We start from the raw sequence: 56,172 nt of genomic DNA on the forward strand, positions 1-56,172 counted from the left end.
GATCAAGCCCGCGCGGCGTTTGAGCGCAACGGGGTCCGGGGCGGAGCCCCGGGGAACGGAGGAAGGGTGAGGCGGGGAGTCGATCAGGCGGCGGATTCCACGCGCTTCTTCAGGCCCGCCAGGGCGCGGTCGATGATGACCTTCTCCGCCTTGCGCTTGATCATGCCGAGCATCGGGATCTTGACGTCGACGGTCAGCTGGTAGGTGACCTCCGTGCGGCGCCCACCGTCCAGCGGGGCGAGGCGGTAGGAGCCGTCGAGCTGGCGGAGCATCTGGGACTTGTGGAGGGTCCAGGCGACCTCGTCCTGGCCCTTCCAGCTGTAGGACAGGGTGTGGTCGTCCTTGATCGCACCCGCGTCCAGCAGCAGCCGCACCTTCTCGGCGCGGCCCTCGGCGTCGGTGGACAGCACCTCGGCCTCCTTCACCTCGCCGGTCCACTCCGGGTAGCGGGCGAAGTCGGCGATCACGGCCATGACCTCGGCCGGCGAGGCGTCGATCGTGATGCTCGAGCTGGTGTGTTCCGCCATCGCGGTCGCTCCTCCGGGGATCTTCGACAAGTGTGCGGGGTTTCGGGCCGCCGCGTGAAGGCTAACCGGTTTCCCTGCGCGTCCGTGGCCAGGGGTGACCCTCTGGCGGCAGTGGGTGATCCGGTACGCCGGCCGTCCATCCCCCCGTCATTAGATCTTTGTTGCCGTACATGAATGCGTGGATCGAATCCGTGACCTTCCGCCGGGGGGTGTCGTTGATGCGACGACCACACTGCGTCGCGACGGAAGGGGAGGTCATGGGTCGGCGGCTGCCCCTCGCCGGGGGCGACACCACCCGCACCGCGTGCGCACGCGGCGTGCTGCGCAGCGGCGTGGACCAGAAGACCGGCGAGGTCCTGACCGCCACCGCGCTGGCGGAGCGTGTGAGCTGGTGCACGGATCTGGTGTCACGCATGGCTGCGGGTCTGCTGGCCGGGCGCTTCAACGCCGCCGAAATGGCCGTGCTGGCCTCCGGGAGGGACGCGCAGGGGCGCGCACTGCCGTCGCACGCCTGGATGGCGATGCGCCGCCTCGGCTGGGGTGCCACCGTCCCGGAAGGCCTGAGGGTCAACGACCGGATCGTGCGCATGGCTCAGGAGCAGGCCGGGCGCGTACTGCGTTCCGTGAAGTGGCGGGCCGACCTCACGGCCGGGATCGTCACTGCGTGGCCCTCCGACCCGATCAGGCGCACCGCGGCCGAGTGGGACCAAGTGCGCGCAGCGGTGCCCGGCGGGCAGGATCTGCCCTCCAGCGTGATCAAGTCCCGCACCCGGCAGATCGCCGCGTTCGTCAAGGCCAACGGGTGGATGCCGACGGACGTCTTCGAGCTGGAGGCCGTACCTCGGGCGGCGCCGATGCTGCTCCTGTCCGCGTGCGACGGCCAGCAGGCCACCATCGAACGCGGTGACGACCCGAAGCGGGCACTACTGCGGTTACAGCTCCCGTCCGGCCCGATCCCCGCTCGTACCGGGACTGGACGTGGGTGGCCTGCCCGATCACGCTGCCGCCCACCGTTCCGGTCGGTGCCGTCCTGCATCTGCCCACCCTGCGCCTGCGGCGTGGCCAGGTGCGGGCGGACCTCGCCTACACCCACGTGGTGCCCGCGACTCGCCGCACCGGGCACACGGTCGCGCTCGGTGTGGACTGGGGCCTCAACACCCTGCTGTCCGCCGGAGCCGTCCGGCTGCGCGAGGGCGGCCGGATCACCGCGCTCGGCTCCGGCGGCAGGTTCCGGGCCGCAGGCGTGCTCGCCAAACAGCACCGGCTTCGCCGACACGGCGAGCACCTCCAGGCCAAAGCCGGCAGGTACCAGCGGCTGATCGACGGCCGTGCCCACCGCGAGCTACCCGTCGACGGGGCGCTGATCGCACGGCACGAGCAGGTGCGGGAGGAGATCCGGCACGTCTCCGAACGACGCTCGCACCTCAACGAGGCCCTGGCACGGGCTGCCGCACGATGGGCCGTCGATCAGGCCATCGCCACCGGAGCCACGGTCATCTACCTGGAAGACCTGCGGTCGATGGAAGCACGTGGCATGGGCCGCACCATGAACACCCGCCTGTCCCAGACCGTACGCGGACGGATTTCCGACCGGATACGCCACCTCGCCACCGAGACCGGTATCGCCGTCGTCGCCGTCCCCGCCCGGAACACCTCCAGGCACTGCCCGAACTGCCTCACACCGCTGCTGCACCGCAAGGCCCCCGACCGGCCGACCGCTCACGGCTGGAAGTGGGCGGTGTGTCCCGACTCCGGTTGCGGCTACCAGGGTGACCGCGACCAGGGGGCATGGATGCGGATCGCCGCACGCGGCCTCACCCACCAGACGAGGACCGCCGTGGAACGCACCAGCGGCCACCTGCTCATCCGGTCCACCGTCGACGCACTCGAAACCGCTGCGGTCATCACGCCCACCGCACCCACGAGCAGCCGGCCGGACCGGTCCAAAATCGGTCCCACCCGGCCCAGAACGGCACGCCCCGCGCCCAGGCGACGCAGGGCACCCTCCCCCGCCCGGCCTCACGGCCCGGCGGACAAGCGTCCGGAGGGACACGCCCACACGGACCGTGCCAGGCTGCCCCGCGCAGCCCGGCGGAACCAGAGCGTGACGACGATCAGCACACCCGCCACCAGCCGACATCGGCCACGTGGGGCGGCGCTGGGCGCAGGATTCCACCACCACGCCCATGCCTCCCCACCACGGTGGGAACCGATCCCGGACACCACGTCCGCCACAGGATCACCGAGCTGAATCAGAGACGCTACCGCGCGTGTGGGGGCCGACACTGCGCGCCCCCGGCCGTCGGGGGTCCGGTCACCACTCCAGGGACCATGGCCTGCCCGTCGCCGCGAAGTGGCCCACGTTCACGCACTCCGTGCCGCCGATCCGCATGCGCCGTGCCATCGGCTGGTGGACGTGGCCGAAGAGGGCGTAGCGCGGGCGGGTGCGGCGGATGGCGGCCAGGAGGGCGGTGCTGCCGCGTTCGAAGCGGCGGGCGACCGTGTCGTAGCAGAGTTCGGGGACCTCCGGCGGGATGTGCGAGCAGAGCACGTCGACCTCGCCGAGCGCCTCGACCTTCGCCGCGTACTCGTCCTCGTCGACCTCGTACGGGGTGCGCATCGGGGACGGCAGGCCGCCGCCGACGAAGCCGAAGACGCGGCCGCCGATCTCCACGCGCTGTCCGTCGAGGACGGTGGTGCCGGGGCCCGCGTACTCGTGCCAGAGGGCGGGCATGTCGACGTTGCCGTAGGTGGCGTACGTCGGGGTGGGGAAGGCGGCGAACATCTGCGCGTACTGGCGGCGCACCGCTTCCTCGATCATCCGTTCCCTGTCGAGGCCGTCCCACAGGCGGCGGCCGAATTCGCGCGCTTCGGCGAAGCGGCGCGCCGTGCGCAGTTCCACGATGCGGTGGGCGTTCTCGACGCCGAAGAGGTCGGGGAAGATGCCGCGCGAGTGGTCGGCGTAGTCCAGGAAGAGGACCAGGTCACCGAGGCAGACGAGGGCGTCGGCGCCTTCGCCGGCCCGGGCGAGGGCTTCGGTGTTGCCGTGGACGTCGCTGACGACGTGGACTCGTGTACGCCTCTTGCTGGCACCCATGTCCGCCACCCTAGGGGTGCTGCCGCCCGGCGGGTAGAGCGGGGCTCGCAGGTGGCCGGACCTGCGGTTACTTCCGAGTCTCGGAGGGGGTCGACTACTGTCGGCAGCGCTGTGGCGACGTTCGCGGTGCACGGCGAAGTCCAGAATGTGACGCACGGAACATCTGGCCGGTTCCCTCTATCGGGAACCCACTACCGGTGGGTAACGTCCGGTCGGTCCACACGGTGGCGATGGCGCCCAGAGGAGCAGCAGTCTTGCGCGAGTTCAGCCTTCCGGCCCTGTACGAGGTCCCGTCGGACGGGAACCTGACGGATCTCATCCGCCGCAACGCCGCCCAGCACCCAGACACCGCCGTGATGAGCCGCAAGGTCGGCGGGCAGTGGTCCGATGTGACCGCGACGGAGTTCCTCGCCGAGGTCCGGGCCGCCGCCAAGGGCCTGATCGCGTCCGGCATCCAGCCCGGCGACCGGGTGGCCCTGATCTCGCGCACCCGCTACGAGTGGGTCCTGTTCGACTTCGCGATCTGGAGCGCGGGCGCGGTCACCGTGCCGGTGTACGAGACCAGCTCCCCGGAGCAGATCCAGTGGATCCTCGGTGACTCCGGCGCCGTCGCGGCCATCGTGGAGAGCCCGGGGCACAGCGCGAACGTCGAGGCCCTGCGCGACCGGCTGCCGGAGCTGCGCGAGGTCTGGGAGATCGAGCAGGACGCCTTCGGCGCGCTGAAGGCCGCCGGGGCCGAGGTCCCGGACGCGGACGTGGACGCCCGCAGCTCCCTCGCGAACGCCGACGACCCGGCCACCATCGTCTACACCTCGGGCACCACCGGCCGCCCCAAGGGCTGCGTGCTGACCCACCGCAACTTCTTCGCCGAGTGCGGCAACGTCGTGGAGCGGCTGAAGCCGCTGTTCCGCACGGGCGAGTGCTCGGTGCTGCTGTTCCTCCCGGCCGCGCACGTCTTCGGCCGCCTGGTGGAGGTCGCGGCGGTGCTGGCGCCGATCCGGCTGGGCTGCGTACCGGACATCAAGAACCTCACCGACGAGCTCCAGTCCTTCCGGCCCACCCTGATCCTGGGCGTGCCGCGGGTCTTCGAGAAGGTCTACAACTCGGCGCGCGCCAAGGCGCAGGCCGACGGCAAGGGCAAGATCTTCGACGCGGCCGCCGAGACGGCGATCGCGTACAGCCGGGCGCTGGACCTGCCCTCGGGCCCGTCCTTCGGCCTGAAGCTCAAGCACAAGATCTTCTCCAAGCTGGTCTACAGCAAGCTGCACACCGTCCTCGGCGGCCGCGGCGAGTACGCGATCTCCGGTGGGGCCCCGCTGGGCGAGCGCCTCGGCCACTTCTTCCGCGGCATCGGCTTCACGGTGCTGGAGGGCTACGGCCTGACGGAGACCTGCGCGGCCACGGCGTTCCTCCCGTGGGACAAGCAGAAGATCGGCACGGTCGGCCAGCCGCTGCCGGGCTCGGTGCTGCGCATCGCCGACGACGGCGAGGTGCTGGTGCACGGCGAGCACGTCTTCAAGGAGTACTGGAAGAACGAGGCGGCCACCGCCGAGGCGATGTCCGACGGCTGGTTCCACACCGGTGACGTCGGCACCCTCGACGAGGACGGCTACCTGAAGATCACCGGCCGGAAGAAGGAGCTCATCGTCACGGCGGGCGGCAAGAACGTCGCTCCCGCCGTGATCGAGGACCGGATCCGGGCCCACGCGCTGGTCGCCGAGTGCATGGTGGTCGGCGACGGCAAGCCGTTCGTGGCGGCGCTGGTCACCATCGACGAGGAGTTCCTCGGCCGGTGGGCCGCGGAGAACGGCAAGCCGGCCGGGTCGACGGCGGCGGACCTGCGCGAGGACGCGGACCTGATGGCCGCCGTCCAGCAGGCCGTGGACGACGGCAACGCGGCGGTCTCCAAGGCGGAGTCGGTGCGCAAGTTCCGCATCCTGCCCTCGCAGTTCACGGAGGAGTCGGGCCACATCACGCCGTCGCTGAAGCTCAAGCGCAACGTGGTGGCGAAGGACTTTGCGGACGAGATCGAGGCCCTGTACCGGTCCTGACGCCGGTCCTGACGCCGGTCCTGACGCCGGTCAGCGCGGGTCCTCGGCCAGGATCCGCTCCATGTTCCGCTCGGCGAGGGCCGTGATCGTCACGAACGGGTTCACGCCGAGCGAGCCGGGGACGAGGGAGCCGTCGGTGACGTAGAGCCCCCGGTAGCCCTTGACCCGGCCGTAGGCGTCGGTGGCCTCGCCGAGGACGCAGCCGCCGAGCGGGTGGTAGGTGAAGGTGTCGGCGAAGGCCTTGTTCTCGCCGAAGAGGTCGTAGCGGTACATGGTGAAGTTCCTCAGGTTGACGCGGTCGAAGAGGTTCTTGGCCGCCGCCACCGAGGGGGCGTTCTGGTCGCGGCTCCACTGCAGGCGCGCCGAGTCGGTGGCGGCGTCGTAGGTGAAGTGGCCGCGTTCCGGGTTCTTGGTGATGGCCAGGTACATCGAGATCCAGTGCTCGATGCCCATGGGGAGCGGGGCGATCTCCGCGAAGACCGGGTTGGCGGCGTTGTCCCAGTCGTCGATGCCGAGGGCGGGCATGGTGGCCTGGTTGGCGCCGACGGTGTCCCAGAGGTGGTTGGCGCGGGCGGTCATGATGTTGCCGTTGGTGCCCCAGTTCCGTCCGACGCGCTCGTCGAGGGCGGGCAAGGCGCCGGTCTCGCGGGCGCGCAGCAGGATCTCGGTGGTACCGAGGCTGCCGGCTCCGAGGAAGAGTTGAGCGCAGCCGAGTTCGCGGGTCTGGGTGACCTTGCCGGTGACGTCGCTGGTCCGCACGGTGAGGACGTAGCCTCCGGCCGGGTCGGGGCGTACGGCGACCACGCGCTGCATGGTCTCGATGGTGACGTTGCCGGTGCCGAGGGCGGCCGCGAGGTAGGTCTTGTCGACGCTCTTCTTGCCGTGGTTGTTGCCGTAGATGACCTCTCCGGCGAGCGCGGACTTCGTCGCCGTGCCGGCCGCCTCGCGCTGCATGTACCCGAAGTCGTAGACGTTGGGCACGAAGGTGGTCTTGAGGCCGGTGTTCTGGGCGTGCTTGCGGGAGATCCGGGCGAAGCGGTACCACTCGGTGGACTCGAACCAGTCGGGGTCGATGCTGTTGACGCCGAGCATGGCGCGGGCGCGGGGGTAGTAGGTGCCGTACATCTCGTCGGCGTCGACCTGGGGCAGCACCTCGGAGAAGTAGGAGCGGCGGGGGGTGGGCGACATGCCGCCGTTGACGAGGGAGCCGCCGCCGACGCCGCGGCCGACGTAGACGGACATGTCGCCGTAGTTCACCCGGTCCAGGACGCCGGGGTAGGGGCTGATGTCGCGGTTGACGACGTCCAGCCAGAGGAAGGTGGCGAGGGGGGCCTCGGTGCGGGTGCGGTACCACATGGAGCGCTGGTCGGGGGCGCTGGTGGAGGGGAAGACCTTGCCGTCGGGGCCGGGGGTGTCCCACAGCCGTCCCATCTCGAGGACGACGGTCCGGACGCCGGCCTGCCCGAGCCGGAGCGCGGCGACGGCGGATCCGTAGCCGGAGCCGACGACGATGGCGGGCGCGTACCGGGCGGCGGGCGGGGCCTCGGCCGCGGTGGCGGTGGTCAGGCCGATCCGGGTGAGGCCGAGGGCGGCGGCGGTGCGGAGGGCGCTGAGGCCCAGTTGACGGCGCGTCAGGTTGGGGGTCATGGGCGCATGATGGGGGGATCCGGCTGAACCGGCCATAACGCGGGGTGCCACGTTTCTGAGTGACAGTCAGCCGTGTCTCTCCGCTGCGGGACGCCCGCCCCCGGCCGCGGCTACAGGAGCTCGCGGAGGCGGTCGGCCAGGAGGTCCCAGCGCCACTTCTGCTCGACCCAGGCGCGGCCCGCCGCGCCCATGCGGGCCCGCAGGGCCGGGTCCTGGAGGAGCGGGACGATGCGGTCCGCCGCGGCGGCGGGGTCGCCGCCGCGGACCACCCAGCCGGTCTCCCCCGGCAGCACCGCGTCCGGCGCCCCGCCCGAGTCCCCGGCCACCACCGGCAGGCCGGTCGCCGAGGCCTCCAGGTAGACGATGCCGAGGCCCTCCACGTCCAGTCCGCCGCGCCGGGTCCGGCAGGGCATCGCGAAGACGTCCCCGGCCCCGTAGTGGGCCGGCAGCTCCGACCACGGGACGGCGCCGGTGAAGACCACCGCCTCCGCGACCCCCTTCGCCGCCGCCAGCTCCCGCAGGTCCGCCTCGTACGGGCCGCCGCCGACGATCAGCAGCGCGGCGTCCGGCACCTGCGCGCGGATCCTCGGCATCGCCTCGATCAGGGTGTCCTGCCCCTTGCGCGGCACCAGCCGCGAGACGCAGACGACCACCGGGCGGTCGCTGAGTCCGAGCCGGGCGCGGACCTCGGCGCCGCCCGAGCCGGGGTGGAAGGTCTTCTCGTCGACGCCGGGCGGGAGTTGGACCATCCGGGCGGCCGCGGAGTCCGTCAGCGCGGAGGCGATCCGGGAGCGGGTGTACTCCCCCAGGTAGGTGAGGGTGTCGGTGCCCTCGCCGATCCGCCGCAGCAGCTGTCGCGCGGCGGGCAGCTGGGCCCAGCCCGCCTCGTGCCCGTGGGTGGTGGCGACCAGCCGCCGGGCGCCCGCCCGGCGCAGGGCGGGGCCCATCAGCCCGAGCGGGGCGGCCGCGCCGAACCACACCGACTCGCAGCCGTGTTCGCGCAGCAGGGACACCGCCCGCCGGGTCACGCGGGGCGTGGGCAGCAGCATCGTGGTGCGGTCGCGGACCACGGTGAAGGGCTGCTCGGCGTCGAAGGCGGCGGTGGCCTCGCGGCCCTCGGCGCCGTGCTTCCAGGTGGAGGCGTAGACGACGACCCGTTCGGGGTCCAGCCGCAGCGCCATGTTGTGCAGGAAGGCCTGGATGCCGCCCGGGCGCGGCGGGAAGTCGTTGGTCACGATCAGCGTCTTGTGCATCCCCGCCAACGTACCGGAAGGCTAGGGGGTGTCCGCAAAGTACCGCCGGCCGCCCGAAGGGCGGGCCGCGCGGCGTCCGGTGCGTGCTCTCGGTGCGCCGGGCGCAAGACCTCGTACTGGACGTACTCGGTCTTGCGCCCGGGGCGGCGAGAGTGCGTGCCGGACGCCGCGGGGCAGGCGGGACTTTGCGGACACCCCCTAGGCCAGGTCCTCGCGCAGCGCCTGCTGCCAGGCCTTCGTCAGGGTGGGGAGGTCGGTGGACAGGGCCTGGTCGAGGGCGGTCGGCAGGGGTTCGCGGCCGGCGAGTTCGTAGAGGCGGACGAGGGCCGCGTCGCCCCAGCGGGCGGCGATGAGCCGGCAGGCCAGCCAGGCGCCCTCGTAGGCGCGGGCCATGGCGTCCTGGTCGCCGCCGAAGGCGAAGGCCGCGTCCTCGGGGAGGGCGGCGGGGAGGTCGCCGAGGCGGACGGCCCGGGCGAGGGTGGGGGCGGCCTCGGCGGGGGCCGGGGGGCCGTCCCGGTAGGCGGCCCAGTCCGCGAAGCCCTCGGAGAGCCACTGCGGGGTCCGGGCGGTGGTGGCGGTGCGGGTGGCGACGTGGGTGGTCTCGTGGGTGAGGACGATCTGCCGGCCGGCCGAGGAGAGCTCCGCGTACCCCTCGGGGTTGACCACCACCCGGTCGGCGGGGGCGGGGCCGCCGCCGGTGGCGCCGGTGGTGACGGCCCCCATGCCCCGGTAGGCGTCGGCGGGCCGGCCCAGCAGCGCGGCCATCGCGTCGAGGGTGGCGGGGACGAGGACGACCACCCGCCCGGCCCACGGCCCCGGCCAGGCGGCGCTCGCCGCCGGGACGGCCCGGTCGGCCCCGGCGGCGAGGTCCGACAGGGTCTGCGGGCTCTGGCCGACGCCGAGGACGAGGGAGCGGGCGCCCCGGACGGCGGCCACCTCCCCCTGGTCCCAGAGCTGCGGCGGGGCCCCCTGGGCGGGCCCGTCGGCGGTGACCCGCCAGGCCCCTGCCCCGTCGCGGGTCAGCGTCAGCTCGCGGCCCGACCCGGCGGGGGCGGTGTCGTAGCCGGCGAGCCGGTAGCGCAGCTCGGCTTGCGCGGAGGCCCGGTCGCCCTCCCGCCGGACCGAGGTGACCTCGTAGGACCAGCCCTCCAGCGGGACCCCGGCGAGCCGGGCGGGCGGGGCCGCCGCCCAGTCGGCCACGGCCCGCCGCACCTGCGCGTCGACGGCCGGGGCGGACGGGTCGGGCGCCGCACACCCCGCCGCGGCCACGAGCGCGCACAGGGCCGGCAGGAGCAGGCGTACGAGGGCGCGGCGGACGGGATCCATCCGCCGATCGTACGCAGGGCGGGGGTCAGGGCCGGGTGACGGAGGAGACCGGCATCATCCCGACGGGGTCGTAGCGGACCCGGGCGCCGGGGTAGGGGGCGTGGATGACCTGGCCGTTGCCCACGTACATGCCGACGTGGCTGGCGTCCGAGCGGTACGTCACGAGGTCCCCGGGCTGGGCCTGCGAGAGCGGCACCCGGCGGCCCGCGTACCGCTGGGCCTGGGAGGTGCGCGGCAGGGAGACCCCCGCCTGGCGGTAGGACCACACCATCAGCCCGGAGCAGTCGAAGCCGGAGGGGCCGGTGGAGCCCCACACGTACGGCTTCCCCACCTGCGCCCGGGCGGCCATCACGGCGGCCATGCCGCGGCCGGAGGCGTGGCCGCCGCCGACGGGCAGGTCGGGCAGGTCCGGCAGGGCGTCGGCGCGGCCGCCGGAGCGCGAGGCCCGCTCGAAGTCGGCGCGTTCGCCGGTGGGCATCCCGTCGAGGATCCTGCGGGCCTCGGCGAGCTTGGCGGTGACGGCCCGCTTCTGGGTGGCCACCTCGGTGCGCAGGGCCTCCAGTTCGGCGAGCTTGCGGGAGGCGTCCTGGCGCTGCTGGCCGATCCGGCGCTGTTCCTGGCGGAGTTCGGCGAGCTGCTTGGCCTGGCGGCCGCCGAGCCGGTCGAGGACGGCGGCCTTGTCGAGGTAGGCGCCGGGGTCCTCGGAGAGCATCAGCTCGACGGTGGGGTCGAGGCCGCCGGAGCGGTACTGGGCGCCGGCGAAGGTGCCGAGGACCCCGCGCATGGTGTTGACCCGGTCCTGGGCGCGGGCGACGGCGTCCTGGGCGCGGCCGATCTCGGCGCGCAGCGCGTCGGCCTTCTCCCCGGCCTGGTTGAACTTCTCGGTGGCCTGTTCGGCCTCCTGGAACAGCCGGTCGACCTGGGCGCGGGAGCTCGTGGCGGGTTCCTGCGGGAGGCCCGGCGCGGCGCTGGCGGGTACGCCCGTCATGGCCACGGCGGCGGTGGCCGCGGCGGCGGTGAGGACGGTGACCTTGGCGTTCCGGTCGAGGCCGCCGCTCCCGGGCCGGCGATGGGATCCCACGTGGCACCGCTCCCTGTCCGCTGTGCGGGCCCGGGTCCGCCCCCGTGGACGGCCGTGTGCCGGGTTCCGCGCTGGCAGACAGTAGCCGCGCTGCCACGCACCGGCCAACGACCGCGGGAGGGGCCGTACGGGGGCGCCCCGCCTCTGGCACAGGTCAGGGGCGGGGCGTGCGGTCAGGGCGGGTCCGCGCAATTCCCCCGGATGGGCGGTGTACGGCGCGTCCCGGGGGGCCGGGGAGCGGGGGGGCGGGTCAGCCGACGCGGACGCCGAACTGGAAGGGCATGTTGCTCATGGCCTCGTAGCGCACGCCGCCGGTGGGGTTGGAGGCGTGGAAGACCTGGCCGTTGCCCGCGTAGAGGCCGACGTGGTGCAGGTCGCTGTAGAAGAAGACCAGGTCGCCGGGCTGGAGTTCGCTGCGGCCGATGCGCGTGCCGTCGTTGACCTGGGTGTAGGTGGTGCGGCTGATGCTGACACCGGCCTGGGCGTAGGCCCACTGGGTCAGGCCCGAGCAGTCCCAGGAGTTCGGGCCGGTGTCGCCCATGTGGTAGGCGTCGCCCTCCTGGGTGATGGCGGCGGCGAGGGCGGCTCCGGCCCGGCCGGAGCCCTTGGCGGCGCCGGGCTTGGCGCCCGTGCCGCCGCCCGCGGCCTTGGCGGAGGCCGCGCCGTCCTTGGCCGCGTCGCTCTTGAGTTCGCTGCGCTGTTCGGCGGTGAGGGTGTTGAGGAGGGCCTGGGCGTCGGCGAGCTTGCTCTGCGAGGCGGCCTTCTGGTCGGCCAGTTCCTTGCGGACGGCGGCGAGGTCGGCGAGCTTGCCCGTGGCCTCCTGGCGCTTCTGGGCGAGGCTGCGCTGCTTGGCCTGGATGGCCGTTATCTGCTCGACCTGCTTGCCGCTCAACTGCTGGAGGGTGGAGGCCTTGTCGAGGTAGCCGTCCGGGTCGCCGGAGAGCAGGAGCGCCACGGTCGGGTCGATGCCCTCCCCGCGGTACTGGGCGGTGGCCATCGAACCGAGTGCGTTGCGCAGGGAGTTGACCTCGTCCTGGCCGCGTGCCACCTGGTCCTGGAGCTGCGCGATCTCCTTCTCCAGCTTGTCCTGCTGCTGCTTGGCCCCGTTGTACTTCTCGGTGGCCTGCTCGGACTCCTCGTAGAGGGCGTCGACCTTGGTCTTGACCTCGTCCTTGTTCGGCTTGTCCGGTGCGGGCGCGGCCAGGGCGGACTGGGAGGAGAGGGCGACGGCCGCGGTGGCGAGGGCGGTGAGGACGCTCACGCGGGTGCGGGTCGGCGGCTTGGGTCGACGGTGGGACGCCACGGACGCGAGCTCCTTCGGCAGCGGACCCCCGTCGACACCCCGAATGAGTGATCTACCGAACGAAGGTTTGAGCTGACCCTAGTGACCCGTCTGTGATCACTTCAAATCCCGGAACGTAAAAATCCGCACGCCTTCCGGCTTCTTTACCCGCCACCCACGCTCCGTACAGGGCCCTTGACGGTACGTCTCCCGGACGTACCGTCAATTCGGGCATCCCACCCACCGGTTACATCGACGACACAAGCCGCCAAGCGCTACGAAACGCGCGCGAGCCGCTTGAGCAGCAGCGCCGACGCCACGGGCCGGGCGCCCGCCTTCGCCACGCCGTCGGCCACCTCGCGGTCGGTGGAGACCACGACCACCGGACGGCCGGGCGGCTCGGCCCGCACCAACTGGCGGATCAACTCGTCCGCCGTCACACCGGCCTTGGAGAACAGCACCCGCACCCCGCGCGGCGGGGCGAGCAGCACCGGCGCCGCCAGCTCCGCCCCGTCGAAGACGCACGTCATCTCGGCGCCGGTCTGCGCGGCCAGCATCGACAGCCCGCCCAGCAGCCGCAGCCGCTGCTTCTCCAGCGGCATCGTCGGATAGCCGGTCTTCGTCACGTTGTAGCCGTCGACCACCAGGTGCGCCTGCGGCAGCGCCAACAGCTGGTCCAGCAGCGCCGGATCGGTCTCCGACAGGGCGCGGGCCGCGATGTCCTTCGGGGTCATCCGGCCCGGCTCCACGGCGTCCACGGTGTCCGCGGGCCGCGTCGAGACCGGCGGCAGCGCCAGCTCGCGGCGCAGCCCCGCCGCAGCGTCCAGCACCGTGTCCAGCAGCAGCCGCAGCCGCATGTCCTCGACGCTGCGCCCCTCACGGGTGGCCCGGCGCGCGGTCTCCAGCGCCGACTCCGCCTCCGCCAGACGGGACTTCAGCCGCCGGGACTCGCTCTCGGCGGCGGCCACCTGCGCGGCCGCCTCGGCCCGGATCCCGTCGATCTCGCCGCCGAGCTTGCGCAGCGCCGCCTCGCCCCGCTTGACGTCGCTCAGGGCGCTGCGCAGCTTGCGCTGAAGCGATTCCGCTTCCTTGCGCGCGAGCTCCAGATCGGCCCGCACCTGCTCACCGCCGCTGCGCTGCGCCTCCCGCAGCTGCGCCAGCTCCTCGCGCAGCCGCTCCAGCTCGCGCCGGGTCTCGTCGTCCGCCCGCTCGGCGTCGGCGCGCTGCGCCTCCTCGCCCGCGGCGGCGACCAGCTTGACCCAGCCGGCCGGCCTCAGCACGTACGCGGCGGCCGCCACGTCCAGCGGGTCCGCGGCGGCCGGCGGGGCACCCGACTCCAGTGCCCCGGACAGTTCCGGCTGCGCCTCTCGCACCTTCTCCGCGACCCGGCTGCGGAAGACCCCGTCGCTCTCCACGGCGGCGGCCATCGCGTTGCCCGCGAACTTGGCGCGCCGGGTCGGGGTGAACCGGGCGTACTGGCGCAGCTGCGCGGGGAGGTCGGCGACCGTCAGGCCGCCGAAGGCGTCCGAGACGAGCGCGACGACCCGGCGCCGCACGCCTTCCGGCAGCGGGCGGTCGAGGACCTCCGCGGCGTCGCGGGCCGCGTCGGCCGGCCCGGCGCCGCTCCCTGGCTCCACAATCCGTCACCCCTACCGTGATCTACCGTGGGCCCGGCTCCGTCAGGAGTCGGCGCCCGGCCTGTCGACGAGCTCGATCTGGTCCACCGCGTTGCACCAGCGGCAGCGGACCGACTCGATGGTCTCACTGACCACCTCGCGCTCCTCGACCTTGGGCTCCCCGGCGAGATCCAGGTGGACGTACTCCACGACCTTCGACGATCGGGTGACATCGAACCGCGTGAGGTTGCCGCACAGGGTGCAGCGCCACCGGGTGGTGTCGGTCGGCAGGGGAACCGTCGTCATCAGGCCGCTCTCTCCTTCGTAGCTCATTCAATTAAAGCCTTCCGCGGCGGTCGGCGGACCGCAGCACGTAACCCTACGGCCTGGCACCACCCTCAGGGGGGTCCGCCTGCGTCATGCTCTGTCGCATGATCGTAAAGTGGCGGGCCGTCCGCGAGGCGGCGCGGGGCCCCGTGGTCACCTACGCACTGATCGCCGGCTGCTGCGCGGCCTTCCTGACGAGCCCGGCTTCGGGCCTGAACCCGTCGTTCGGGACGGGTGAGCGGCTGATGGAGACGGGGACGGCCTACTTCCGGCACTGGGGCGTGGTCCCGGACGAACTCTTCTCCGGGGCCGCCCGCCCCCTGCTGACCCCGCTCACGGCGCTGTTCGTCCACGGCAGCTGGCTGCACCTGCTCGGGAACATGCTGTTCCTCTACGTCTTCGGCGCCATGACGGAGCAGCGGATGGGCCGGCCGGCGTTCCTCGTCTTCTACCTCTGCACCGGCTACGTGGCCCTGGCCGTCTACGCGGCCGCCAACGCCTCCTCGGACCAGACCCTGGTCGGGGCGTCCGGCGCGATCTCCGCGGCGCTGGGCGCGTTCCTGTGCCTGTTCCCGCGGGCGCGGGTGACGAGCCTGTTCCCGTTCCTGCTGTTCCTGCCGCTGCGGTTCCCGGCGTGGATCGTGCTGATGTTCTGGTTCGGGCTGCAGTGGCTCGCCGCGCACCGGGCCGGGAGCGGGCCGGGGGTGGCCTACCTCGCCCATGTCGTGGGGTTCTCGGTGGGGTTCTGCTACGCGTGGGCGCGATATCGCCGTACGACTAGAGTGAGGCGAACAGTCACTGCCGGCGAGGGAGACAGCCCACCGTGATCACCGCGATCGTGCTCATCAAGACCAGCGTGGACCGGATCCCCGAGATCGCCGAGTCCATCGCGCAGCTGGACAGTGTCAGCGAGGTCTACTCCGTCACCGGTACGTACGACCTGATCGCGCTGGTCCGCGTGGCCCGCCACGAGAACCTGGCGGACATCATCCCCGGCAAGATCAGCAAGATCCCGGGCGTCGAGGCCACCGACACCCACGTCGCGTTCCGCACGTACTCCCAGCACGACCTGGAAGCCGCCTTCGCCATCGGCCTCGACGCATAGCTCCGGCAGGGCTGCCCGTCCAGCCCCGCCGGCGACCGCGTCCCGCCTACACGGCGGGCACGCAGCGGCCGTCCTCCGTGCGGTACTGCCACTTCGCGCCGTCCGTGACGAGTTCCTTGACGGCGCGGACGAAGCGGTCGACGTGCTCGTCCGGGGTGCCCGCGCCGAAGCTGACGCGGATCGCGTTCAGCGACCTCTCCCCCGGCGCCGCCTCCGGCGCCCCGCACTCGCCCTGGGCCTGCGGCTCGCTGCCGAGCAGGGTGCGGACCAGCGGGTGGGCGCAGAACAGGCCGTCGCGCACCCCGATCCCGTACTCGGCCGACAGCGCCGCCGCGAAGTGCGAGCTGTTCCAGCCGTCGACCACGAACGAGATGACGCCGACGCGCGGGGCGTCGTCCCCGAAGAGGGAGAGGATCCGGACCGCCGGGACCTCCGCCAGGCCCTCGCGGACCTTCGCGATGAGGTGCCGCTCGCGGGCGACGAGGCCGTCGAAGCCGGCCTCGTTCAGCGCCCGGCAGGCGGAGGCGATGGAGTAGACGCCGATGACGTTCGGGGAGCCGGCCTCGTGTCGGGCGGCGGTGGTGTGCCACTCGACGTCCACGCCGCCGTCCTCGCGGCGGGCCACCTTGCGGGAGGCGCCGCCCCCGGCGAGGTACGGCTCGGCCTCCTGGAGCCAGTCCGCCCGGCCGGCCAGCACGCCCGAGCCGAAGGGGGCGTACAGCTTGTGCCCGGAGAAGGCCACCCAGTCCACGTCCAGGTCACGGACCGAGACGGGGTGGTGCGGCGCCAGCTGGGCGGCGTCCAGCACGATCCGCGCGCCGTGGGCGTGCGCGGCGGCGGCCAGTTCCTTGACCGGCCACAGCTCACCGGTGACGTTGGACGCGCCGGTCACGCACACCAGGGCGGGGCCGTAGGGGTCGCGGTCGGCGAGCGCCCGCTCCAGGGTGGCGACGGCCTGGGCCGGGGTGCGCGGGGCGTTGAGGTAGGTGACCTGCGCGTCGCGCCAGGGCAGCAGCGAGGCGTGGTGCTCGGTCTCGAAGACGAAGACCTGGCAGTCGGCCGGGAGCACGGCGGCGAGCAGGTTGAGGGAGTCGGTGGTGGAGCGGGTGAAGACGACCTGGTCGCCCGCCCGGCAGTCGAGGAACTCGGCGACGGTGGCCCGGCTCTGCTCGAAGAGGTCGGTGGAGAGCTGCGAGAGGTAGCCGGCGCCGCGGTGGACGCTGCCGTAATACGGGGCGTACGCGGCCACGTCGTCCCAGACCCGCTGGAGCGCGGGGGCGCTGGCCGCGTAGTCCAGGGCCGCGTAGCTGACCTCGCCGCCGGTGACGAGCGGAACGGTGACGTCCCGGCCGAGGACGGCCAGCGGCTCGGCACAGGCCGGATCGACGGGGGCGGCGGCGCAGGCGGCGTCGGTGGCGGCGGCGTTCAGGGATGCGGACATGGCGGTATCTCCCGGCAGGCGGTGCTGAATGGCTTCGGTGGTGCCCGTACGCGGGTACGGCGGTGCGCGCTGCGGCGACGGCCGTCGGGGGTACGGGAAGTGCCTCGGACGCGGTGCGGGTACGCGGAAGGGACCCTGTTCCGAGGGGTGAAGTAGGGGCGGAGTCGCCCTATCGCATTCGCTTGCTCACGGAAAACGCTCCTCGAGAGACCAGGACCCCTGGTGTCGAGGGATCCGCGCTTGCCGTAGACCTCGCTGCCTACGGCCTGGTCATCACCCGGGGCACCCCGCCACGGAAGGAGGGTTGCCGGACAGCAAGCCGGGGCCTAAACGCTGTCACTCGTGACCTTGGAGAGCATCCTGCCACACGGTCCGCCGAACGCAAGACCCCGGTCCACATCGTGGACCGGGGTTCCGGCGCAGCCGTCGTACGGGTCAGGCGTTGCTGGCCGCCACCCAGCGCTCCAGCGCGGCCCGGGCGGCGCCCGAGTCGATGGACTCGGCCGCGCGGGCCATGCCCGCGGACAACTCCTCCTCCAGCGAGCCCGTGCCGGGGTCCAGGGCGACCAGGGCGGAGGCCGCGTTCAGCAGGACGGCGTCGCGCACCGGGCCGGTCTCCCCGGCCAGCAGGCGGCGGGCCACGTCGGCGTTGTAGGAGGGGTCGCCGCCGCGCAGGGCGGAGATGTCGATGGTCGCGATGCCCACGTCGCGCGGGTCGAAGGCGTGCTCGGTGATCCCGCCGTCCCGCACCCACCACACGCGGGAGGTGCCGGTGGTGGTCAGCTCGTCCAGGCCGTCGTCGCCGCGGAAGACGAGGGCGGAGGTGCCCCGCTCGGCGAGCACCCCGGCCATGATCGGGGCCAGCCGGCCGTCCGCGACGCCGACCGCCTGGGCGGTCACCTTGGCGGGGTTGGTGAGCGGGCCGAGGCCGTTGAAGGCGGTGCGGATCCCGAGGTCGCGGCGGGCCGAGGCCGCGTACCGCAGGGCGGGGTGGAAGACGACCGCGGCGCAGAAGGTGATGCCGGCCTCCTCGGCGACCTCGGCCACCCGCTGGGGGGTCAGGCCCAGGTTGACGCCGAGCTTCTCCAGGACGTCGGAGGAGCCGCTGGCGGAGGAGGCGGCCCGGTTGCCGTGCTTGACGACCTTGGCGCCCGCGCCGGCGGCGACGATGGCGGACATGGTGGAGATGTTGACGGTCTTGGCGCCGTCGCCGCCGGTGCCGACGATGTCCACGGTCCGCCCGGGCACCTCGATCAGGTTGGCGTGCGCGTACATCGTGCGGACCAGGCCCGTGTACTCCTGCACGGTCTCGCCCTTGGCCCGCAGGGCCACCGCGAAGCCCGCGATCTGCGCGTCGGTGGCCTCGCCGAGCATGATCCGCTCCATGGCCCAGGCGGTGTCGTCGGCGACCAGGTCCCGGCCGCCGAGCAGGGCCTCCAGGATGCCCGGCCAGCTGTGTGCCGCCACGCTGTCGCCGCCTGCCGGGGTCGCAACGTTCATGGTCAGCTCCTGCTGCTCGTCGGGTCCTGCGAAGTCGGGGCCCACGTCCGTGGGAAGGATCTCAGCCTATCCAGCCCGGGAGACGGCAATGAGCCCCCGTCCAGACACTGGACGGGGGCTCATGCCGTGGCGACACCAGGACCGGCCGGAACCGGTCCCTCAAGCGGTCCTACAGGAGATCAGTGGTGGCCGTGGCCGGACTGGATCTCCTTGTACTCCTCCGTGGTGGGCTTGGGGATCTGGTTGCCCTCCGCGTAGAAGCCCTTGCTGAGCTTGGCGCGCAGCTTCTCGCCGCGCGTCACCTTGCGCTCGACACCGTTCTCGTCGACCGTCGGGCCGAGCTCGAGCGGCTTGTACTGCTCGTGCGCCGTGAGGGTGTGCAGCTTGCCCTGCGGCAGCGGCTCGTGGACCTCGACGAACTCACCGTGCGGCAGACGCTTGATGATGCCGGTCTCGCGACCGTGCAGCACCTTGTCGTGGTCCCGGCGCTGGAGGCCGAGGCAGATCCGCTTGGTGGCGATGAAGGCCAGGACCGGGACGACGAAGAAGCCGATCCGGACGAACCACGTGATCGAGTTGATCGACAGGTGGAAGTACTGGGCGAACATGTCGTTGCCGCCGCCGATGAGGAGCACGATGTACTCCGAGATCCAGGCGACACCGAAGGCCGTACGGGTCGGGACGTTGCGCGGGCGGTCCAGGATGTGGTGCTCGCGCTTGTCGCCGGTGACCCAGGACTCGATGAACGGCCAGACCGCGATCGCGCCGAGGACCAGCGGGAAGAGCAGCAGCGGGATGAACACGCCCAGGACGAGCGTGTGGCCCCACAGGTTGATCTCCCAGCCGGGCATGGCACGGATCAGGCCTTCCGGCATACCCATGTACCAGTCGGGCTGCGCACCGGTGGACACGTGGTCCGGGCGGTACGGGCCGAGCGCCCAGATCGGGTTGATCGAGGCGAGGGCCGCGATGGCCGCGATGACACCGAAGACCAGGAAGAAGAAGCCTCCGGCCTTGGCCATGTAGACCGGCAGCAGCGGCATGCCGACGACGTTGTTGTTCGTCCGGCCGGGACCCGCGAACTGGGTGTGCTTGTGGTAGAAGACCAGGATCAGGTGCGCCACGAGCAGGCCCAGCATGATGCCGGGCAGCAGCAGGATGTGGATCGAGTAGAACCGGGCGACGAAGTCGCCGCCGGGGAACTCGCCGCCGAAGAGGAAGAACGACAGGTACGTGCCGACGATCGGCACGGACAGGATCGCGCCCTCCATGAAGCGGACACCGGTGCCCGAGAGCAGGTCGTCCGGCAGGGAGTAACCGGTGAAGCCGGTGAACATGCCGAGGACCAGCAGCAGGAAGCCGAAGATCCAGTTGATCTCGCGCGGCTTGCGGAACGCGCCGGTGAAGAAGACGCGCATCATGTGCACGACCATCGCGGCGACGAAGATCAGCGCCGACCAGTGGTGGATCTGCCGGATGAGCAGACCGCCGCGGACGTCGAAGCTGATGTCCAGGGTCGAGGCGAAGGCCTCGGACATCTGGACGCCCTGCATCGGCACGTACGAGCCGTGGTACACGACCTCGTTCATGCTCGGGTGGAAGAACAGCGTCAGGTACACACCCGTGAGGATGATGATGACGAAGCTGTAGAGGCAGATCTCACCCAGCATGAAGGACCAGTGGTCCGGGAAGATCTTGCGCATGTTCGCCTTGGCGAGGCTGTAGATGCCCAGGCGGCCGTCCGCCCAGTCGGCTACGCGCTCACCGCGCGGCGCTTTGCGCTCGGTGGTGGTGGCAGTGCTCATCCGCGCTCCCAGAATGCAGGACCGACGGGCTCTTCGAAGTCGCCGAGCGCTTCGAGGAAGCCTTCGCTATTCACGCCGATCCGCAGCTGCGGAAGGGCGTGACCGGCCGGGCCGAAGATGACACGGGCGCCGTCGGAGAGGTCGAAGGTGGACTGGTGGCACGGGCAGAGCACGTGGTGCGTCTGCTGCTCGTACAGGCTGATCGGGCAGCCGACGTGGGTGCAGATCTTCGAGTAGGCCACGATGCCCTCGTGGGACCACTCGAGTTCCTGCTTGTCCTTGATGTCCTCCGGCTTGATCCGGACGAGCATCAGGGCGGCCTTGGCGATCTGGTTCTGGAAGTCGTGCTGGTCCTCTTCCAGGCCCTCGGGCATGGCGAAGGTCAGCGAACCCACCAGGACGTCCTCGGGGCGCAGCGGCTCCATGGTGTTCTGGTTGATGATCAGCTTGCCCTTGGCCCACAGGGTCTTGCGCAGCTTGTCCTCGGGCAGCGTGCCCAGGTCGCGGAGCAGGACGACGCCGGCGAGCGGCACCAGGGACAGCGCACCGATCATGGTGTTGCGGATCAGCGGGCGGCGGGCGATGCCGGACTCGTTCGCACCGTCGGCGAAGTCCTGCATGACCTTGGCCTTGACGTCGGCCGGCGCCGCGATCTCGTGGCGCTCGTCGGCGACCTCGACATCGGACATCAGGGTGCGGGCCCAGTGGACCGCGCCCGCGCCGATGCAGAACAGGGCCACGCCCAGGGTCAGACCCAGGGCGAAGTTCAGCGCGCTGACCTTGCCGATCGGGAAGACGTAGATGGTCTTCTCGACGGGGATGGACACGTACGAGGCGATGAAGCCGACGGTGGCCAGCATCGACAGCGTGAACAGCATCGCGACCGTGCGCTCGGACCGCTTGGCGGCCCGCTCGTCGATGTCCTGGATGCGCGGCTTGTGGACCGGCAGGCCCGGGTCGGCGAACGGGTCGTCCGCGACCGCTACGGCACCGTGGTGCGCGTCGCCCTGCTCGCTCGGCAGGTGCTTGTCTTCGGGAATGTCTTGGCTACTCATGACTTCTTGGCCTTAGCGGTGTGGGCCGCGACCCAGACGGCGACAGCGATCAGCGCACCCAGACCGAAGATCCAGCCGAACAGACCCTCGGAGACGGGGCCGAGGCCGCCGAGCTTCAGGCCGCCAGGGCTGACCGACTTCTCGCCGTTCACGGTCTGGAGGTACGCGATGATGTCCTTCTTCTGCTTCTCCGGCATGGTGCTGTCCGGGAAGGAGGGCATGTTCTGCGGGCCGGTGAGCATGGCCTCGTAGATGTGCTTCGGCTCGACGCCCTCGAGGTTCGGGGCGTACTTGCCGTTCGTCAGCGCGCCGCCCTCACCGGTGAAGTTGTGGCACTGCGCGCAGTTGTTGCGGAACAGCTCGCCACCGGCGGCGATGTCGGCACCGGCCGGGTCGTACTGCTTCTCGGTGGGCGCGATCGGGCCGGCGCCGAGGGACGCGATGTACGCCGCGAGCTGGTCGATCTGGGCCTGCGAGTAGATGTTCCGCTTCTTCGGCACCTGGGCGCCGGGCTGCTGGGCGGGCATGCGGCCCGTGCTCACCTGGAAGTCGACGGCCGCGGAGCCGACGCCGACCAGGCTCGGGCCGTCAGAGGAACCCTGACCGCCGGTTCCGTGGCAGCTTGCGCAGCCCACGGCGTAGAGCTTCTTGCCCTCCTCGATGGCGAGGGACTGGGCGGTTTCATCGGCCTGCGCCTTGCCCGCGGGCGCGAAGGCGGCGTACAGCCCCCCCGTGACCGCCAGCGCGAAGAGTAGAACGACGACCGCCGCCAGCGGATGGCGTCGTCGTGCGGAAAGCTTTTTCACGGATTACCCCGGTGTCAGGATCTTCTGCGTCGGTGTTTCTGGATGGTGCGCCGGGAACGGGCCCGGCGACGGGTTCGCTACTTGATCAGGTAGATCGTCGCGAAGAGGCCGATCCAGACGACATCGACGAAGTGCCAGTAGTAGGACACGACGATGGCCGACGTGGCCTGTTCGTGGGTGAACCTCTTGGCCGCGTACGTCCGGCCGAGGACCAGCAGGAAGGCGATGAGTCCGCCCGTCACGTGCAGACCGTGGAAGCCGGTGGTCAGGTAGAACACCGTGCCGTACGGGTCGGACGAGAGGCTCAGGCCTTCCTCCTTGACCAGGTCGGTGTACTCGAACACCTGGCCGCCAATGAAGATCGCACCCATGACGAACGTGATGATGAACCACGTCCGGAGCTTCTTCACGTCACCGCGCTCGGCGGCGAACACGCCGAGCTGGCAGGTGAGCGAGGAGAGCACCAGGATCGTGGTGTTCGTCGCCGAGAAGGGCAGGTTCAAGGCCGAGGCCTGTTCCGTCCAGTGCTCGGCGCCCATCACGGATCGCAGGGTGAAGTACATCGCGAAGAGGGCCGCGAAGAACATCAGCTCGGAACTCAACCAGATGATGGTTCCGACGCTGACGAGGTTCGGCCGGTTGACCGTCGGGTGCGCGTGCCCGGTATCTACTGTCGTTGCTGTCGCCACGACCGACATTATGTCGGTCCCTTATCCCGCCCTCACCCCGGGGGGTGCCGTTCGGAGTGTCAGGGGGGTGTGCAAGGCCCGAACGGCCCATCAGATCACCCCCGTGCGGCCTCTCCCGCCAGGCTGGCGGAACCGATGTTGACACGGGGTCGGACGGAGTAGCATCCCGCGCATCATCAGCGTGATTCACGGACACGTGGAGGAACGAAATGCGGGCGACTGCGCGGGTTCTGGTCTACAGCGACGACGCGGGCACCCGGGAGCAGGTGCGGCTGGCGGCCGGGCGCAGGCCGGCCGCGGACCTGCCGCCGGTGGAGTTCCTGGAATGTGCCACCCTTCCAGCCGTCCTCAAGGAACTGGACGCCGGCGGCATCGACGTGTGCGTGCTGGACGGCGAGGCGGTTCCGGCCGGGGGCATGGGCGTGTGCCGGCAGATCAAGGACGAGATCTTCCGGTGTCCCCCGGTGCTGCTGCTGATGGGGCGCCCCCAGGACGCCTGGCTGGCCACCTGGAGCCGTGCCGACGCGGCCGTCACCCTTCCGGTGGACCCGGTGGAGTTCCCGGAGGCCCTGGCGGGGCTGCTGCGCGCCCGGCTGGCCCCCAACGCGGCCTGAGCGGGCCCCGGACACGGGCGAGGGCCCGCGGGCGGCGCTGTGGCCGTTCGCGGGCCCTCGTGGGCTTTCGTGGGCTTCTCGGGCGTCTTGGGGCTCCCGGGGCCCTGGGGGGGCCGCGGGGGTCAGACCGTGGGGCGCAGGCGGGCCTGGTCGACGGGGCTGCGGCCCTCCTGGGTGCCCTTCAGGAGGTAGCTGCCGTCGCGCCAGTCCTTCCAGTCCAGGTTCCAGTCGCCGTAGCCGTTGCCGAAGGGCTCCATGTCCTCGCCGATGCTGTTGATCACCCGGACGATGTCGCCCTCGCTGATGTTCTCGTAGAACCAGGCGGCGTTGCCCGTGCTCATGCCGGTGCAGCCGTGGCTGACGTTCTCGTAGCCCTGGGAGCCGACCGACCAGGGCGCGGCGTGCACGTACTCGCCGCTCCAGGTCACGCGGGTGGCGTAGTAGACGGGCAGGTTGTAGTACTCGCTGCCGCCGATGCCGACGGTGTCGCCGCGCATCTGGACGAAGTACTGCTTGCCCAGCACCACCTTGACCCCGTTGCGGGTGGAGAAGCCGGGCTTTCCGGTGGTCACCGGAATGGTGTTGATCACTTCTCCGTTGCGCTCGAACGTGAGGGTGTGCGCGGCGGCGTCGGTGGTGACCTCCACCCGGTCGCCGATCTCCAGCTTGAGGGGCTTGGAGGCGGAGCCGTGGAGGTCGTCCTCGATCTTGACGCCCTCCAGGTTGCTCCGTACGGAGACCGAGGAGTGGGCGGGCCAGTAGTCCTTGGGGCGGAAGTGCAGGTTCTTGTCGTCGACCCAGTGCCAGGCGCCCTCGACGGGTTCCGGGGTGTCGATGACCAGGCCCCGTTCGACGAGGGCGCGGGCGGCCTTGTCCTTGACGGGTTCGCTGAGTTCGGCCGTGATGGGCTGTCCGACCCCGTATTTGCCCTCGTCCGGGCCGAATTCCACCTTGAGGAGCTTCTTGGCCGGGGTGGTGTCGAAGGCGAGCGTGCGCTGCCCCGGGGCGCCGTTCTGGTCCTCCGTGCTCACCGTGACCGTGTAGTGGACGCCCGCGGCCATGGGCGAGGTGCTGTGCCAGCGGTCCCCCTTGGCGGAGAGTTCGCCCGCCAGGCGGCGTCCGTGGGTGTCCACGGCCGTCACGTCGGTGATACGGGACTTCGTGCCCTTGGCGGTGACCTCGAGGGGCTTGTCGGGGTCGGCGGCGCGGCCGCTGCCCGGCGGCTGGTTGAAGGCCACCTGGTCGCCCGCGTCGTACGGGCGGGCGGACAGCGGGTTGTCTGCGGACCCCCCGCATGCGGTGGCGCCGGCACCGAGGGACGCGACCAGCAGGGAGCAGCTGAGTACCGTCCAAAGACGCGGTGAGTGCTTCATGCGCTCAACGCTATGAACATATGACTATTACGTCGCGCGGGGTGACTGCAAACGAGGGGCCCGGACTCCTCCGAAAAGGTGTCCGGGCCCCTCTGCACTGCTTCTGTAGCGCTTCCGTACCGCCGGTACGGCTACCGCCTACTGGTTCTGGTTCTCACCGCGGTAGTACTCGTACACCCAGCCCCACAGGCCGATCAGGATGATCGGGGCCGAGAAGTACATGAGCCACCAGCCGAAGATGACGCCCATGAACGCGAGCGCGCCACCGATGCCCAGCGAGAGCGGCTGCCAGCTGTGCGGGGAGAAGAACCCCAGCTCGCCCGCCTCGTCGGCGACGTCGGCCTCCAGGTTGTCCTGGGCCATCTCGTCCACGCGCCGGGCCGTGAAGGCCAGGTAGTAGCCGATCATGGCGCTCAGGCCGAAGGCCAGCGCGAGAGCGGTGGTTCCGACCGGCTCCTTCGACCAGACGCCGTAGACGACGGTCATGATCAGGATGAAGGCGGAGAGCCAGAGGAACATCTTGCCCTGGATCTTCACTTGCCGGCCTCCTTGCCACCGGTGACGGCCTTGACCGGGGCGTGGTCCTCGAGGTGGTCGAGGGCCGCGATCTCCGGGTGGTGCAGGTCGAACGCCGGCGATTCACTGCGGATGCGCGGCAGCGTGAGGAAGTTGTGCCGCGGCGGCGGGCAGGAGGTCGCCCACTCGAGCGAACGGCCGTAGCCCCACGGGTCGTCGACCTCGATCTTCTTGCCGTACTTGGCGGTCTTCCAGACGTTGTACATGAACGGCAGGAAGGAGAGGCCGAGGACGAAGGAGCTGATCGTGGAGATCGTGTTCAGCGTGGTGAAGCCGTCGGCGGCCAGGTAGTCCGCGTAGCGGCGCGGCATGCCCTCGGCACCCAGCCAGTGCTGGACCAGGAACGTGCCGTGGAAGCCGATGAACAGCGTCCAGAAGGTGATCTTGCCGAGGCGCTCGTCCAGCATCTTGCCCGTGAACTTCGGCCACCAGAAGTGGAAGCCGGCGAACATCGCGAACACCACGGTGCCGAAGACGACGTAGTGGAAGTGCGCGACGACGAAGTACGAGTCGGAGACGTGGAAGTCCATCGGGGGCGAGGCCAGGATGACGCCGGTCAGACCACCGAAGGTGAAGGTGACCAGGAAGCCGATCGTCCAGAGCATCGGGGTCTCGAAGGACAGCGAGCCCTTCCACATGGTGCCGATCCAGTTGAAGAACTTCACACCGGTCGGGACCGCGATCAGGAAGGTCATGAAGGAGAAGAACGGCAGCAGCACACCGCCGGTGACGTACATGTGGTGGGCCCACACGGTCACCGAGAGGCCGGCGATCGCGATCGTCGCGGCGATCAGACCGATGTAGCCGAACATCGGCTTGCGGGAGAAGACCGGGATGATCTCGGAGACGATGCCGAAGAACGGTAGCGCGATGATGTACACCTCTGGGTGTCCGAAGAACCAGAAGAGGTGTTGCCACAGCAAGGCGCCGCCGTTGGCCGCGTCGAACACGTGCGCACCGAACTTGCGGTCGGCCTCCAGCGCGAACAGCGCGGCGGCCAGGACCGGGAAGGCGAGCAGGACCAGGACACCGGTCAGCAGCACGTTCCAGGTGAAGATCGGCATGCGGAACATCGTCATGCCCGGAGCGCGCATGCAGATGATCGTGGTGATGAAGTTGACCGAGCCGAGGATCGTACCGAAGCCGGAGAAGGCCAGACCCATGATCCACATGTCGGCGCCGATGCCCGGCGAACGGACGGCGTCCGACAGCGGGGAGTAGGCGAACCAGCCGAAGTCGGCCGCACCCGAGGGGGTGACGAAGCCGGCGACCGCGATGGTCGAACCGAAGAGGTACAGCCAGTACGCGAACATGTTCAGCCGCGGGAACGCCACGTCGGGCGCGCCGATCTGCAGCGGCATGATCCAGTTGGCGAAACCGGCGAACAGCGGGGTCGCGAACATCAGCAGCATGATCGTGCCATGCATGGTGAACGCCTGGTTGAACTGCTCGTTCGACATGATCTGCGTACCCGGCCGGGCCAGCTCGGCGCGCATGAAGAGCGCCAGGATGCCACCGATCAGGAAGAACACGAACGAGGTGACCAGGTACATCGTGCCGATGGTCTTGTGGTCGGTGGTGGTGAGCCACTTGACGACCACGTTGCCCGGCTGCTTGCGCCGCACCGGCAGCTCGTTTTCATACGAGTCGGCGGCGGCACCCTGGGATTCGTTGAGGATGCTCACAGTTTGTTCACTTCCGCATTCCGGGCGGGGTCAGTCTGCTTGATGCCGGCCGGCAGGAAGCCGGTCTGACCCTTCTCCGCCAGCTGCTTCAGGTGGGCCTTGTACTCCGCGGGGGAGACGACCTTCACGTTGAAGAGCATGCGGGAGTGGTCCACGCCGCAGAGCTCGGCACACTTGCCCACGAAGGTGCCTTCCTGGGTCGGGGTGACCTCGAAGACATTGGTGTGACCGGGGATGACGTCCTGCTTGAACAGGAAGGGCACCACCCAGAAGGAGTGGATGACGTCGTTCGACGACAGGATGAAGCGGACCTTCTCGCCCTTGGGCAGGTAGAGGGTCGGCCCCGGGTTGTTCGTGTCCGCGTTCCGGTCGCCGGGAACGCCCTTGTCGTAAACGCCCTCGGCGCCCGCGGGGAACTGCTTGGTGAAGCGGTCCGGCAGGGAGGCGAGCTCCTTGGGAACCACACCCGCCTTCGGGGTCGCGGCGTCGCCGTCGACGTTCTCGACGTAGTTGAAGCCCCAGCTCCACTGGAAGCCGATCACGTTGATGGTGTGAGCCGGCGTCGTCTTGGAGAGGGTGAGGAGCTTCGACTCATCACGCGCGGTGAAGTAGAAGAGCACCGAGACGATGATGAGCGGGACCACGGTGTACAGCGCCTCGATGGGCATGTTGTACCGGGTCTGCGCGGGGACCTCGATCTTCGTCCGGCTACGCCGGTGGAAGATGACGCTCCACATGATCAGGCCCCACACCAGGATGCCCGTGATGAGAGCGGCCGCCCAGGATCCCTGCCACAGGGAGAGGATGCGAGGCGCCTCCTCCGTGACCGGGGTGGGCATTCCGAGGCGGGGGAAGTCTTTCCAGGTGTACGAGCAACCAGTGGCGGTCGCCAGGACCACGCCCGCAGTCAGCGCCTGCAGCAGCTTCCGCCGCATCGGGCGCCGCGGCGAGCGGTCGGAGCCGTAGGGACTCACGTAGCGCCTTCCCGAGAGTCTCGGCCCGCGCGGCCGGCCGCGGCCGTGTTCGGGTCGGTCGCCGGCCCTGACGCAGGCAGGGGTTTGGATGTTTATGCGGACCAAACCCTACTGGACGCTATTTGAGGCCGCGCGGGGAGGGTGCCCAACGCGCCGCTACTGCCCCCGAAGGGATGGATCCGCCGTACGGGGGACGGGCCGTCCGGCCCTGAACGGCGGGCTCCGGACGGCATCTGACGACCCCTGAAACCCGGCCCGACCTGCGCGGGCGCCGCGGGAGGCCGCAACACCCCGCTCCCCCGCCGCCCGCCCCGCCGCCCCTGCCTTACGGTGGCCCGATGCCGTACTTCGACACCGCCTCCGCCGCTCCCCTGCACCCCGTGGCCCGGCAGGCGTTGCAGGCCGCACTGGACGAGGGCTGGGCGGACCCGGCCCGGCTGTACCGGGAGGGGCGCCGGGCCCGGCTGCTGCTGGACGCGGCGCGGGAGGCCGCGGCCGAGGCGGTGGGATGTCGCCCCGACGAGCTCGTGTTCACTCCTTCGGGGACGCACGCGGTTCACGCGGGGGTCGCGGGGGCGCTCGCGGGGCGCCGGCGGGTCGGCGGCCATCTGGTGGTCTCGGCGGTCGAGCACAGCTCCGTGCTCCACGCGGCGGAGGCCCACGCCGCCGCCGGGGGGACGGTGACGGAGGTTCCGGTGGACCGCCTCGGCGCGGTCGCGCCCGATGGCTACGGATCCGTCCTGACCTCGACCACGGCTCTGGCGTGTCTCCAGTCGGCCAACCACGAGGTGGGCACGGTCCAGCCGGTGGCGGAGGTGGCCGAGGTCTGCGCGGCGGCGGGGGTGCCGCTGCTGGTCGACGCGGCGCAGTCGCTGGGGTGGGGCCCGGTGGAGGGCGCCTGGTCGGTGCTGACGGCCAGCGCCCACAAGTGGGGCGGCCCGCCCGGGGTCGGGCTGCTGGCCGTCCGCAAGGGGGTCCGCTTCGCCCCCCAAGGCCCGGCCGACGAGCGGGAGTCGGGCCGCTCCCCCGGCTTCGGCAACCTGCCGGCCGTCGTGGCGGCGGCGGCCTCCTTGCGGGCGGTGCGGGCCGAGGCGGACGCGGAGGCGGCGCGGCTGCGGGTGCTGGTGGACCGGATCCGGCGGCGGGTGGCCCGGCTGGTGCCGGACGTGGAGGTGGTCGGGCACGCGGACCGGCGGCTGCCGCACCTGGTGACGTTCTCCTGCCTGTACGTCGACGGCGAGAGCCTGCTGCACGAACTGGACCGCGCGGGCTGGTCGGTCTCCTCGGGCTCCTCGTGCACGAGCTCCACGCTGACCCCCAGTCACGTGCTGCGGGCGATGGGGGTGCTGTCGGAGGGGAACGTACGGGTGTCGCTGCCGCGGGGCACGTCGGCGGAGGACGTCAACGGCTTCCTGGAGGTCCTGCCGCGGGCGGTGGCGGGGGTCCGGGCGGAACTCGGCGTCCCGGAGGCCCCCTCCGCCTCCCCGCCGGTGGCGGAGTCGGTGGAGGTCGACGCCCTCGGGCTGCGCTGCCCGCAGCCGGTGATCGAGCTGGCGCGGGCGATCTTCACCGTACCGGTCGGCGGGACGGTGACGGTCCTGTCGGACGACGAGGTGGCGCGGCTCGACATCCCGGCGTGGTGTGCGATGCGGGGGCACGCGTACCTGGGCGAGACCCCGCGCCCGGTCGGCGCGGCCTACCGGGTCCGCCGGACGGTGTGACGCCGGGCCGCTGCGCGGAGCGTCTCCCCGCCCCGCCCTTTCACCGTTTCCCGGGGCGAGCCCCGGACCCCGTACGTGCGCTCCGCGCCCGTGCGCTCAAACGCCGCGCGGGCTGGAATTGCCGCGCAGCGGCAAAATCCAGCCCCGCCGGCGTTTGAGGCGCGGGGGTCCGGGGGCGGAGCCCCCAGAGACCGGGCTACGCCTCCAGGTGGGCGCGGACCTCGGCGGCGGCGGTGTCGCCGTAGGCCTTCGTGAAGCGCTCCATGAAGTGCGCCCGCGCCAGGGTGTACTCCTGGGTGCCCAGGGTTTCGATCACGAGGGTGGCCAGCATGCAGCCCAGCTGCGCGGCCCGCTCCAGGCCGACGCCCCAGCCCAGCCCCGTCAGGAACCCGGCGCGGAACGCGTCGCCGACACCGGTCGGGTCCACCTTCGCCGTCTCCTCCGGGCAGCCGACCAGGATCGGCTCCTCGCCGACCCGCTCGATCCGCACGCCCTTCGCGCCCAGCGTGGTGACGCGGGTGCCGACCTTGGCGAGGATCTCCTCGTCCGTCCAGCCGGACTTCGACTCGATGAGGCCCTTCTCGTACTCGTTCGAGAAGAGGTACGTCGCACCCTCCATCAGGGTGCGGATGTTGTCGCCGTCCATGCGGGCGATCTGCTGCGAGAAGTCCGCGGCGAAGGGGATCCCGCGCGTGCGGCACTCCTCCGTGTGGCGGAGCATCGCCTCGGGGTCGTCGGCGCCGATGAGGACGAGGTCCAGTCCGCCCACCCGGTCGGCGACGGCCTTGAGCTCGATCTGGCGGGCCTCGCTCATCGCGCCCGTGTAGAAGGAGCCGATCTGGTTGTGGTCGGCGTCGGTGGTGCAGACGAAGCGCGCGGTGTGCAGCACTTCGGAGATCCGCACGGAGGCCGTGTCCACGCCGTGCCGGTCGAGCCAGGCGCGGTACTCGTCGAAGTCCGAGCCGGCCGCGCCGACGAGGATCGGGCGGCTGCCGAGCTGGCCCATGCCGAAGCAGATGTTCGGGCCGACGCCGCCCCGCCGCACGTCGAGGTTGTCGACGAGGAAGGAGAGGGAGACCGTGTGGAGCTGGTCGGCGACGAACTGGTCGGCGAAGCGGCCCGGGAAGGTCATGAGGTGGTCGGTGGCGATGGAGCCGGTGACTGCGATGCGCACGGCGTGGATGCTCCTGCGGATGACGGCGGGTGACAGTCAAAGTTACCCGTTCCCCGCCCCCCGGCCGAACGGCTGAAACTACCCCGTAGTAGGACTTCCTTCGCCCGACTTGGCGTGCCTACCGTGCCTCCATGACCTATACCGATGGTTTCGGTTACACCGAGTACACCGCCGACGCACGCCCCGGCTTCGCCCGGCTGCTGGGGGACTGCGCCCGGATGGCCCCGCACTGGGCGGTCCCGCCGGAGCCGCGGCCGGTCCGGGTGGCGCCGTCCCAGATCCACGGGGTCAGCGTCCCGCCCGCCTCCGCCCGGCTGATCGCCGCCACGGCGGAGTACGGGGAGTAGGAGGAAAGAGGGGGGAACCGGTTTCGCGGTCGGCGCGTCACACCCGCATCACGTACGGCGGGACACGCGAAGGAGCGAGCGGTGACCAGCGAACAACCCGACACATCACGCGCCACACGACGGCGGCCGGCCTGGGCCATCGGCTCCATCGCGGCCGCCGTCCTGCTGGCCGGCGGCGGTACGGCGTACTGGGCGACCACGGCCTACGGCGACGCCCCGGGCGGCCGCGGCCGTACGGGGGACACCGCCGCGGCCGCCCCGCGCGACGCGGGGTCCCCGTCGAGGCCGGGCATCGCCCCCGGGGAGCCGGACCCGAACGGCGCCGGGGTGACCTACCGGGCGGACGGGCCGCTCCCCCAGGGGCCGGCGTCCGCGCCCTCCTTCGCCTCCTCGGGGGAGGTCGGTTCCGAGGAGGTGGCCCGGCTCGCGCAGGCCCTCGGGATCTCCGGCGCGCCCCGGCTCAGCGGTGAGCAGTGGCTGGCCGGCGAGACCGGCGACGGCTCCGGGCCCCGGCTCAGCGTCACCCGCAAGGCCCCCGGCACCTGGAGCTTCTCCCGCTTCCAGGGCGGCGACGGCACGGGCACCGGCGCGGGCGACGCCTGCGTGCGCGGCAAGGACACCTGCGGCCCCGCCACGCTCCCGGAGGGGGGCTCCGCACCGGGCGCGGCGCAGGGCTCCGGCTCGGGCACGCCGGTCTCCGAGCAGGCCGCGAAGGACGCCGCGGCGCCGGTGCTCGCGGCGGCCGGGCAGGGCGACGCGAAGGTGGACGCCCGGCTGGTGACGGGCTCGGTCCGGGTGGTGGTGGCCGACCCGGTGGTGGGCGGCCTGCCCACGCAGGGCTGGTCCAGCCGCATCAGCGTCGGGGCGGACGGCCGGGCGGTGGCGGGCAGCGGTGAGCTGAAGGCGCCGGTCCGCGCGGCCGAGCAGCCGGTGGTCGGCGCGGCCGAGGCCCTGGACCGGCTCAACGCGGCGAGCGGCCCCGGGAAGGGCGCCGGCACGGGCCCGAGCGGCTGCGCGACCTCGGTGCCGCTGACCCCGGACACGGCGACCGGGGCCACCGACACCCTGCCCTGCAACCCGGAGCCGCGGCCGATGAAGCCGCCGCGGACGGAGAGCGTGAAGGGGGCGGCGTTCGGGCTGGTCGCGGGGACGGTCGACGGCGGGCGGGGCCTGGTGCCGGCCTGGCTGTTCGAGGTGGCCGGTACGGACGGCAAGCCGGGCCGTACGGTGGTCCAGCCGGCCGCGGCCAAGGAGGACTCCCCCGCTCCGGTGCCCCCGCAGGGCCGCACGGTGCCCGGGTTCTCGTTCGCCCAGGACGACCGGACGCTGACGGTCAACTTCTGGGGCGGGGTGTGCAGCACCTACGCGCTGGAGGCGCGGGAGGAGGCCGGCTCGGTCCTGGTGAAGATCACGGACACCCCGAACAACCCGGGCCAGGCGTGCGTCATGCTCGCGAAGGAGATGTCCGTCACGGCGCAGCTGAAGCAGCCGCTGGGCGAGCGCAAGGTGGTCGACGCGACGACCGGCAAGGCGCTGCCGCGCCAGTAGGCGTGCGGAAAAGGCGGGAAAGGCGGGAAAGGGCGAGGGCCCGGGCCGCCGGTCGGATCGACCGGGGCCCGGGCCCTCGCCGTACGCGTGGTCCAGCCGGCTTAGCTGAAGGAGTCGCCGCAGGCGCAGGAGCCGGTGGCGTTCGGGTTGTCGATCGTGAAGCCCTGCTTCTCGATGGTGTCGACGAAGTCGATGGAGGCGCCGCCCAGGTAGGGGGCGCTCATGCGGTCGGTGACGACCTTGACGCCGTCGAAGTCCTTGACGACGTCGCCGTCGAGGGAGCGCTCGTCGAAGAAGAGCTGGTAGCGCAGGCCGGAGCAGCCGCCGGGCTGGACGGCGACGCGCAGCGCCAGGTCATCGCGGCCTTCCTGCTCCAGCAGGGTGCGGACCTTCTCGGCGGCGGCGTCGGACAGGAGGATGCCGTCGCTCACAGTGGTCTTGTCGTCCTGTACGGACATCTGCATTCACTCCCGAAGTGGGCGGCTCCCCGCCGGGCGGCTGGGGAAACGTCGGACTCTTGCCGTCGGTGGCAACCAGCGGGACCGCGGTTTCATTCCGGGTCCGGCGCCTTGTTTCAGATATTCATGCTCGCACACCCGTGGGGAGCGGTGGACCTCCTGCGGAGGGCGGCTGGAGTGCGCCGCTCCGGAGCGGGCGAATGCGTCACATCGACATTATCGCCATCGTCAAAGTGACGTGAAGCGGTTATGATAGATAACGTCATATAGACGAGAAGTCGAAGTGACGCCTTCGGAAGCCCTCTTCGGAAGGCACCTAGTCGCAGAACAGAAAGGGTGCGTGTCGTGACCACCGCCCAGCCCTTGGACGTCCAGCCGACGCCCCTTGCCCTGCTGCTGCTCGGCCGCGAGTCCGACCCCAAGAGCGAGCGCGGCGTGGAGTGCCCCGGCGACCTGCCGTCGCCGTCGGACCCGGACCTCGTGGCCCGCGCCCGCGCGGCCAAGGAGAAGCTCGGGGACAAGGTCTTCATCCTCGGGCACCACTACCAGCGTGACGAGGTCATCGAGTTCGCCGACGTCACCGGCGACTCCTTCAAGCTCGCCCGCGACGCGGCCGCCAAGCCGGAGGCCGAGTACATCGTCTTCTGCGGCGTGCACTTCATGGCCGAGTCCGCGGACATCCTGACCTCCGACGACCAGAAGGTCGTCCTGCCCGACCTCGCGGCCGGCTGCTCGATGGCCGACATGGCCACCGCCGAGCAGGTCGCCGAGTGCTGGGACGTGCTCACCGAGGCCGGGATCGCCGGCAGCACCGTGCCCGTCTCGTACATGAACTCCTCCGCCGACATCAAGGCCTTCACCGGCAAGCACGGCGGCACGATCTGTACCTCGTCGAACGCGAAGAAGGCCCTGGAGTGGGCCTTCGAGCAGGGCGAGAAGGTCCTCTTCCTGCCCGACCAGCACCTGGGCCGCAACACGGCCGTCCGCGACATGGGCATGTCCCTGGACGACTGCGTGCTCTACAACCCGCACAAGCCGAACGGCGGGCTGACCGCCGAGCAGCTGCGCGGCGCGAAGATGATCCTGTGGCGCGGCCACTGCTCGGTCCACGGCCGCTTCTCGGTGGACTCGGTCAACGACGTGCGCGAGCGGATCCCGGGCGTCAACGTGCTGGTGCACCCCGAGTGCAAGCACGAGGTCGTCGCGGCCGCGGACTACGTCGGCTCGACGGAGTACATCATCAAGGCGCTGGAGGCGGCCCCGGCCGGCTCCAAGTGGGCCATCGGCACCGAGCTGAACCTCGTCAAGCGGCTGGCGAACCGTTTCGCCGCCGAGGACAAGGAAGTCGTCTTCCTCGACAAGACGGTCTGCTTCTGCTCGACGATGAACCGCATCGACCTCCCCCACCTGGTGTGGACCCTGGAGTCCCTGGCCGAGGGCAACCTCGTCAACCAGATCCAGGTCGACAAGGAGACGGAGAGCTTCGCCAAGCTCGCGCTGGAGCGGATGCTGGCGCTCCCGTAGCCATCGCGCACGCGCACGAAGGGGCGCCCCCCCCCGGTGGGGGGCGCCCCTTCCGCGTTCACCCGGTCGTCAGACGTCGGCCGGGACCTCCTCCCGGTCCTGAGGGACCACCTTCAGCGGGGCCGCGCGGCGCGCCGAACGCTTGGCCCGGCGGCGCTCCTTGCGCAGCTCGATCGCCGTGTACAGGGTCGGGACGAGCAGCAGCGTCAGCAGGGTGGAGCTGACCAGGCCGCCGATGACCACCACCGCGAGCGGCTGCGAGATGAAGCCGCCCTCGCCGGTGACGCCCAGCGCCATCGGGAGCAGGGCGAAGATCGTCGCCAGGGCCGTCATCAGGATGGGCCGCAGGCGGTGCCGGCCACCCTCGACGACCGCCTCGACCACGCCGTAGCCCTGGGCCCGGTACTGGTTGACCAGGTCGATCAGGACGATGGCGTTGGTGACCACGATGCCGATGAGCATCAGCATGCCGATCATCGCCGGGACGCCCATGGGGGTGCCGGTGACGATGAGCAGGCCGAGGGCGCCCGTGGCGGCGAAGGGGATGGAGACCAGCAGGATCAGCGGCTGGACCAGCGAGCGGAAGGTCGCGACCAGCAGCATGAAGACGATCGCGACGGCCGCGAGCATGGCCAGGCCCAGCGAGCCGAAGGCCTCGTCCTGGTCCTGGGAGACACCGCCGATGGAGGCCGTGGCCCCGTCGGGGAGGTCCAGGGCCTTGAGCTTGGTCTGGAGGGCGGCGCTGACGGCGCCGGTGTTGTCGCCGACCGGCTTGGCGGTGATGGTGGCGGCGCGGGCGCCGTCGATCCGGGTCATCGCGACCGGGCCGGGGACCTCCTTGACCTCGGCGATGTCGCCCAGCTTGGCGGGGCCGACCGGCAGGTCGCGCAGTTCGGCCAGGGTGGTGGCCGGGTGGGCGGAGCGGATGACGATGTCGCGTTCGGTGTCGTCCAGTACGGCCTTGCCCGCCGGGTTGCCGCGGACGGCCTGGGCGACGATCGCGCCCAGCGCGGCCTGGTTGAGGCCCGCCTCGGCGGTCTTCGGGGTGGCGGTGACCGAGATCCGGGGCACGGACTGGGCGAGGTCGCTCTGGACGTCGGTGACGTCCTTGAGAGTGGCCACCTCGGCGCGGACCTGCTCGGCGGCCTTGGCGAGGACGGCGCCGTCGCCGGCCTTGACGACCACGCTCAGGTTCTGGCTGCCGAAGCCGCCGCCCGCCGAGAGGGAGGTGTCGCCGATGCCCTGGAGCTTGCCGAGGGCGTCCTGGATGCGCTGCTTGACGGCCTCGGAGTGCTTGGCGTCGTCCAGGGTGACCTGGTAGGAGGCCTGGTTGGTGCCCGTTCCGCCGCCGAAGGCCGCGAGGAAGCCGGAGGAGCCGACGGTGACCTGGTAGTCCTTGACGCCCTCGACGGAGGCCAGGGCCTGCTCCACCTTGCGGCTCGCCTCGTCGGAGGCGGCCAGGGAGGTGCCGGCGGGCAGCTCCTGCTTGACCGTCAGGACGTCCTGCTCGCCCTGGTCGAAGAAGTTGGTCTTCAGCAGCGGGGTCATCCCGAAGGTGGCGACCAGGACCACGACGGCGATGGCGATGCTGGTGAGGCGGCGCCGGGTGGCGAAGCCCAGGACCCGGACGTACAGGCGCTGGAGGCGGCTGTTCGCCTCCTTCTCCTCGGCCTCGCGGCGGGCCTGCTCGGGATCTTCCGACGTGCCCTTGGGGGCGCGCAGGAACCAGTACGAGAGGACCGGGACCACCGTCAGGGAGACCAGCAGCGAGGCCAGCAGGGCGGCGGTGACGGTGAGCGAGAAGGAGCCGAACAGCTCGCCGATCATGCCGCCGACCAGGCCGATCGGCAGGAAGACGGCGACGGTGGTGAGGGTGGAGGAGGTGACCGCGCCGGCCACCTCCTTGACGGCGGCGGTGATCGCGGCCTCGCGCTCCTCGCCGTAGCCGAGGTGGCGCTTGATGTTCTCCAGGACCACGATCGAGTCGTCGACGACGCGGCCGATGGCGATGGTGAGCGCGCCCAGCGTCAGCATGTTGAGGGAGAGGTCGCGGGTCCACAGCACGATCAGGGCGAGGACCACGGACAGCGGGATGGACACCGCGGTGACCAGGGTCGAGCGGATCGAGGCCAGGAAGACCAGGATCACGATCACCGCGAAGGCCAGGCCGAGCAGGCCCTCGGTGGTCAGGCCGGAGATGGAGCGGGCCACGGCGGGGCCCTGGTCGCTGACGACGGTCAGCTCGGCGCCGGAGCCGAGCTGGGAGCGCAGCTCGGGGAGCTTGTCCTTGACGGCGTCGGAGATGGCGACGGCGCTGCCGTCCTTGTCCATGGTGAGGACGAGGGCGAGGCTGGGCTTGCCGTTGGTGCGGGTGATGGAGTCGGCCTTGGCCGGCTCCTGCTTGACGGTGGCCACGTCGCCGAGGCGGACGACCGGCTTGCCGGGGCCCGCGGTCAGCCGGAGGTCCTCCAGCTGGGCGAGGGAGGTGTAGCCGGAGCCGACGCGGACGGTGCGGTTCTTGCCCTGCTCGTCGAAGGAGCCGGCGGGGATCGCCGCGCCGCCCGCCTTGAGGCCCTCGGCCAGGGCGGCGCCGTCGAGGCCGGCGGCGGCCAGCTTGGCGTTGTCGGGGGTGATGGTGACCTGGAGGTCGCGGACGCCTTCGACGCTGACCCGGCCGACGCCGTCGAGGTCCTCCAGGACCGGGACGACGGAGCGGTTCAGCTGGTCGGCGAGGGCCTGCTGGTCCTTGTCGGAGGTGACGGCGAGGACGACGGTCGGGATGTCGTCGGTGGAGCCGGCCACCACCTGCGGGTCCACCTCGGCGGGCAGCCGGACGCGGGCCCGGTTGACGGCCTGCTGGACGTCGGCGACGAGCTGCTTGGTGCCCTCGTCGCCGTAGTCGAAGGTGGCGCGGATGAGGGCGTTGCCCTCGCTGGCGGTGGAGGTGATGCCGGTGATGCCGTCGACGCCCTTGAGGGTGCTTTCGATCGGCTCGATGACCTGCTTCTCGACCACGTCGGGCGAGGCGCCCTGGTACGGCGCGAGCACGGAGACCATCGGCAGTTCGATGGACGGCAGCAGCTGCTGCTTGAGCTGCGGGATGGCTATGGCGCCGAAGAGCAGCGCGACGATCGACACGAGGCCGATCAGGGCTCTCTGGGCCAGGCTGAAGCGGGACAGCCAGGACATGAGTGTGGGATCTCTCTGCTGTGACGTGGGCGAGGGTCCTCCAGCCTCACCCACGGCGGAGCGGGGCTGCGTCGGCCCCAGGTCCCGTCCTTATGCGCGGCATACCGCGCCCGCAGTACACGGCCGTACTGCGGGGCCCGCGCCCGGCGGCGGACCCGTGCCCGCCGCGGGGCCCGCGCCGGTCGGCGTGCTCAGTCGGCGTGCCCGGTCGGCGTGCCCAGTCGGCGTGCTCAGTCGGCGCGCGGGCGGACCAGGCCCGACTCGTACGCGACGACCACCAGTTGCGCCCGGTCCCGGGCCCCGAGCTTGGCCATGGCCCGGTTGACGTGCGTCTTGACGGTCAGCGGGCTGACCTCCAGCCGGCCGGCGATGCCGTCGTTGGACAGGCCCGCGGCGACCAGGACGAGGACCTCGCGCTCGCGGCCGGTCAGCGCGGCGAGCCGCTCGGCGTGGGCCGACCCGGCGGCGGGGGCGTCGGACCGGCCGCCCTGGGCGAGGAAGCTGGCGATCAGGCCCTTGGTGGCGGCCGGGGAGAGCAGGGCCTCGCCGGCCGCCGCGACGCGGATGGCGTTGAGCAGCTCGTCGGGCTCGGCGCCCTTGCCGAGGAAGCCGGAGGCCCCGGCGCGCAGGGCCTGGACCACGTACTCGTCCACCTCGAAGGTGGTCAGCATGACGACCCGGACGCCGGAGCACTCCGGGTCCTCGCTGATCATGCGGGTGGCGGCGAGGCCGTCGGTGCCGGGCATGCGGATGTCCATGAGGACCACGTCCGCCCCGGCCTCGCGGGCCAGGGCGTAGGCCTGGGCCCCGTCGGAGGCCTCCCCGACGACCCGCATGTCGGGCTCGGAGTCGACCAGCACCTTGAACGCGCTGCGCAGCAGCGCCTGGTCGTCGGCGAGCAGCACCTTGATGGGGCCTGCGCCCCGCTCCTGAGCCCGGTTCTCGTCCACGCCCCGAGGGTACGCGGGCGGCGGGCGGCATGATCAGCCCAGGGTGAGGACGACCAGGACGGCGGTGGCCGCGGTCTCGCAGAGGGCGCCGAAGACGTCGCCGGTGACCCCGTCGAAGCGGTGCACGCAGCGGCGCAGCAGGGCTTCGGCGGCGAGCAGGCCGGCGAGGACGGCGGCCGCGTGCTGTGCGGTGGCGGCCGGTCCCATGGGGAGGGCGGCCAGCGCGGCGGCGGCCAGGACCAAGGCGGCAACCCAGGCCGCCGCGCGGCGCGGGACCACGCCCGCGACGGCCGCGCCGAGCCCTTCGGGCCGGGCGGCGGGGACGCCCCGGCGGGAGGCCAGGGTCATCGCGAGCCGGGCGGTGACGGCGGCGGTCACGGCGGCGAGCGCGCCCCGGGTCCAGGAGCCGGCGTAGGCGTTGGCGAGGGCGGCGACCTGGATCAGGAGGACGAACAGCAGGGTGATGACGCCGAAGGGGCCGATGTCGGACTGCTTCATGATCCGCAGGGCGTCCTCGGCGGGCTTGGCGCTGCCGAGGCCGTCGGCGGTGTCGGCCAGCCCGTCCAGGTGGAGGCCCCGGGTCAGGGCGGCGGGGACGGCGACGGTGACGGCGGCGGCGAGCAGGGGGCCGCCGCCGAGGAGCAGCAGCAGGACTCCGGGTACGGTGGCGAGGAGGCCGACGGCGAGGCCGGCGAGCGGGGCGCAGGCCATGCCGGCGCGGGCGGCGGGCCGGTCCCAGCGGGTGATGCGGGCGGGCAGGACCGTCAGCGTGCCGAAGGCGAAGCGGATCCCGTCGGCCAGGGTGGCGCGCTCCTCGGGCGGGAGCGGCGGTCGATCATCGGTCGAATCTGTCATCGGCGCGAACGCTACCCGCTTACGGTGAGCGGTAAATTGCTCATTACGGGTCATATCGGGAGCGGGTGTCGTGGGTCACTGGTGGGTGCGCAACATCGTCGAGCCGGGCAAGCTCCCACTGCTGCTCGCGTTGCTGTCGTTCGTCCTGTCGTTCCTGGTCACGCGGGTGATCACGCGGCTGATCCGGGCGGGCCGCGGCCCCTTCAAGAACATCACCCCGGGCGGTCTGCACGTCCACCACGTGGTGCCCGGCGTGGTCCTGGTGATCATCGGCGGGTTCGGGGCGGTGGGCAGCGGCGGCCACAGCTTCGGCGCGGGGCTGTCGGCCGTCCTCTTCGGGCTGGGCGCCGGGCTGGTCCTGGACGAGTTCGCGCTGATCCTGCACCTGGACGACGTCTACTGGAGCGAGCAGGGCCGCAAGAGCGTGGAGGTCGTCGTGCTGACGGCCGCGGTGGTCGCCCTGGTCCTGGGCGGGTTCCTGCCCTTCGGGGTCAACGAGCTCTCCCCCGGGGAGCGGCACAGCCGCGGACTCGTCGTCATGAACACCGCCACCAACTTCTTCCTGGCGCTGATCGCCCTGTGGAAGGGCAAGCCGCGCACGGCGGTCTTCGGCACGGTCATCCCCTTCGTCGCGCTGATCGGGGCGATCCGCCTGGCCCGGCCCGGCTCCCCGTACGCGAAGCGGTTCTACGCCAACCGGCCGCGCGCCCGGGCCAAGGCGGGGCTGCGGGCCTTCCACCACGACCGGCGCTGGGCCCGGCCGCGCCGCCGGTTCGAGAACTTCATCAGCGGACTGTCCGACCCGGAGCGCGAGCGGGCACGGGAGCGGGAGCGGGAGCGGAGCGGCGGCGGGGGCGGTCCGGGGCACGGCTGCGGATGACGGCCGCGGACGGCTGCGGGTGACAGCTGCGGACGTCGCGAAGGGTCCGCCCCCGGGGCACCGGGGCGGTAACATGGCACCCGTGGGTGTGCAGCGCGGGTGCGGTCAGCCCGGGATGAGGCCGTCGTCGCTGAGCATGTCCCGGACCTCGTCGAGGGTGGCGTCCGGGGCGGGCAGGATCAGCTCGGAGGGCTCCAGGGCGTCGTCGGGCAGCGGGGTGCCCAGGCGCCGCACGGCATCGAGCAGGGCCCCCAGCGTGCGCCGGAAGCCCGCCTCGTCGCCGGACTCCATCTCCTCCAGGAGTTCGTCGTCCAGCTTGTTGAGCTCGGTGAAGTGACCGTCGGCCACCTTCACCTGGCCTTCCCCCATGATGCGGACAATCATGACGGGCCCCTGTCCTACTGCTTGTCGAACCGGTGCTGGGTCTGCTGCGGCCGGTCGGTGCCCGCGGCGCCGCCCTCGATGGCCTGCTGCTGCGCGGACGGGCCGCCGGCCAGCTCCGCCTTCATCCGCTGGAGCTCAAGCTCGACGTCGTTCCCGCCGGAGAGGCGGTCGAGCTCGGCCTGGATGTCGTCCTTGGAACCGAGGCCGCTCTGGTCGTCGAGGGCGCCGGAGGCCAGCAGCTCGTCGATCGCGCCCGCGCGGGCCTGGAGCTGCGCGGTCTTGTCCTCGGCCCGCTGGATGGCCAGGCCGACGTCGCTCATCTCCTCCGAGATGCCGGAGAAGGACTCCGCGATGCGGGTCTGCGCCTGGGCGGCCGTGTAGGTGGCCTTGATGGTCTCCTTCTTCGTGCGGAAGGCGTCCACCTTGGCCTGGAGGCGCTGCGCGGCCAGCGTCAGCTTCTCCTCCTCGCCCTGGAGGGTCTGGTGCTGCACCTCCAGGTCGGCGACCTGCTGCTGGAGCGAGGAACGGCGGGACAGGGCCTCGCGGGCCAGGTCCTCACGGCCCAGCGCGAGGGCCTTGCGGCCCTGGTCCTCCAGCTTGGCGGACTGGCCCTGCAGCTGGTTGAGCTGGAGCTCCAGGCGCTTGCGGGAGGTCGCCACGTCGGCGACGCCCCGGCGCACCTTCTGGAGCAGCTCCAGCTGCTTCTGGTACGAGTAGTCGAGGGTCTCGCGCGGGTCCTCGGCCCGGTCCAGGGCCTTGTTCGCCTTCGCGCGGAAGATCATCCCCATACGCTTCATGACACCGCTCATGGGCTTCGCGCGCCCCCTTCTAGACGGACTGTGGTGCAGGTCACCGACAGGACCCACAGTACGGGCCCTGCCTCCATTACCGCACTGTTCGAGTACGGATGCGCTCCTCCTCCAGGACGAGTACCCCTGCGCCGTATCAGGCGTAAGGAGTAGGTGATCCCCGAGGGCCTCAGGAGCCTCGTAACGGGAAGACGCCCGCCGTTGCCGGATCGTTCCCCGCCGAGGTGGGCCGCCCGCCCCCGACCACGTAGGGTTGTGTCTGTGTTTGGTAGCCGCTCCTCCAAGGAAGAGAAGGCCTCCGCCACCGAAAAGGTGAGCGCCGGCCCCTCGCAGCCCCGTGACCCGCAGGCCCCCAAGGGCCGCCCGACGCCGAAGCGTGCTGTGGCCCAGTCGCAGCGCAAGGCCGTCGTGGCCTCGACCGGCAACCGCAAGGAGGACGCCCGGCGGGCCCGTGAGCGCCGCCGGGAAGAGATGGCCCGCCAGCGCGAGGCGCTGGCCAACGGCGACGAGCGCTATCTGCCCGCCCGTGACAAGGGCCCGGTCCGCCGCTTCGTCCGCGACTTCGTGGACTCCCGCTTCTCCGTCGCCGAGATGTTCCTGCCGCTGGCCGTGATCATCCTGGTGCTGAGCATGATCCGGGTCCCCTCGATCCAGAACGTCGCGCTGATGCTGTGGCTCGGCGTGATCGTCCTGATCATCCTGGACTCGATCGGCCTGGTCTTCCGGCTCCGCAAGGCGCTGAACGAGCGGTTCGCGAACGAGCCCCGCCGCGGCGCCATCGCCTACGGCCTGATGCGCACCCTCCAGATGCGCCGGCTGCGTCTGCCCAAGCCGCAGGTCAAGCGCGGGGAACGGCCCTGACCGGAGCGACGCCCGGACCATCAGGGGCGTCGAAGGGGGAGGGCTTCGCGGGGGGAGCCAGGCTCTGGCTGGAGGGCCTGGGCGGACTGCGCAACGCCGTCCGCCAGGAACTCGTCGGCCGGCAGGTCGAGGAGCAGATCACCCAGCGCTTCCCCGTCGGGCAGCGGCTGCGCGTCCTCGACGTCGGCATGGGCCAGGGCACGCAGGCACTGCGCCTGGCCCGCGCCGGGCACATGGTCACCGGCCTGGAACAGGACGCCGCCATGCTGGCGGTCGCGCACGCCGCGCTGGCCGCCGAGCCGGCGGGGATCCGCGACCGGGTCGAGCTGATCGAGGGCGACGGCCGGGAGACCGGCGCGCACTTCGGACCGGGCAGCTTCGACGTGGTGCTGTGCCACGGCGTACTGATGTACGTCTCCGAGCCCGACGCCATGCTCGCCGGGCTGGCCCGGATGCTGGCCCCGGGCGGACTGCTGTCCCTGCTGGTGCGCAACGGCGACGCGCTCGCCCTGCGGCCGGGACTGTCCGGGGACTGGTCGGGGGCGCTGGACGCCTTCGACACCGTCGACTACACGAACCGGCTGGGCCTGGAGGTCCGCGCCGACCGGCTCGCCGACCTGACCGGCACCCTGTCCGGGATCGGCGCCCCGCTGCACGCCTGGTACGGGGTGCGGGTGTTCACCGACGGCACCGAGGCGGCCGCCGAACTGCCGCCCGAGGAGGAGCTGGAACGGCTGCTCGCCGCCGAGGAGCGGGCCGGGCGCACCGACCCCTACCGGTCGGTCGCCGCACTGCTGCACCTGTGCGGGGTCCGGGGCTGACGGAGCCCGCACGACGGAGAACCCCCGGGGCCCGCCCCGGGGGTTTCGCACGTCAGGCCTCCGCTGCCGCCTTGAGGCTCATCCGGTAGATCTCCGTAGCGTCCTCGAACAGCGTCACGCTCTCCGCGCCGCCGTCCAGGAGCTCCTTCCAGACCTCGCCGATCCAGGACTCCGCGTCCCCCTGCGTGGTGAACTCCTCCGGTTCCACCGCCGGGCTGGTCTCGCTGCCGTCGGCCGCCTCGAACCGCCACGTCCACGCCATGTCCGCCTCCGTTGCTCGTCCGCTACTCGCCTTGAGTCTGCCCGCAGAGTAACCGGGCGCGCACCCCTACCGGCGAAGCGAGAAGATCTCCGTGTGGAACTCACTCTCCTCGGCACCGGTACCCCCGAAGGACTGCCCCGCCCCGGCTGTCCCTGCGCGGTCTGCGCGGTCTCCGTCGGCACCCGGTCACGCGCCGCGACCTCCGTCCTCGTCGACGGCGCGCTGCTCCTCGACCTCACTCCCGGCGCCGTGCTCGCCGGGGCCCGCGCCGGGCATTCGCTGGCCGGCGTACGGCAGGTGCTGCTGACCCACCCGCACGACGGGCCGGCCGTCGAGCTGCCGCCCGGACTGCCCGCCGCCGGACGGGTCCCCGACGGGCGGGAGCTCGCCGTGATCAGCGGGCACCGGGTGCGGGCCGTGCCGATGGACTCCCCCGGCACCGGCTACGAGGTCACCGGCCCCGACGGGGCCCGGCTGCTGTACCTGCCGCCCGGCGGGGCACCGGCCGGCACCGAGGGGGTGCCCGCCCGGCACCCGTACGACGTGGTCCTCGCCGACGTCCTCGGCCGGCCCGAGGCCCTGGCCCGGCTGCGCTCCACCGGCGCCGTCGGCCCCGCCACCGACGTCATCGCCGTCCACCTCGACCACGACACCCCGCCCGGCCGGGAGCTGGAACGCCGCTGCGCCGCCGCCGGGGCCCGCGCGGTCCCCGACGGCACCACCGTCACCACCGGCGAGTACCACGCCGTACCGGACGTCCCCCTGCGCACCCTGGTGCTGGGCGGCGCCCGCTCCGGCAAGTCCGTCGAGGCCGAGCGGCGCCTGGAGGCCTTCCCCGAGGTCACCTACGTCGCCACCGGCGGCACCCGCGACGGCGACGCGGAATGGGCCCAGCGCGTCGGCCTGCACCGCGAGCGGCGGCCCGCCCACTGGCGGACCGCCGAGACCTGCGACCTCGTTCCACTGCTGGAGCTGCCCGGCACCCCCCTGCTGATCGACTGCCTCGCGCTGTGGCTCACCGACGCCATGGACCGGGCCGGGGCCTGGGACGACGCCGTCTGGGCGGCCGGCGGGCACAAGGAGCTCCGCGCCCGCGTCGCCGACCTGGTCGCGGCCGTCCGCGCGACCCGCCGCACGGTGGTGCTCGTGAGCAACGAGGTGGGCTCCGGAGTGGTCCCGGCCACCGCCTCCGGGCGGCGGTTCCGCGACGAACTGGGCCGCCTCAACAACGCGGTGGCCGGCGAGTGCGAACACGTCCTCCTCGTGGTCGCCGGGCAGGCCCTCGCCCTCAAGGAGCCGCCGTCGTGACGGATCGACAGCCACCCCCCGAAGGAGCCTCCGGACGGCTGTAATCTCTGGCAGATGACCACCCTGAATCTCGACGACTTCTCCGATCTGATCGAGCGCCCCGACGGGGGCGTCCGACGTGACGCCGAGGAGCGCCGTGGGCGCCTCGCCCTGCCGCCCGGCGCCCTGGGACGGCTCGACGAGCTCGCCGAATGGCTGGCCGCCGCGCAGGGCCGGGTACCGGTCAAGCCGGTCGAGCGGCCCCGGGTGGTCCTGTTCGCCGCCGACCACGGCATCGCCGCGGGCGGGGTCTCCGCCCGGCCCGCGGGCAGCGCCCACGAACTCGTGCGCGCGGTGCTCGACGGCACCAGCCCGGTCTCGATCCTCGCCGGACGCTTCGGCGCGGGCATCCGCGTCGTCGACGCCGGCCTGGACTGCGACCCCGCCCTGCTGCCCGAGGACGTCGTACGCCACCGCGTACGGCGCGGCAGCGGGCGCATCGACGTCGAGGACGCGCTCACGGCCGAGGAGGCCGAGGCCGCGCTCAGGCTCGGCATCGAGATCGCCGACGAGGAGGCCGACTCCGGGACCGACCTGGTCGTCCTAGGCGACCTCAGCGTCGGCGGCACCACCGTCGCCGCCACCCTGGTCGCCGCCCTGTGCGGCACCGACGCCTCCGTGGTCACCGGCCGCGGCGGGCGGCCGATCGACGACCTGGCCTGGATGCGCAAGTGCGCCGCCATCCGCGACTCGCTGCGCCGCGCCCGCCCGGTGCTCGGCGACCAGACGGCGCTGCTGGCGGCCGTGGGCGGCGCGGACGTCGCCGCCATGACCGGCTTCCTGCTCCAGTGCGCGGTGCGCCGGACCCCCGTCATCCTCGACGGGGTGGTCTCGGCCGCCTGCGGACTGGTCGCCCAGCGGGCCGCCTTCCGCGCGCCCGACTGGTGGCTGGCCGGACAGAGCAGCGGGGAGCCGGGCCAGGCCAAGGCACTGGACCGGATGGCACTCAACCCCGTGCTCGACCACGGCGTCACAGTGGGAGAGGGAACCGGAGCCCTGCTGGCGCTCCCCCTGGTCCAGGCGGCCGCCGCGCTCGCCGCGGAACTCCCCGAGACCCCGTCCGAGGAGACGTCGTCCGGAGAGACGCCGGCGGACCAGAAGACGGACTGAAAGCACCGGGCACCACGGGCCTGACCAGTCCGCAGTGCTCGTACGGCCTGCGGACCGGTGACGCCCATATCATCGCGTTTCATGGGAGAGGTCCGCTTGACCAGCGTAGAAACCGACCGGAACAGCCTCGATCAGGCTTCCGGCAAGGGTTCCGACAACAAGAAGCAGAAGGAGAAGGAACAGGGCAGGGAACAGGGAGGCGACACCTCCGCGAAGCCCGAGACCCGCAGGGGGAGCCCCGCCTCGCGGCGCGGCGCTGCCTTCGCGGTCTGGTACCTCCGCGCCGTCACCTTCGTCAACTTCCTCAGCGCGGTGTGGCTTTCGCTCGGGCAGGACCTGCGCCGGCACAACACCGCCGACTTCTACACCCCGTACCTGCTGACGGCCGGCTTCGCCTCCGGCCTGTTCTCGCTGCTGCTCGCGGTCACCATGGGCCGCCGCAAGCGGGCCGCCTGGATCCTGAACCTGGTCGTCAGCGGCCTGCTGCTGCTGGCGTTCGCGATCGCCGCCTTCGCCCCGTGCACCGGCGGCGAGTTCAGCCTGTGCTACCCGGAGTTCCGCGACCACGCCCAGAACTGGGTCTCGCTCGCCCTGACCGCCGCCTTCGTCGGTGCCCTCCTGGTGGGCCGCCACGAGTTCTACGCCAAGGGCGACCGCTCCAACCCCAAGCTGGCCACCGCCGTCGCCGCCGTCGGCCTGCTGCTCACCTCGCTCGTCGCCGCCCTCCTCGTCGGCGCGACCAACACCGACCCCGACCGGGCCGACGCCACGTTCCTGGCCCGCTGGCGCTACGGCGTGATGCGGCTGATCACCCTGGCGCCCGACGACAAGGCGTACAACGCGATCACCACCCCCGCCTGGGTGGACGTGTTCATCAACGTCATGTCCATGCTGCTGCTCCTCGCCGTGCTGTTCGCCGCCTTCCGCTCCCGCCGCGCCGTCGACCCGCTCACCCCCGAGGACGAGGAGAAGCTGCGCGCCCTCCTCGCCAAGCAGGGCGACCGCGACTCCCTCGGCTACTTCGCGCTGCGCCGCGAGAAGTCCGTCATCTGGTCCCCCACCGGCAAGGCCGCCGTCACCTACCGCGTCGTCGGCGGGGTCTCGCTGGCCTCCGGCGACCCCATCGGCGACCCCGAGGCCTGGCCCGGCGCCATCGAACCCTGGCTGGCCGAGGCCCGCGAGCACGGCTGGGTGCCCGCCGTGATGGGCGCCTCCGAGGAAGCCGGACAGATCTACGCCCGGCACGGGCTCGACGCCCTCGAACTGGGCGACGAGGCCATCGTCGAGACCGACGAGTTCACGCTGGAGGGCCGCGCCATGCGCACCGTCCGGCAGGCCTACAACCGCGTCAAGCGGGCCGGCTACACCGTCCGCATCCGCCGCCACAGCGACATCCCCGCCGACGAGATGGCCGTCCTGCTCCAGCGCGCCGACGACTGGCGCGACGGCGCCACCGAACGCGGCTTCTCCATGGCCCTGGGACGCCTCGGCGACCCCGATGACGGCCAGTGCGTGATGCTGGAGTGCACCGACGGCAACGGCGACCTGCGCGCCGTGCTGTCCTTCGTGCCGTGGGGCCCCAAGGGCCTGTCGCTGGACCTGATGCGCCGTGACCGGGACTCCGAGAACGGCCTGATGGAGTTCATGGTCATCGAACTCCTCGAACGCTCGAAGGAGATCGGCGTCACACAGGTCTCACTGAACTTCGCCATGTTCCGTTCCGTCTTCGAGCGGGGGTCCAAGCTCGGCGCGGGACCGGTGCTGCGCATGTGGCGGTCGCTGCTGAGCTTCTTCTCCCGCTGGTGGCAGATCGAGTCCCTCTACCGGGCCAACGCCAAATACCGCCCGATCTGGGAGCCGCGGTTCATGCTCTTCGAGAAGAGTTCCGACCTGCTGCGCATCGGAATCGCGGCGGGCCGGGCCGAGGGCTTCCTGGAGGCGCCCGGCCTGCCGAAGTGGCTGCACCGCAGACATCTGGAGACGATTCGTTGACGTCGTGGACGACGGCCTCACCGCGGCGGTTCGCCCGCCGCGAGTGGGGCCCCCTGTTCTGGACCCTCGGGGACGCACTCGTCCGCGACAAGTGGCGGGCCGTCCCGATGACCCTCGGGGCGGTCTGCCTCACCTCGGTCTTCCAGATCGTCCAGAACACGTCCTGGGGCTTCCAGCCCGTCCAGAACCTCGGGTCCGTCAAGGCCGTCGACCCCCTGTGGCTGGCGCTGCTGCGCACGCCGCTCTCCCTCTTCGTCCCCGCCCTCGACCTGCCGGTGTGGGGGGCGCTCGCGCAGATCCTGCTCGTCTTCGGCATCGCCGAGATCTGCATCGGCTGGTGGCGCACCCTGCTGATCGGGTACATCGCCACCCTCGCCGGCACCACTTACGCCCGCATCGGGCTCTCGCTGGGCCCCGACCACCCCCTCGGCCTGCCGGTGACGGACCGCGTCGTCAACGACACCGGGCCGTCGGCGGCGGTGGTGGGCCTGGCCCTGTACGTCTGCTGGCGTTACCGGGCGTACCTGACGGGCACGCTGGTGATCCTCGTGATGATCGGGGAGGTCCTCGTCAAGGACAACCTGGCGGGCAAGGAACACCTCGCGGCCATCGCCGCCGTCATGGCGGTGTGCGTGGTGCGGGCGAAGTGGGGGCCGCCGCGGTCCCGGGCCCCGCTGGGGCACCGGACCCCGCCACCGCCCCGCCGGCTGCGCCTGCCGCCCCGGCCGCCGGACGGCGGCTGAGGGCCGCCGGGCCGCGGCTGAGGGCCGCCGGATCGCGGCTGAGACCCGTACGGGCGCTGTCCGCGCGAACCCGTACCGTAGCGGGGTGACCACAGACCTCGGGCCCGGGCCCTTCCCCACCGGGCGGCAGTGGATGCGGGCCCATCCGCTCGCCACCGACGCCGTGCTGGCGCTCGGCGCGCTGGTCTCCATGGTCCTCGGCTCCTTCGTCGACCCGCACGGCCCGCTCGGGCCCAGCTTCCGCACCCGCGCCCCCGAACCGGTCTCCCTGCTCCTGATGCTGCTCGGCGCGGCCGCCCTCGTCTTCCGCCGCCGCAGCCCGCGCGCCGTCCTCGCCGTGACCTGCGGGCTGACCCTCGTCGAGCTGGCCACCGGCGAGCCGCGGGCGCCCGTCGCGATGAGCGCCGTGATCGCCCTCTACACGGTGGCCTCGCGCACCGACCGTCCCACCACCTGGCGGACCGGCCTGCTGACGATGGCGGGCCTGACCGGGGTGGCCATGCTGGCCGGACCGCTGCCCTGGTACGCGCAGGAGAACATCGGCATCTTCGCCTGGACCGGCATGGCCGCGGCCGCCGGAGACGCCGTCCGCAGCCGGCGGGCCTTCGTCGACGCCATCCGCGAACGGGCCGAACGCGCCGAGCGGACGCGGGAGGAGGAGGCCCGGCGGCGGGTCGCGGAGGAGCGGCTGCGCATCGCCCGGGACCTGCACGACGTGGTCGCCCACCACATCGCCCTGGTCAACGTCCAGGCGGGGGTGGCCGCGCACGTCATGGACAAGCGGCCCGACCAGGCCAAGGAGGCCCTGGCCCACGTACGGGACGCGAGCCGGTCCGCCCTGAACGAACTCCGGGCGACGGTCGGCCTGCTGCGGCAGACCGGCGACCCCGAAGCCCCGACGGAACCCGCCCCGGGACTGGCCGTACTGGACGAACTCCTCGACACCTTCCGGCACGCGGGCCTGCCGGTCGAGGCCACCGTCCAGCTGGGGACGGGGGCGGACCCGCTGCCCGCCGCCGTGGACCTGGCGGCGTACCGGGTGATCCAGGAGGCCCTGACCAACGTCCGCAAGCACGCGGGCCCGGGCGCGCAGGCCGAGGTCAGCGTGGTGCGGGTGGGCGCCTCGGTGGAGGTGACCGTCCTGGACGACGGCGGCGACTCCGCCGACTCCTCCCCCGGCGACCCGGGCGGCGGCCACGGCCTCCTGGGCATGCGCGAACGCGCGGGCGCCCTGGGCGGCTCCTGCTTCACGGGGCCCCGGTACGGGGGCGGGTACAGGGTCCACGCGATCCTGCCGGTGTAGCACCCGCGGCCCGGGCCCGCCATCTCCCCCTCGAGGGGTCGGGGCCGGACGGTGTTTGCCCACCCGCCTCCCCGCGTGCGGGGCGGTGGGGTGGGGGCGGGGTTCCGCCGGGCGGTACCAGGCATTCGGCCGGCACCGGGGAGGGCGGGGCCCGAGCGGGGCGGTCTCAGGGAGGGCTGGGGGCTTCCCGTCAGTCTCATCGTCCTTCCGCGTCGGGCCGGTCAGTCAAGAGCGCTCCTTCGTCGCGTCGCTACGCGATGTCGCTGCGCTCCACTCTTGACAGCCCGTCCCGCCACGGAAAAACGAAGACTGCCGGGAACCCCCCAAAGGAACGGGACGGATGTAAGTCAGACATGCGGCTCCCTCAGCGATGAGCCGGGGAGGTCGGGACACGGCAGACCACACACCCGGCCCCCGACCGGCGAAGCCGGAGCCGGGGGCGGCCCCACGCGTCAGATCGCTACGCGCTCCTCCCGTCTCAGCGTCCGCCGCCCGTCTGGGGCCGCTAACTGCAAGAAATGCCAATCAGAGAGGCATCCGGGGCCGGTGGGCGCATCAGATCGCTACGCGCTGCCCTGGTCTCGGCGTCCGACGGCCGTCTTGGGCTGGTAGCCACACGGACCGGCGCATCAGAGAGTGCGGACCATCACCGAGTACAGCGGGGAGTCGTCGGAGGACTTGGCCTCGGCCGTCTTCATGTAGCCCCACTTCTCGTACAGGGCCTGCACCTTGGGGTGGGCGGAGTCGACGAGGAGGGTGACGTAGTCGGCCTCGACGGCGTTGACCAGGGCGTCGTGGATCTGCTTGGCGCGGCCGGTGCCCTGCCACTGGGGAACGACCATCAGCTCGGACAGGGCCAGGATCCGCCCGCGCACCCCCTTGGGGCGGTCCGCCCCCTTCCACCACCCGCCCGGCTTGAACTTCGAGCCATACGCGTACCCGACGGCTCCACCGTCCTCCCAGCCCGAGATGCACAGCCAGTCCTCGCGCCCCGACCACAGGTCGACGTAATGCGAGAACCGTTCGCGCGAGTAGAACGGGTCGCGGTCGTCGGCATACACCTCGTCGTGGATGTCCAGGAGCCAGGAGCGGACGTCCGGGGCGTCGGCGTGTGTGTACTGCTTCAGGTCCATTGGCGTGACTCCTCGATCCAGCGACCTGGCGGGGTTCTCGAAGGCATCCGGCTACGCCTAAAGCACATCGTTTCTCGGCGTCTGGCGGCCGAATTCGCCTTGTTCTCCCTACGATCGGGGCATGGCCTCTGAGTGGGAAGTTCGGTTCCGGTCGCTCGACGGTACAGAGCTGGTGGGGACGGTGACGGCGCCAACCGACGTGGCGACTAAGGGGTGTGCCGTGCTGGTGCACGGCGCTGGCGTGACGAGGGAGGAAGGGGGCTTCTTCGGCAGACTGGCTGAAGGACTCGCCGTAGTCGGATTGCTGTCGTTGCGCTTCGATCTGCGGGCGCACGGGGCGAGTGGGGGACGGCCGCAGGACGTCACCATCGCGGGGGTCGCCAATGACATCCGGGCCGCCGTCGACCAGGTTCGCCGCGAGTGGGGGCTCGGCGGGGCGCCTCATGTCATCGCGGCATCGTTCTCGGGTGGTGCGGCCGCACTGCACGCCGCCCACCGGCCGCAGGACGTGGGGCGGCTGGTGCTCTTGAACCCGCGCCTGGACTATCGGGACCGTTACGTGGACAGCCGCACGTATTTCGAGGGCGACTACATCTCCAGCAGTGCTGCGCGAGACCTGGACGAGGTCGGGTTCACCGAGAAGTCGCCGTTCGAGTTGGGACGGGCACTGCACAACGAAGTGTTCTATCTGGATCCGGACGTCTATCTGCGGGCGGTTCGGGCCCCGGTCCTGGTCGTGCACGGGACGAAGGACACGTTCGTACCGGTGGAATCCTCACGGCGGTACCTGCCCGTCTTCTCGGGTCCCGCCGAGCTGTTGGAACTGGATGGCGCCCAGCACGGTTTCGCCGTGCACGAGGATCCCGGCTACGCCGATCCGCAGACGCAGATGTGGCAGGCGCAGGTCATCGACCGGGTGAGTGAATTCGTGACCGCCTAGACGGGCAGGGCTGCGAGGGATTGGCGCAGCTCGCGGACGGCGGGGCGTCGTGCGTGGGCGCGCAGCTCGGCGGCCGTTCTACGCAGCTCGCCGAGTGCTTGGCCGAAGCCGGGGGTGGCGGCGAGGTTGAGCGCGGCCATGCCGGTGGCAGCGGCATCGTCGGGTTCGTCCGCTGAAGCCAGGGCGCCGGAGAGGTGGGCGGTGAAGAACGCGCGGTCCCTGGCGGCGAAGCTGCCCTGGGCCAGGTGCTGTCGCAGGAGGTCCACGGCACGAACGGGCTGGCCGGCCTCTCGGTGGCTGATGGCACTCTGCGCCATCAACCGGTCGAGGGTGTATCCGGCACACAGAGGCCCGGTGCAGCTCGCCGGTTCGGCCTGGCCGGCTTGGCCGAGGGCGTCCTGCGCCTGGTCGAGCGTGCGGGCGACCTTGTCGGGCGGCGCTCCAGTCAGGGCGAGGGCACGTGCCTCCTGCTGGAGGGCCTCGGCCTGGGCGCGCGGCGGCAGCCGCCAAGGACCATGGGCGGCAGCGTGTGCGAGATCGAGCATGCGGGCAGCGTCATGACGATCAGTGGCCTGTGCCTTCCGAAGCAGGACGTAGGCGTGCATGGGAGCGTCGCCCGTCACGGTCGCCCACTCGATGGCACGGTCATGGAAGAAGACCGTGACGTGCGGCGGGGATCCCGCGTCCCGGTGAAGCCAGGCGGTGAACTCGGCCGCCCGTGCCCCCACGCCGAGCAGTTCCCGGCGAAGGGACGGAGAAGCTTCGTGGGCAAGGTGCTCGATGACGGCCAACAGCTCGGTCGCGGCCGGAAGCGCCTGCCGAGGACCGGCGCTTCCGTCAGCGCGCGCCAACTCGTCCAGAGCGCTGCGCAGGTGCCCTACCAGTGCCTGGTCGCTGTAACGACGTGCATGGTTCAGCCGGTCCCGGCCGGACGGCCCGAGCAGCGGGGCGATCCCGATCACCCCTTGTAGGAACGACCGCCTGCGCACCGCGTCCTCCTCGGTCAGCTCCGCCCGCCCACTGTGGGGCGGCACGAAGCCCAGCTGGTCCAACGGCAGCCCGAACATGGCGCGCAGCACCCGCCGCGCCTGGGTGTTGGGCCAGCCCGGCTTCGCCGACTCCCAGCGCCGCACCTGCCGTACATCGATCTCGCCCGTTTCACCCAAGGCTGTCGCGTACACGGCATAGGCCCGGGCCACATCGGTCTGACTGTGCCAACCGCGCTCCAGTCGAGCAGCACGAAAAGCGGGGTTTCCAGGACTCTGGGTCATCACTCCCCCAGGGCGAACAGCGGCCACGTGTGTGGGGACGACGCTACTCCCGCGAGATGTCCTCTGATGTGTCCTCGTTACATCTCACCCCCCAGACCTACGGTCGCAGAGAGCGCAAGGAGGGACGCCCAAATGACCTTTGACGCACGGGAATCCACGCCCCAGCACGCCGGCTACGGCCAGCCGTCCCGGGAACTGCTGGCGCGCGCGGAGCGGGGCCTCCTGCGGTTCCTCACCCGCTGGCCGCAGTCGGACAGCGTGAACAAAGCTCCTGCCGCAGCCGAAAGGCCGTCTGATGTCTGAGCACTACGAATACGTCCCCCACCGCCTCCTGCGCCGCCGCGTCCGCGACATCGCGTCCGGGGCCGAGGGCGAGCTGATGGCCGTCATCAACGAGAACGTCTCCGACTGCCTCACCTACGAGCGCTGGATGGAACTCGCCTACATCCGTGGCTCCTCCGGCCGCGAGTTCACCACCGCCGTCGAGAACGTCATGCCCGCCTATGACCAGCCCCAGCCAGCTCGCAGACGCCGAGAAAACGGCAGCGCGTAACGATCTGCTGCGCCCACCAGCCCCCAATGCCGCTCTGATTGGCATTTGGTGCGGGTAGCGGCCCCAGACGGCCGCCGGACGCCGAGAAATGAGGAGCGCGTAGCGATCTGTCGCGTAGGGCGGCCCCGAAAGGGAATGGCGGCGGCCCGGATGCCCGGCGAGGCGGCCCCCGGCCACCCCGCCTCATCCCTGATCCCGCCGCATGTCCATCTCCGGACCGTCCCGTTCCTTTGGGGGGTTCCCGGCAGTCTTCGGCTTTTCGTGGCGGGACGGGCTGTCAAGGGTGGCCGAAGGCCATCGCGTAGCGACGCGACGAAGGAGCGCCCTTGACAGGCCGGCCCGACGCGGAAGGACGATGAGACTGGCGGGAAACCCCCAACCCTCCCTGAGACCGCTGAGTAAAGTCCCGACCTTCCGGGTGCCCGTCCGCTGTCCGGTCACTGCCCGGCGGGACTCCGCCCCCGCCCCACCGCCCCGCAGGTGGGGAGGCGGGTGGGCAGCCACCGGCCAGCCCCCGACGCCTCGAGGGGGAGATGGCGGGCCCGCGCCGCGAGTGGGTGCCGGTGGGGTCAGCAGGGTTTGCGCCAAGGGCCCAGTTCGTATTTCTTTTCCATCGAGCTCAGGTGGAGTTCCTTCGAGCGGTCGCAGAACTCGTCCGTCGAGCGTTCGTATTCGACGTGGAAGACCGCCTTGTTCGCCTTGATGAAGGGGGTCAGGGTGTCGCATTCGTCGTACTGGGCGCATTGTTCGTTGACCGCGAAGTCGAAGTCCGGGAGCAGGGAGGGGATTTGGTCCAGGTCGTTCTTCAGGCCCACCGACAGGCCCCTGTCGTGGGCCAGGCGGGCGATCAGGCGGTTGTAGGTCAGTTGGTGTGCTGCCGTGAGGGGGAAGCCCGTCTTGTTCTTGTAGCCGTCCATGTTGTCCGGTTCGACCGCGTCGAAGCCCTTCTCGCGGCACATGTCGAAGCGCTTGGCCATCAGGGGTTCGAGGGTGGACGTCTGGCGGATGTCCAGCCAGCGTTCGCCCTTCCAGCCGTTGCCCTCGCCCAGGAGGGACTTCGGGAAGGCGTCGGCGTCGGAGCGGAAGTCCTCCCAGGCGCCCGTGGAGATGTAGCAGATGGTGCGGCGGCCGGACGTGCGCAGGGCCGTGACCTGTTCCTTCGTCGTGTTGAAGCCGTCGACGTCGTACACCGGCACCTTCACCGAGGTGTCCAGCTTCCCGCTCAGCTGCCACTGCCAGGCCGTCCCCGGCCGGGGCTGCCAGCGGCCGCCCGGGGACTCGGAGGGGGCCGGGGTCGGGGTCTCCCCGTCGTTTCCGTCGTCCGGGGCCGCCGTGCAGGCGGCGGTGAGCAGGAGCAGGCCCGCCACCGCGACGGTGGTGAAACGCTTCATCGGGCGGTCTCCAAGGTGTACGGGAGGCTCCCCCACGGGTGGGCGCCGGTGCCGGGGACGGCGCAGTGGACCCCCGCGTGGCGTTCGGCGGCGAGTTCGGCGGTCGGGGCGTTCGGCGGGACGGCGTAGACCAGGTGGCAGAAGCGGTCGGCCGGGTGGTCGGCGGTCCAGGGGGGCGGGGTGGCGGCGCCGTCGCGGTAGGCGTCCCAGGGGCCCTCGAAGGTGACGAGGAGGTCGGCGAGGGCGGCGTAGCCGGGGTGCGGGTGGACCCCGTGGTTGAGGACGAGCGTACGGGCCCCGGCCGCGCGGGCGGCGATGGCCAGGCGGCCGTAGTGGGGCAGCAGTTCGGGGCCGGAGGCGGCCTGGTCGAGGAAGGCTCCGTCGGCGGCGTACCAGTCGCGGTGGCGCAGCAGGTCCTGGACCACGTCGGCGTGGGGCCGGCGTCCGTAGTCGGTGTCGGTGTAGCCGAGGACGGGCACGCCGGCGTCCCGCAGCCGGGCGGCGACGGCGGCGAACCGCTCGTCGGGGGCCTCGCCAGGTCCGCTGGCGGGGTTGAGGACGACGGAGTGCAGCCGGCCGGCGGAGGCGATGAGCCGTTCCCACGCCTCGGGCCGGTCGGCGGGATGCTCGTAGAGCGGGACCAGGAGCACGGGGGCCTCTTCGGGGTGCGGGGTCATCGGTGGGCCGTCGCACGGCCGAGGAACAGGCAGACCAGGACGGACAGCACGGCCGCCGCGGCGCCGGCCACCCCCAGCTGGACCAGCCGGGGCGAGCCG

At 71.8% G+C, this 56,172-nt stretch carries 51 protein-coding genes and 1 riboswitch (1 of these 52 only partly in view); of the genes, 19 read left to right on the forward strand and 32 right to left on the reverse strand.

From position 1 onward, the window contains the following. Window positions 1-83 precede the first annotated feature (83 nt). Window positions 84-527, reverse strand: coding sequence for an SRPBCC family protein (locus tag ACFVXK_RS07545; RefSeq protein WP_389610591.1), 444 nt, complete (start codon window positions 525-527; stop codon window positions 84-86). A gap of 982 nt (window positions 528-1,509) precedes the next feature. Here ACFVXK_RS07545 and ACFVXK_RS07550 point away from each other — a divergent pair. Beyond that, window positions 1,510-2,778 carry a zinc ribbon domain-containing protein gene (locus ACFVXK_RS07550; RefSeq protein ID WP_389610592.1) on the forward strand — a complete coding sequence of 423 codons (1,269 nt, stop codon included), beginning with the start codon at window positions 1,510-1,512 and terminating at the stop codon, window positions 2,776-2,778. Between the two features lie 63 nt (window positions 2,779-2,841). Here the strand turns inward: ACFVXK_RS07550 and ACFVXK_RS07555 are convergent, their stop codons facing one another. Further along, complete coding sequence (locus ACFVXK_RS07555; protein WP_389610593.1) at window positions 2,842-3,624, reverse strand: metallophosphoesterase; 783 nt, start codon at window positions 3,622-3,624, stop codon at window positions 2,842-2,844. 254 nt (window positions 3,625-3,878) lie between these two features. Here ACFVXK_RS07555 and ACFVXK_RS07560 point away from each other — a divergent pair, with 254 nt between their 5' ends. Next, on the forward strand, window positions 3,879-5,675 hold the full coding sequence (locus ACFVXK_RS07560; protein ID WP_389610594.1) for an AMP-dependent synthetase/ligase: 1,797 nt from the start codon (window positions 3,879-3,881) through the stop codon (window positions 5,673-5,675). Between the two features lie 30 nt (window positions 5,676-5,705). Here ACFVXK_RS07560 and ACFVXK_RS07565 read toward each other — a convergent pair whose 3' ends face one another. From ACFVXK_RS07565 to ACFVXK_RS07595, 7 genes are all read right to left on the reverse strand, one after another. Further along, complete coding sequence (locus tag ACFVXK_RS07565; RefSeq protein WP_389610595.1) at window positions 5,706-7,322, reverse strand: GMC oxidoreductase; 1,617 nt, start codon at window positions 7,320-7,322, stop codon at window positions 5,706-5,708. A 110-nt stretch (window positions 7,323-7,432) separates the two neighbouring features. After that, a complete protein-coding gene (locus tag ACFVXK_RS07570; RefSeq protein ID WP_389610596.1) occupies window positions 7,433-8,575 on the reverse strand; it encodes a glycosyltransferase family 4 protein in 1,143 nt (380 codons plus the stop codon). Between the two features lie 198 nt (window positions 8,576-8,773). After that, window positions 8,774-9,901: a hypothetical protein gene (locus tag ACFVXK_RS07575; RefSeq protein ID WP_389610597.1), complete on the reverse strand. Its 1,128-nt coding sequence runs from the start codon at window positions 9,899-9,901 to the stop codon at window positions 8,774-8,776. Window positions 9,902-9,926: 25 nt separating this feature from the next. Then, window positions 9,927-10,982 (reverse strand): NlpC/P60 family protein, encoded by a 1,056-nt coding sequence (locus ACFVXK_RS07580; RefSeq protein WP_389610598.1) that lies wholly within the window; start codon window positions 10,980-10,982, stop codon window positions 9,927-9,929. A gap of 250 nt (window positions 10,983-11,232) precedes the next feature. After that, a complete protein-coding gene (locus tag ACFVXK_RS07585) occupies window positions 11,233-12,285 on the reverse strand; it encodes an NlpC/P60 family protein (RefSeq protein WP_389610599.1) in 1,053 nt (350 codons plus the stop codon). A 254-nt stretch (window positions 12,286-12,539) separates the two neighbouring features. Further along, window positions 12,540-13,904 (reverse strand): NYN domain-containing protein, encoded by a 1,365-nt coding sequence (locus ACFVXK_RS07590; protein ID WP_389610636.1) that lies wholly within the window; start codon window positions 13,902-13,904, stop codon window positions 12,540-12,542. 39 nt (window positions 13,905-13,943) lie between these two features. Next, window positions 13,944-14,186 carry a hypothetical protein gene (locus tag ACFVXK_RS07595; RefSeq protein ID WP_079426254.1) on the reverse strand — a complete coding sequence of 81 codons (243 nt, stop codon included), beginning with the start codon at window positions 14,184-14,186 and terminating at the stop codon, window positions 13,944-13,946. A 125-nt stretch (window positions 14,187-14,311) separates the two neighbouring features. Here ACFVXK_RS07595 and ACFVXK_RS07600 point away from each other — a divergent pair, with 125 nt between their 5' ends. Further along, window positions 14,312-15,034, forward strand: coding sequence for a rhomboid family intramembrane serine protease (locus ACFVXK_RS07600; RefSeq protein ID WP_389610600.1), 723 nt, complete (start codon window positions 14,312-14,314; stop codon window positions 15,032-15,034). Continuing rightward, window positions 15,031-15,312, forward strand: a complete 282-nt coding sequence (locus tag ACFVXK_RS07605; protein WP_365156502.1) for an Lrp/AsnC ligand binding domain-containing protein — start codon at window positions 15,031-15,033, stop codon at window positions 15,310-15,312. Before ACFVXK_RS07600 ends, ACFVXK_RS07605 begins: the two co-directional genes overlap by 4 nt. A 46-nt stretch (window positions 15,313-15,358) precedes the next feature. Here the strand turns inward: ACFVXK_RS07605 and ACFVXK_RS07610 are convergent, their stop codons facing one another. The 6 genes from ACFVXK_RS07610 to ACFVXK_RS07635 form a co-directional block, all read right to left on the reverse strand. Next, window positions 15,359-16,753, reverse strand: coding sequence for an aminotransferase class V-fold PLP-dependent enzyme (locus tag ACFVXK_RS07610; protein WP_389610601.1), 1,395 nt, complete (start codon window positions 16,751-16,753; stop codon window positions 15,359-15,361). Between the two features lie 231 nt (window positions 16,754-16,984). After that, window positions 16,985-17,101: riboswitch (SAM riboswitch) on the reverse strand. Between the two features lie 87 nt (window positions 17,102-17,188). Then, window positions 17,189-18,253 (reverse strand): anthranilate phosphoribosyltransferase, encoded by a 1,065-nt coding sequence (gene trpD / locus ACFVXK_RS07615; RefSeq protein WP_389610602.1) that lies wholly within the window; start codon window positions 18,251-18,253, stop codon window positions 17,189-17,191. 179 nt (window positions 18,254-18,432) lie between these two features. After that, on the reverse strand, window positions 18,433-20,058 hold the full coding sequence (locus ACFVXK_RS07620) for a cytochrome bc complex cytochrome b subunit (protein ID WP_389610603.1): 1,626 nt from the start codon (window positions 20,056-20,058) through the stop codon (window positions 18,433-18,435). Next, window positions 20,055-21,113: a Rieske 2Fe-2S domain-containing protein gene (locus tag ACFVXK_RS07625; protein ID WP_389610604.1), complete on the reverse strand. Its 1,059-nt coding sequence runs from the start codon at window positions 21,111-21,113 to the stop codon at window positions 20,055-20,057. Before ACFVXK_RS07625 ends, ACFVXK_RS07620 begins: the two co-directional genes overlap by 4 nt. Continuing rightward, window positions 21,110-21,919, reverse strand: coding sequence for a c-type cytochrome (locus ACFVXK_RS07630; protein ID WP_358897527.1), 810 nt, complete (start codon window positions 21,917-21,919; stop codon window positions 21,110-21,112). The genes ACFVXK_RS07625 and ACFVXK_RS07630 overlap by 4 nt, the downstream gene beginning before the upstream one ends. Before the next feature lie 77 nt (window positions 21,920-21,996). Then, on the reverse strand, window positions 21,997-22,617 hold the full coding sequence (locus ACFVXK_RS07635; protein WP_045946897.1) for a heme-copper oxidase subunit III: 621 nt from the start codon (window positions 22,615-22,617) through the stop codon (window positions 21,997-21,999). Window positions 22,618-22,817: 200 nt separating this feature from the next. Between ACFVXK_RS07635 and ACFVXK_RS07640 the strand changes: the two genes are divergently transcribed. Then, window positions 22,818-23,222 (forward strand): hypothetical protein, encoded by a 405-nt coding sequence (locus ACFVXK_RS07640; protein ID WP_389610605.1) that lies wholly within the window; start codon window positions 22,818-22,820, stop codon window positions 23,220-23,222. A gap of 122 nt (window positions 23,223-23,344) precedes the next feature. Here the strand turns inward: ACFVXK_RS07640 and ACFVXK_RS07645 are convergent, their stop codons facing one another. From ACFVXK_RS07645 to coxB, 4 genes are all read right to left on the reverse strand, one after another. Then, on the reverse strand, window positions 23,345-24,595 hold the full coding sequence (locus tag ACFVXK_RS07645) for an Ig-like domain-containing protein (RefSeq protein WP_389610606.1): 1,251 nt from the start codon (window positions 24,593-24,595) through the stop codon (window positions 23,345-23,347). 138 nt (window positions 24,596-24,733) lie between these two features. Beyond that, window positions 24,734-25,132: a cytochrome c oxidase subunit 4 gene (locus ACFVXK_RS07650; protein ID WP_365156483.1), complete on the reverse strand. Its 399-nt coding sequence runs from the start codon at window positions 25,130-25,132 to the stop codon at window positions 24,734-24,736. Next, window positions 25,129-26,856, reverse strand: a complete 1,728-nt coding sequence (gene ctaD, locus ACFVXK_RS07655) for a cytochrome c oxidase subunit I (RefSeq protein ID WP_358897531.1) — start codon at window positions 26,854-26,856, stop codon at window positions 25,129-25,131. Before ctaD ends, ACFVXK_RS07650 begins: the two co-directional genes overlap by 4 nt. Then, window positions 26,853-27,830, reverse strand: a complete 978-nt coding sequence (gene coxB / locus ACFVXK_RS07660) for a cytochrome c oxidase subunit II (protein WP_389610607.1) — start codon at window positions 27,828-27,830, stop codon at window positions 26,853-26,855. Before coxB ends, ctaD begins: the two co-directional genes overlap by 4 nt. A gap of 338 nt (window positions 27,831-28,168) precedes the next feature. Here coxB and ACFVXK_RS07665 point away from each other — a divergent pair, with 338 nt between their 5' ends. Beyond that, window positions 28,169-29,551: a cysteine desulfurase/sulfurtransferase TusA family protein gene (locus tag ACFVXK_RS07665; protein WP_389610608.1), complete on the forward strand. Its 1,383-nt coding sequence runs from the start codon at window positions 28,169-28,171 to the stop codon at window positions 29,549-29,551. 196 nt (window positions 29,552-29,747) lie between these two features. Here ACFVXK_RS07665 and ACFVXK_RS07670 read toward each other — a convergent pair whose 3' ends face one another. Further along, window positions 29,748-30,725, reverse strand: coding sequence for a carbohydrate kinase family protein (locus tag ACFVXK_RS07670; protein ID WP_389610609.1), 978 nt, complete (start codon window positions 30,723-30,725; stop codon window positions 29,748-29,750). Window positions 30,726-30,856: 131 nt separating this feature from the next. On the opposite strand from ACFVXK_RS07670, the gene ACFVXK_RS07675 reads away from it, so the two are divergent. Together ACFVXK_RS07675 and ACFVXK_RS07680 are read left to right on the forward strand one after the other, a co-directional pair. Further along, a complete protein-coding gene (locus ACFVXK_RS07675; protein WP_389610610.1) occupies window positions 30,857-31,072 on the forward strand; it encodes a hypothetical protein in 216 nt (71 codons plus the stop codon). An 81-nt stretch (window positions 31,073-31,153) separates the two neighbouring features. Next, window positions 31,154-32,620 (forward strand): hypothetical protein, encoded by a 1,467-nt coding sequence (locus ACFVXK_RS07680; RefSeq protein WP_389610611.1) that lies wholly within the window; start codon window positions 31,154-31,156, stop codon window positions 32,618-32,620. A gap of 101 nt (window positions 32,621-32,721) precedes the next feature. Here the strand turns inward: ACFVXK_RS07680 and ACFVXK_RS07685 are convergent, their stop codons facing one another. Further along, entirely contained in the window at window positions 32,722-33,078 is a 357-nt protein-coding gene (locus ACFVXK_RS07685; RefSeq protein WP_030029080.1) for an iron-sulfur cluster assembly accessory protein, read from the reverse strand. Window positions 33,079-33,414: 336 nt separating this feature from the next. Here ACFVXK_RS07685 and nadA point away from each other — a divergent pair, with 336 nt between their 5' ends. Then, window positions 33,415-34,602 carry a quinolinate synthase NadA gene (gene nadA / locus ACFVXK_RS07690; protein WP_389610612.1) on the forward strand — a complete coding sequence of 396 codons (1,188 nt, stop codon included), beginning with the start codon at window positions 33,415-33,417 and terminating at the stop codon, window positions 34,600-34,602. A gap of 69 nt (window positions 34,603-34,671) precedes the next feature. Here nadA and ACFVXK_RS07695 read toward each other — a convergent pair whose 3' ends face one another. From ACFVXK_RS07695 to ACFVXK_RS07705, 3 genes are all read right to left on the reverse strand, one after another. Further along, complete coding sequence (locus ACFVXK_RS07695) at window positions 34,672-37,791, reverse strand: efflux RND transporter permease subunit (protein WP_389610613.1); 3,120 nt, start codon at window positions 37,789-37,791, stop codon at window positions 34,672-34,674. A 230-nt stretch (window positions 37,792-38,021) separates the two neighbouring features. Further along, on the reverse strand, window positions 38,022-38,741 hold the full coding sequence (locus ACFVXK_RS07700) for a response regulator (protein WP_389610614.1): 720 nt from the start codon (window positions 38,739-38,741) through the stop codon (window positions 38,022-38,024). A gap of 33 nt (window positions 38,742-38,774) precedes the next feature. Continuing rightward, complete coding sequence (locus ACFVXK_RS07705; protein ID WP_389610615.1) at window positions 38,775-39,596, reverse strand: adenosylcobinamide-GDP ribazoletransferase; 822 nt, start codon at window positions 39,594-39,596, stop codon at window positions 38,775-38,777. Between the two features lie 70 nt (window positions 39,597-39,666). Between ACFVXK_RS07705 and ACFVXK_RS07710 the strand changes: the two genes are divergently transcribed. Beyond that, a complete protein-coding gene (locus ACFVXK_RS07710) occupies window positions 39,667-40,476 on the forward strand; it encodes a hypothetical protein (protein WP_389610616.1) in 810 nt (269 codons plus the stop codon). A 105-nt stretch (window positions 40,477-40,581) separates the two neighbouring features. Here the strand turns inward: ACFVXK_RS07710 and ACFVXK_RS07715 are convergent, their stop codons facing one another. Both ACFVXK_RS07715 and ACFVXK_RS07720 read right to left on the reverse strand, forming a co-directional pair. Beyond that, window positions 40,582-40,860: a hypothetical protein gene (locus ACFVXK_RS07715; protein WP_389610617.1), complete on the reverse strand. Its 279-nt coding sequence runs from the start codon at window positions 40,858-40,860 to the stop codon at window positions 40,582-40,584. 14 nt (window positions 40,861-40,874) lie between these two features. Beyond that, on the reverse strand, window positions 40,875-41,669 hold the full coding sequence (locus tag ACFVXK_RS07720; protein ID WP_389610618.1) for a PspA/IM30 family protein: 795 nt from the start codon (window positions 41,667-41,669) through the stop codon (window positions 40,875-40,877). Window positions 41,670-41,930: 261 nt separating this feature from the next. Here ACFVXK_RS07720 and ACFVXK_RS07725 point away from each other — a divergent pair, with 261 nt between their 5' ends. After that, a complete protein-coding gene (locus ACFVXK_RS07725) occupies window positions 41,931-42,530 on the forward strand; it encodes a DUF3043 domain-containing protein (protein WP_389610619.1) in 600 nt (199 codons plus the stop codon). 77 nt (window positions 42,531-42,607) lie between these two features. Then, a complete protein-coding gene (locus tag ACFVXK_RS07730) occupies window positions 42,608-43,351 on the forward strand; it encodes a class I SAM-dependent methyltransferase (protein ID WP_389610637.1) in 744 nt (247 codons plus the stop codon). Window positions 43,352-43,403: 52 nt separating this feature from the next. Here ACFVXK_RS07730 and ACFVXK_RS07735 read toward each other — a convergent pair whose 3' ends face one another. Beyond that, on the reverse strand, window positions 43,404-43,613 hold the full coding sequence (locus ACFVXK_RS07735) for a hypothetical protein (RefSeq protein WP_389610620.1): 210 nt from the start codon (window positions 43,611-43,613) through the stop codon (window positions 43,404-43,406). A gap of 93 nt (window positions 43,614-43,706) precedes the next feature. On the opposite strand from ACFVXK_RS07735, the gene ACFVXK_RS07740 reads away from it, so the two are divergent. From ACFVXK_RS07740 to ACFVXK_RS07760, 5 genes are all read left to right on the forward strand, one after another. Next, window positions 43,707-44,921: a bifunctional adenosylcobinamide kinase/adenosylcobinamide-phosphate guanylyltransferase gene (locus tag ACFVXK_RS07740; RefSeq protein WP_389610621.1), complete on the forward strand. Its 1,215-nt coding sequence runs from the start codon at window positions 43,707-43,709 to the stop codon at window positions 44,919-44,921. A gap of 54 nt (window positions 44,922-44,975) precedes the next feature. Continuing rightward, window positions 44,976-46,070, forward strand: a complete 1,095-nt coding sequence (gene cobT, locus ACFVXK_RS07745) for a nicotinate-nucleotide--dimethylbenzimidazole phosphoribosyltransferase (protein WP_389610622.1) — start codon at window positions 44,976-44,978, stop codon at window positions 46,068-46,070. Between the two features lie 81 nt (window positions 46,071-46,151). Further along, window positions 46,152-48,062, forward strand: coding sequence for a phosphatidylglycerol lysyltransferase domain-containing protein (locus ACFVXK_RS07750; protein WP_389610623.1), 1,911 nt, complete (start codon window positions 46,152-46,154; stop codon window positions 48,060-48,062). Then, window positions 48,059-48,805, forward strand: coding sequence for a hypothetical protein (locus ACFVXK_RS07755; RefSeq protein WP_389610624.1), 747 nt, complete (start codon window positions 48,059-48,061; stop codon window positions 48,803-48,805). Before ACFVXK_RS07750 ends, ACFVXK_RS07755 begins: the two co-directional genes overlap by 4 nt. Window positions 48,806-48,938: 133 nt before the next feature. Further along, on the forward strand, window positions 48,939-50,108 hold the full coding sequence (locus ACFVXK_RS07760) for a sensor histidine kinase (protein WP_389610638.1): 1,170 nt from the start codon (window positions 48,939-48,941) through the stop codon (window positions 50,106-50,108). Between the two features lie 629 nt (window positions 50,109-50,737). Here the strand turns inward: ACFVXK_RS07760 and ACFVXK_RS07765 are convergent. Continuing rightward, on the reverse strand, window positions 50,738-51,241 hold the full coding sequence (locus ACFVXK_RS07765) for a GNAT family N-acetyltransferase (RefSeq protein ID WP_389610625.1): 504 nt from the start codon (window positions 51,239-51,241) through the stop codon (window positions 50,738-50,740). A gap of 121 nt (window positions 51,242-51,362) precedes the next feature. On the opposite strand from ACFVXK_RS07765, the gene ACFVXK_RS07770 reads away from it, so the two are divergent. Then, a complete protein-coding gene (locus tag ACFVXK_RS07770) occupies window positions 51,363-52,181 on the forward strand; it encodes an alpha/beta hydrolase (RefSeq protein WP_389610626.1) in 819 nt (272 codons plus the stop codon). Here ACFVXK_RS07770 and ACFVXK_RS07775 read toward each other — a convergent pair. Then, window positions 52,178-53,452, reverse strand: coding sequence for an XRE family transcriptional regulator (locus tag ACFVXK_RS07775; protein WP_389610627.1), 1,275 nt, complete (start codon window positions 53,450-53,452; stop codon window positions 52,178-52,180). The genes ACFVXK_RS07770 and ACFVXK_RS07775 overlap by 4 nt on opposite strands. Window positions 53,453-53,747: 295 nt before the next feature. Here ACFVXK_RS07775 and ACFVXK_RS07780 point away from each other — a divergent pair, with 295 nt between their 5' ends. Next, window positions 53,748-54,005, forward strand: a complete 258-nt coding sequence (locus tag ACFVXK_RS07780) for a hypothetical protein (RefSeq protein ID WP_389610628.1) — start codon at window positions 53,748-53,750, stop codon at window positions 54,003-54,005. A gap of 569 nt (window positions 54,006-54,574) precedes the next feature. Here the strand turns inward: ACFVXK_RS07780 and ACFVXK_RS07785 are convergent. The 3 genes in view from ACFVXK_RS07785 to ACFVXK_RS07795 are tightly spaced (each overlapping or abutting the next) and all read right to left on the reverse strand, a layout consistent with a single transcriptional unit that may run on beyond the window. Continuing rightward, window positions 54,575-55,396, reverse strand: coding sequence for an endo alpha-1,4 polygalactosaminidase (locus ACFVXK_RS07785; protein WP_389610629.1), 822 nt, complete (start codon window positions 55,394-55,396; stop codon window positions 54,575-54,577). Further along, on the reverse strand, window positions 55,393-56,073 hold the full coding sequence (locus ACFVXK_RS07790) for a spherulation-specific family 4 protein (protein WP_389610630.1): 681 nt from the start codon (window positions 56,071-56,073) through the stop codon (window positions 55,393-55,395). Before ACFVXK_RS07790 ends, ACFVXK_RS07785 begins: the two co-directional genes overlap by 4 nt. Further along, window positions 56,070-56,172 carry the 3' portion of a hypothetical protein gene (locus ACFVXK_RS07795; RefSeq protein WP_389610631.1) on the reverse strand. The gene runs 1,508 nt beyond the window's last position, so only the last 103 of its 1,611 coding nucleotides appear in the window; its start codon lies beyond the right edge, outside the window — the gene reads right to left on this strand; it ends in the stop codon at window positions 56,070-56,072. Before ACFVXK_RS07795 ends, ACFVXK_RS07790 begins: the two co-directional genes overlap by 4 nt.

It is taken from the genome of Streptomyces sp. NPDC058157 (genome assembly GCF_042884105.1).
Classification (GTDB): Bacteria; Actinomycetota; Actinomycetes; order Streptomycetales; family Streptomycetaceae; genus Streptomyces.

Coding starts and splice junctions, on each gene's coding strand:
- ACFVXK_RS07545 (WP_389610591.1), bottom strand. CDS start 527: ATGGCGGAACACACCAGCTCGAGCATCACGATCGACGCCTCGCCGGCC.
- ACFVXK_RS07555 (WP_389610593.1), bottom strand. CDS start 3,624: ATGGGTGCCAGCAAGAGGCGTACACGAGTCCACGTCGTCAGCGACGTC.
- ACFVXK_RS07565 (WP_389610595.1), bottom strand. CDS start 7,322: ATGACCCCCAACCTGACGCGCCGTCAACTGGGCCTCAGCGCCCTCCGC.
- ACFVXK_RS07570 (WP_389610596.1), bottom strand. CDS start 8,575: ATGCACAAGACGCTGATCGTGACCAACGACTTCCCGCCGCGCCCGGGC.
- ACFVXK_RS07575 (WP_389610597.1), bottom strand. CDS start 9,901: ATGGATCCCGTCCGCCGCGCCCTCGTACGCCTGCTCCTGCCGGCCCTG.
- ACFVXK_RS07595 (WP_079426254.1), bottom strand. CDS start 14,186: ATGACGACGGTTCCCCTGCCGACCGACACCACCCGGTGGCGCTGCACC.
- ACFVXK_RS07600 (WP_389610600.1), top strand. CDS start 14,312: ATGATCGTAAAGTGGCGGGCCGTCCGCGAGGCGGCGCGGGGCCCCGTG.
- ACFVXK_RS07610 (WP_389610601.1), bottom strand. CDS start 16,753: ATGTCCGCATCCCTGAACGCCGCCGCCACCGACGCCGCCTGCGCCGCC.
- trpD (WP_389610602.1), bottom strand. CDS start 18,253: ATGAACGTTGCGACCCCGGCAGGCGGCGACAGCGTGGCGGCACACAGC.
- ACFVXK_RS07620 (WP_389610603.1), bottom strand. CDS start 20,058: ATGAGCACTGCCACCACCACCGAGCGCAAAGCGCCGCGCGGTGAGCGC.
- ACFVXK_RS07625 (WP_389610604.1), bottom strand. CDS start 21,113: ATGAGTAGCCAAGACATTCCCGAAGACAAGCACCTGCCGAGCGAGCAG.
- ACFVXK_RS07635 (WP_045946897.1), bottom strand. CDS start 22,617: ATGTCGGTCGTGGCGACAGCAACGACAGTAGATACCGGGCACGCGCAC.
- ACFVXK_RS07640 (WP_389610605.1), top strand. CDS start 22,818: ATGCGGGCGACTGCGCGGGTTCTGGTCTACAGCGACGACGCGGGCACC.
- ACFVXK_RS07645 (WP_389610606.1), bottom strand. CDS start 24,595: ATGAAGCACTCACCGCGTCTTTGGACGGTACTCAGCTGCTCCCTGCTG.
- ACFVXK_RS07665 (WP_389610608.1), top strand. CDS start 28,169: ATGCCGTACTTCGACACCGCCTCCGCCGCTCCCCTGCACCCCGTGGCC.
- ACFVXK_RS07675 (WP_389610610.1), top strand. CDS start 30,857: ATGACCTATACCGATGGTTTCGGTTACACCGAGTACACCGCCGACGCA.
- ACFVXK_RS07685 (WP_030029080.1), bottom strand. CDS start 33,078: ATGTCCGTACAGGACGACAAGACCACTGTGAGCGACGGCATCCTCCTG.
- ACFVXK_RS07695 (WP_389610613.1), bottom strand. CDS start 37,791: ATGTCCTGGCTGTCCCGCTTCAGCCTGGCCCAGAGAGCCCTGATCGGC.
- ACFVXK_RS07705 (WP_389610615.1), bottom strand. CDS start 39,596: ATGACAGATTCGACCGATGATCGACCGCCGCTCCCGCCCGAGGAGCGC.
- ACFVXK_RS07715 (WP_389610617.1), bottom strand. CDS start 40,860: ATGATTGTCCGCATCATGGGGGAAGGCCAGGTGAAGGTGGCCGACGGT.
- ACFVXK_RS07720 (WP_389610618.1), bottom strand. CDS start 41,669: ATGAGCGGTGTCATGAAGCGTATGGGGATGATCTTCCGCGCGAAGGCG.
- ACFVXK_RS07735 (WP_389610620.1), bottom strand. CDS start 43,613: ATGGCGTGGACGTGGCGGTTCGAGGCGGCCGACGGCAGCGAGACCAGC.
- cobT (WP_389610622.1), top strand. CDS start 44,976: ATGACCACCCTGAATCTCGACGACTTCTCCGATCTGATCGAGCGCCCC.
- ACFVXK_RS07750 (WP_389610623.1), top strand. CDS start 46,152: ATGGGAGAGGTCCGCTTGACCAGCGTAGAAACCGACCGGAACAGCCTC.
- ACFVXK_RS07760 (WP_389610638.1), top strand. CDS start 48,939: ATGCGGGCCCATCCGCTCGCCACCGACGCCGTGCTGGCGCTCGGCGCG.
- ACFVXK_RS07765 (WP_389610625.1), bottom strand. CDS start 51,241: ATGGACCTGAAGCAGTACACACACGCCGACGCCCCGGACGTCCGCTCC.
- ACFVXK_RS07770 (WP_389610626.1), top strand. CDS start 51,363: ATGGCCTCTGAGTGGGAAGTTCGGTTCCGGTCGCTCGACGGTACAGAG.
- ACFVXK_RS07775 (WP_389610627.1), bottom strand. CDS start 53,452: ATGACCCAGAGTCCTGGAAACCCCGCTTTTCGTGCTGCTCGACTGGAG.
- ACFVXK_RS07780 (WP_389610628.1), top strand. CDS start 53,748: ATGTCTGAGCACTACGAATACGTCCCCCACCGCCTCCTGCGCCGCCGC.
- ACFVXK_RS07785 (WP_389610629.1), bottom strand. CDS start 55,396: ATGAAGCGTTTCACCACCGTCGCGGTGGCGGGCCTGCTCCTGCTCACC.
- ACFVXK_RS07790 (WP_389610630.1), bottom strand. CDS start 56,073: ATGACCCCGCACCCCGAAGAGGCCCCCGTGCTCCTGGTCCCGCTCTAC.